This window comes from Thalassolituus sp. UBA6592, from assembly GCF_002433655.1.
GTDB lineage: Bacteria > Pseudomonadota > Gammaproteobacteria > Pseudomonadales > Oceanobacteraceae > Venatoribacter.
Genome location: NZ_DJIO01000155.1, coordinates 1 through 57671, shown reverse-complemented (window position 1 = coordinate 57671; position 57671 = coordinate 1). Strand labels below are relative to the sequence as shown.

General features: G+C 52.7%; 56 protein-coding genes and 1 riboswitch (1 of these 57 running past the window's edge). Of the genes, 20 read left to right on the top strand and 36 right to left on the bottom strand.

The features are described 5' to 3' along the window. Window positions 1-413, bottom strand: the 5' end (the start) of a protein-coding gene (locus tag B2Z72_RS15690) for a YheT family hydrolase (RefSeq protein ID WP_297005251.1). The gene continues 700 nt to the left of window position 1, outside the view; 413 of the gene's 1113 nt are visible here — the first part of the coding sequence; the start codon lies at window positions 411-413; its stop codon lies beyond the left edge, outside the window. A gap of 324 nt (window positions 414-737) precedes the next feature. Between B2Z72_RS15690 and B2Z72_RS15685 the strand changes: the two genes are divergently transcribed. Then, entirely contained in the window at window positions 738-1196 is a 459-nt protein-coding gene (locus B2Z72_RS15685; RefSeq protein ID WP_296982406.1) for a c-type cytochrome, read from the top strand. Here B2Z72_RS15685 and B2Z72_RS15680 read toward each other — a convergent pair. From B2Z72_RS15680 to nifL, 6 genes are all read right to left on the bottom strand, one after another. Beyond that, entirely contained in the window at window positions 1186-2031 is an 846-nt protein-coding gene (locus B2Z72_RS15680) for a cytochrome b/b6 domain-containing protein (protein ID WP_296982404.1), read from the bottom strand. The two genes, B2Z72_RS15685 and B2Z72_RS15680, sit on opposite strands and share 11 nt — an antisense overlap. 71 nt (window positions 2032-2102) lie before the next feature. Then, the gene (locus tag B2Z72_RS15675) at window positions 2103-2741 is read right to left on the bottom strand and encodes a hypothetical protein (RefSeq protein WP_296982402.1); all 639 of its coding nucleotides are present in this window, start codon (window positions 2739-2741) and stop codon (window positions 2103-2105) included. After that, the gene (locus tag B2Z72_RS15670; RefSeq protein ID WP_296982401.1) at window positions 2707-3141 is read right to left on the bottom strand and encodes a hypothetical protein; all 435 of its coding nucleotides are present in this window, start codon (window positions 3139-3141) and stop codon (window positions 2707-2709) included. Before B2Z72_RS15670 ends, B2Z72_RS15675 begins: the two co-directional genes overlap by 35 nt. Window positions 3142-3335: 194 nt before the next feature. Further along, window positions 3336-4169 (bottom strand): NAD(+) diphosphatase, encoded by an 834-nt coding sequence (nudC, locus tag B2Z72_RS15665; RefSeq protein ID WP_296982400.1) that lies wholly within the window; start codon window positions 4167-4169, stop codon window positions 3336-3338. 115 nt (window positions 4170-4284) lie between these two features. Further along, complete coding sequence (gene nifA / locus B2Z72_RS15660) at window positions 4285-5862, bottom strand: nif-specific transcriptional activator NifA (protein WP_296982399.1); 1578 nt, start codon at window positions 5860-5862, stop codon at window positions 4285-4287. A gap of 15 nt (window positions 5863-5877) precedes the next feature. Next, the gene (gene nifL, locus B2Z72_RS15655) at window positions 5878-7464 is read right to left on the bottom strand and encodes a nitrogen fixation negative regulator NifL (protein WP_296982398.1); all 1587 of its coding nucleotides are present in this window, start codon (window positions 7462-7464) and stop codon (window positions 5878-5880) included. 441 nt (window positions 7465-7905) lie between these two features. Here nifL and rsxA point away from each other — a divergent pair, with 441 nt between their 5' ends. From rsxA to B2Z72_RS15615, 8 genes are all read left to right on the top strand, one after another. Continuing rightward, entirely contained in the window at window positions 7906-8478 is a 573-nt protein-coding gene (gene rsxA / locus B2Z72_RS15650) for an electron transport complex subunit RsxA (protein ID WP_296982396.1), read from the top strand. 34 nt (window positions 8479-8512) lie between these two features. After that, window positions 8513-9040 (top strand): RnfABCDGE type electron transport complex subunit B, encoded by a 528-nt coding sequence (locus B2Z72_RS15645; protein ID WP_296982395.1) that lies wholly within the window; start codon window positions 8513-8515, stop codon window positions 9038-9040. Between the two features lie 2 nt (window positions 9041-9042). After that, window positions 9043-10623, top strand: a complete 1581-nt coding sequence (gene rsxC, locus B2Z72_RS15640) for an electron transport complex subunit RsxC (RefSeq protein WP_296982393.1) — start codon at window positions 9043-9045, stop codon at window positions 10621-10623. 25 nt (window positions 10624-10648) lie between these two features. Further along, window positions 10649-11743: an RnfABCDGE type electron transport complex subunit D gene (locus B2Z72_RS15635; RefSeq protein WP_296982391.1), complete on the top strand. Its 1095-nt coding sequence runs from the start codon at window positions 10649-10651 to the stop codon at window positions 11741-11743. Continuing rightward, complete coding sequence (locus B2Z72_RS15630) at window positions 11743-12501, top strand: RnfABCDGE type electron transport complex subunit G (protein ID WP_296982389.1); 759 nt, start codon at window positions 11743-11745, stop codon at window positions 12499-12501. Before B2Z72_RS15635 ends, B2Z72_RS15630 begins: the two co-directional genes overlap by 1 nt. Beyond that, window positions 12498-13175, top strand: coding sequence for an electron transport complex subunit E (locus B2Z72_RS15625; RefSeq protein WP_296982387.1), 678 nt, complete (start codon window positions 12498-12500; stop codon window positions 13173-13175). The genes B2Z72_RS15630 and B2Z72_RS15625 overlap by 4 nt, the downstream gene beginning before the upstream one ends. 10 nt (window positions 13176-13185) lie before the next feature. After that, entirely contained in the window at window positions 13186-13449 is a 264-nt protein-coding gene (locus B2Z72_RS15620) for an RnfH family protein (RefSeq protein ID WP_296982385.1), read from the top strand. Window positions 13450-13645: 196 nt separating this feature from the next. Continuing rightward, complete coding sequence (locus B2Z72_RS15615) at window positions 13646-13864, top strand: DUF1289 domain-containing protein (RefSeq protein WP_296982383.1); 219 nt, start codon at window positions 13646-13648, stop codon at window positions 13862-13864. Window positions 13865-13946: 82 nt separating this feature from the next. On the opposite strand, the gene B2Z72_RS15610 is transcribed toward B2Z72_RS15615, so the two are convergent. Beyond that, window positions 13947-14261: a hypothetical protein gene (locus tag B2Z72_RS15610; RefSeq protein ID WP_296982381.1), complete on the bottom strand. Its 315-nt coding sequence runs from the start codon at window positions 14259-14261 to the stop codon at window positions 13947-13949. Between the two features lie 282 nt (window positions 14262-14543). Here B2Z72_RS15610 and B2Z72_RS15605 point away from each other — a divergent pair, with 282 nt between their 5' ends. Further along, window positions 14544-15032, top strand: a complete 489-nt coding sequence (locus tag B2Z72_RS15605) for a hypothetical protein (RefSeq protein ID WP_296982379.1) — start codon at window positions 14544-14546, stop codon at window positions 15030-15032. 189 nt (window positions 15033-15221) lie between these two features. Here B2Z72_RS15605 and B2Z72_RS15600 read toward each other — a convergent pair whose 3' ends face one another. The 16 genes from B2Z72_RS15600 to paaF all read right to left on the bottom strand — a co-directional run bounded on the left by B2Z72_RS15600 (window position 15222) and on the right by paaF (window position 31385). After that, window positions 15222-15713 carry a universal stress protein gene (locus B2Z72_RS15600; protein ID WP_296982377.1) on the bottom strand — a complete coding sequence of 164 codons (492 nt, stop codon included), beginning with the start codon at window positions 15711-15713 and terminating at the stop codon, window positions 15222-15224. 12 nt (window positions 15714-15725) lie between these two features. Then, window positions 15726-17054, bottom strand: a complete 1329-nt coding sequence (locus B2Z72_RS15595; protein WP_296982375.1) for a TRAP transporter large permease — start codon at window positions 17052-17054, stop codon at window positions 15726-15728. Between the two features lie 37 nt (window positions 17055-17091). Next, on the bottom strand, window positions 17092-17601 hold the full coding sequence (locus B2Z72_RS15590; protein ID WP_296982373.1) for a TRAP transporter small permease: 510 nt from the start codon (window positions 17599-17601) through the stop codon (window positions 17092-17094). A 2-nt stretch (window positions 17602-17603) separates the two neighbouring features. Next, entirely contained in the window at window positions 17604-18653 is a 1050-nt protein-coding gene (locus B2Z72_RS15585) for a TRAP transporter substrate-binding protein (protein WP_296982372.1), read from the bottom strand. 252 nt (window positions 18654-18905) lie between these two features. Beyond that, complete coding sequence (paaZ, locus tag B2Z72_RS15580; protein ID WP_296982370.1) at window positions 18906-20954, bottom strand: phenylacetic acid degradation bifunctional protein PaaZ; 2049 nt, start codon at window positions 20952-20954, stop codon at window positions 18906-18908. An 83-nt stretch (window positions 20955-21037) separates the two neighbouring features. Continuing rightward, window positions 21038-22126, bottom strand: coding sequence for a 1,2-phenylacetyl-CoA epoxidase subunit PaaE (gene paaE / locus B2Z72_RS15575; protein WP_296982368.1), 1089 nt, complete (start codon window positions 22124-22126; stop codon window positions 21038-21040). A 141-nt stretch (window positions 22127-22267) separates the two neighbouring features. Then, window positions 22268-22810: a 1,2-phenylacetyl-CoA epoxidase subunit PaaD gene (paaD, locus tag B2Z72_RS15570; protein ID WP_296982366.1), complete on the bottom strand. Its 543-nt coding sequence runs from the start codon at window positions 22808-22810 to the stop codon at window positions 22268-22270. After that, window positions 22797-23558, bottom strand: coding sequence for a 1,2-phenylacetyl-CoA epoxidase subunit PaaC (paaC, locus tag B2Z72_RS15565; RefSeq protein WP_296982365.1), 762 nt, complete (start codon window positions 23556-23558; stop codon window positions 22797-22799). The genes paaD and paaC overlap by 14 nt, the downstream gene beginning before the upstream one ends. 10 nt (window positions 23559-23568) lie before the next feature. Further along, window positions 23569-23850, bottom strand: a complete 282-nt coding sequence (paaB, locus tag B2Z72_RS15560) for a 1,2-phenylacetyl-CoA epoxidase subunit PaaB (protein ID WP_296982363.1) — start codon at window positions 23848-23850, stop codon at window positions 23569-23571. Window positions 23851-23902: 52 nt separating this feature from the next. Beyond that, window positions 23903-24892 carry a 1,2-phenylacetyl-CoA epoxidase subunit PaaA gene (paaA, locus tag B2Z72_RS15555; protein WP_296982361.1) on the bottom strand — a complete coding sequence of 330 codons (990 nt, stop codon included), beginning with the start codon at window positions 24890-24892 and terminating at the stop codon, window positions 23903-23905. Window positions 24893-25141: 249 nt separating this feature from the next. After that, complete coding sequence (paaK, locus tag B2Z72_RS15550; protein WP_296982460.1) at window positions 25142-26458, bottom strand: phenylacetate--CoA ligase PaaK; 1317 nt, start codon at window positions 26456-26458, stop codon at window positions 25142-25144. A gap of 116 nt (window positions 26459-26574) precedes the next feature. Continuing rightward, entirely contained in the window at window positions 26575-27786 is a 1212-nt protein-coding gene (gene pcaF, locus B2Z72_RS15545) for a 3-oxoadipyl-CoA thiolase (RefSeq protein ID WP_296982359.1), read from the bottom strand. After that, window positions 27779-28258 carry a hydroxyphenylacetyl-CoA thioesterase PaaI gene (gene paaI / locus B2Z72_RS15540; RefSeq protein WP_296982358.1) on the bottom strand — a complete coding sequence of 160 codons (480 nt, stop codon included), beginning with the start codon at window positions 28256-28258 and terminating at the stop codon, window positions 27779-27781. The genes pcaF and paaI overlap by 8 nt, the downstream gene beginning before the upstream one ends. Next, entirely contained in the window at window positions 28251-29777 is a 1527-nt protein-coding gene (paaH, locus tag B2Z72_RS15535; RefSeq protein ID WP_296982355.1) for a 3-hydroxyacyl-CoA dehydrogenase PaaH, read from the bottom strand. Before paaH ends, paaI begins: the two co-directional genes overlap by 8 nt. A gap of 1 nt (window position 29778) precedes the next feature. Continuing rightward, window positions 29779-30570, bottom strand: coding sequence for a 2-(1,2-epoxy-1,2-dihydrophenyl)acetyl-CoA isomerase PaaG (gene paaG / locus B2Z72_RS15530; protein WP_297005248.1), 792 nt, complete (start codon window positions 30568-30570; stop codon window positions 29779-29781). A 29-nt stretch (window positions 30571-30599) separates the two neighbouring features. Next, window positions 30600-31385, bottom strand: coding sequence for a 2,3-dehydroadipyl-CoA hydratase PaaF (gene paaF, locus B2Z72_RS15525; RefSeq protein ID WP_296982349.1), 786 nt, complete (start codon window positions 31383-31385; stop codon window positions 30600-30602). Between the two features lie 539 nt (window positions 31386-31924). On the opposite strand from paaF, the gene B2Z72_RS15520 reads away from it, so the two are divergent. Continuing rightward, window positions 31925-32521, top strand: a complete 597-nt coding sequence (locus B2Z72_RS15520; RefSeq protein WP_296982347.1) for a phenylacetic acid degradation protein PaaY — start codon at window positions 31925-31927, stop codon at window positions 32519-32521. 168 nt (window positions 32522-32689) lie between these two features. Next, window positions 32690-33613, top strand: coding sequence for a phenylacetic acid degradation operon negative regulatory protein PaaX (paaX, locus tag B2Z72_RS15515; protein ID WP_296982346.1), 924 nt, complete (start codon window positions 32690-32692; stop codon window positions 33611-33613). Window positions 33614-33668: 55 nt separating this feature from the next. Here the strand turns inward: paaX and B2Z72_RS15510 are convergent, their stop codons facing one another. The 5 genes from B2Z72_RS15510 to selD are packed head-to-tail and all read right to left on the bottom strand — an operon-like array spanning window position 33669 to window position 38993. Beyond that, window positions 33669-35252, bottom strand: a complete 1584-nt coding sequence (locus B2Z72_RS15510) for a PhnE/PtxC family ABC transporter permease (protein ID WP_296982344.1) — start codon at window positions 35250-35252, stop codon at window positions 33669-33671. Continuing rightward, on the bottom strand, window positions 35242-35913 hold the full coding sequence (locus tag B2Z72_RS15505; RefSeq protein WP_296982342.1) for an ATP-binding cassette domain-containing protein: 672 nt from the start codon (window positions 35911-35913) through the stop codon (window positions 35242-35244). Before B2Z72_RS15505 ends, B2Z72_RS15510 begins: the two co-directional genes overlap by 11 nt. A 12-nt stretch (window positions 35914-35925) precedes the next feature. Beyond that, window positions 35926-36786: a putative selenate ABC transporter substrate-binding protein gene (locus tag B2Z72_RS15500; protein WP_296982341.1), complete on the bottom strand. Its 861-nt coding sequence runs from the start codon at window positions 36784-36786 to the stop codon at window positions 35926-35928. Between the two features lie 51 nt (window positions 36787-36837). After that, window positions 36838-37935: a tRNA 2-selenouridine(34) synthase MnmH gene (gene mnmH, locus B2Z72_RS15495; protein WP_296982339.1), complete on the bottom strand. Its 1098-nt coding sequence runs from the start codon at window positions 37933-37935 to the stop codon at window positions 36838-36840. Then, complete coding sequence (selD, locus tag B2Z72_RS15490) at window positions 37932-38993, bottom strand: selenide, water dikinase SelD (protein WP_296982337.1); 1062 nt, start codon at window positions 38991-38993, stop codon at window positions 37932-37934. The genes mnmH and selD overlap by 4 nt, the downstream gene beginning before the upstream one ends. 293 nt (window positions 38994-39286) lie before the next feature. Here selD and B2Z72_RS15485 point away from each other — a divergent pair, with 293 nt between their 5' ends. Next, window positions 39287-40252 (top strand): helix-turn-helix domain-containing protein, encoded by a 966-nt coding sequence (locus tag B2Z72_RS15485; RefSeq protein WP_296982335.1) that lies wholly within the window; start codon window positions 39287-39289, stop codon window positions 40250-40252. Here B2Z72_RS15485 and B2Z72_RS15480 read toward each other — a convergent pair. The 3 genes from B2Z72_RS15480 to B2Z72_RS15470 form a co-directional block, all read right to left on the bottom strand. Continuing rightward, window positions 40186-41001: a cytochrome c oxidase assembly protein gene (locus B2Z72_RS15480; RefSeq protein WP_296982333.1), complete on the bottom strand. Its 816-nt coding sequence runs from the start codon at window positions 40999-41001 to the stop codon at window positions 40186-40188. The genes B2Z72_RS15485 and B2Z72_RS15480 overlap by 67 nt on opposite strands. Window positions 41002-41049: 48 nt before the next feature. Continuing rightward, a complete protein-coding gene (locus B2Z72_RS15475) occupies window positions 41050-43062 on the bottom strand; it encodes a primary-amine oxidase (RefSeq protein WP_296982331.1) in 2013 nt (670 codons plus the stop codon). 331 nt (window positions 43063-43393) lie between these two features. Beyond that, the gene (locus B2Z72_RS15470; protein ID WP_296982329.1) at window positions 43394-44155 is read right to left on the bottom strand and encodes a hypothetical protein; all 762 of its coding nucleotides are present in this window, start codon (window positions 44153-44155) and stop codon (window positions 43394-43396) included. Window positions 44156-44527: 372 nt separating this feature from the next. After that, window positions 44528-44677, top strand: a riboswitch (molybdenum cofactor riboswitch). Between B2Z72_RS15470 and moaA the strand changes: the two genes are divergently transcribed. The 6 genes from moaA to moaE all read left to right on the top strand — a co-directional run bounded on the left by moaA (window position 44671) and on the right by moaE (window position 48274). After that, on the top strand, window positions 44671-45726 hold the full coding sequence (gene moaA, locus B2Z72_RS15465; RefSeq protein WP_296982327.1) for a GTP 3',8-cyclase MoaA: 1056 nt from the start codon (window positions 44671-44673) through the stop codon (window positions 45724-45726). Its footprint overlaps the riboswitch before it by 7 nt. 91 nt (window positions 45727-45817) lie before the next feature. After that, window positions 45818-46426, top strand: a complete 609-nt coding sequence (mobA, locus tag B2Z72_RS15460; RefSeq protein WP_296982325.1) for a molybdenum cofactor guanylyltransferase — start codon at window positions 45818-45820, stop codon at window positions 46424-46426. A 71-nt stretch (window positions 46427-46497) separates the two neighbouring features. After that, window positions 46498-47049 (top strand): molybdenum cofactor biosynthesis protein B, encoded by a 552-nt coding sequence (gene moaB / locus B2Z72_RS15455; RefSeq protein WP_296982322.1) that lies wholly within the window; start codon window positions 46498-46500, stop codon window positions 47047-47049. Between the two features lie 3 nt (window positions 47050-47052). Then, the gene (moaC, locus tag B2Z72_RS15450; protein ID WP_296982320.1) at window positions 47053-47562 is read left to right on the top strand and encodes a cyclic pyranopterin monophosphate synthase MoaC; all 510 of its coding nucleotides are present in this window, start codon (window positions 47053-47055) and stop codon (window positions 47560-47562) included. After that, on the top strand, window positions 47559-47804 hold the full coding sequence (moaD, locus tag B2Z72_RS15445) for a molybdopterin converting factor subunit 1 (RefSeq protein WP_296982318.1): 246 nt from the start codon (window positions 47559-47561) through the stop codon (window positions 47802-47804). The genes moaC and moaD overlap by 4 nt, the downstream gene beginning before the upstream one ends. Before the next feature lie 14 nt (window positions 47805-47818). After that, window positions 47819-48274, top strand: coding sequence for a molybdopterin synthase catalytic subunit MoaE (gene moaE / locus B2Z72_RS15440; RefSeq protein ID WP_296982316.1), 456 nt, complete (start codon window positions 47819-47821; stop codon window positions 48272-48274). A gap of 13 nt (window positions 48275-48287) precedes the next feature. Here moaE and amt read toward each other — a convergent pair whose 3' ends face one another. The 3 genes from amt to B2Z72_RS15425 all read right to left on the bottom strand — a co-directional run bounded on the left by amt (window position 48288) and on the right by B2Z72_RS15425 (window position 55009). Continuing rightward, window positions 48288-51326 (bottom strand): ammonium transporter, encoded by a 3039-nt coding sequence (amt, locus tag B2Z72_RS15435; protein WP_296982315.1) that lies wholly within the window; start codon window positions 51324-51326, stop codon window positions 48288-48290. Window positions 51327-52091: 765 nt separating this feature from the next. Next, the gene (locus tag B2Z72_RS15430; protein ID WP_296982312.1) at window positions 52092-53348 is read right to left on the bottom strand and encodes a sensor domain-containing phosphodiesterase; all 1257 of its coding nucleotides are present in this window, start codon (window positions 53346-53348) and stop codon (window positions 52092-52094) included. Between the two features lie 332 nt (window positions 53349-53680). Next, entirely contained in the window at window positions 53681-55009 is a 1329-nt protein-coding gene (locus B2Z72_RS15425; protein ID WP_296982311.1) for a DEAD/DEAH box helicase, read from the bottom strand. A 140-nt stretch (window positions 55010-55149) separates the two neighbouring features. Between B2Z72_RS15425 and B2Z72_RS15420 the strand changes: the two genes are divergently transcribed. Continuing rightward, entirely contained in the window at window positions 55150-55980 is an 831-nt protein-coding gene (locus B2Z72_RS15420; RefSeq protein WP_296982310.1) for a M48 family metallopeptidase, read from the top strand. A 57-nt stretch (window positions 55981-56037) separates the two neighbouring features. Here B2Z72_RS15420 and B2Z72_RS15415 read toward each other — a convergent pair whose 3' ends face one another. Then, window positions 56038-56958 (bottom strand): DNA/RNA non-specific endonuclease, encoded by a 921-nt coding sequence (locus B2Z72_RS15415; RefSeq protein WP_296982309.1) that lies wholly within the window; start codon window positions 56956-56958, stop codon window positions 56038-56040. Window positions 56959-57671: the final 713 nt, after the last annotated feature.

Genomic DNA, 57671 nt, shown 5'->3' with positions numbered 1-57671 from the left:
CAGCCGGTCTGCTGATAAATATCGCGCATAAAGCCACGCATGCTGTGCGGTGAGCCGGTGATGGTATGCAGCACCAGTAAGGTCGGCTTATCGTCCGCATTATCCAGCCCCAGCCAATGCAGTGCGGTGGTACCGCCATCGGCCATGGTCAGCTGTTCGGATTTTTCATAACTGAGCTTTTTACCCAGGCCTTTTTTGAAACCCAGCGCAATCAGCTGCGCATGGGTGTTAATCATCCATGGCGTAGGAAAATAACGCCGGGTCAGACGCGGTAAACGGCCGATCATATTACGGTTTTCATCGTTATTCTGATAAACCAGCTCGGGTTTAAGCGCCGCGGTACGCCAGTAATACACAGCAAACACCAGCAACAGAATAACGGCAGCGATCAGCCACAGCAGCAGCGAGGACATGAGAATCTCCGGGCAGTCCATTTCCGCCGGGGGTATCCGGCAAATGTAATCAGCGTTAACTTTAACAGACCCGGTCAGCGTGCGGCTACTGCTGCAGCGCGGATCACACATGCGCCCGCCATGCTTAAAATCAGCAGATTGGATGAGATGGAATGTCAGTAAATGTCTGATCTGCGCGGCTCTGGTCTGATGTCTGTAAAAAACTGTCAGTAATAATCCTCTGCAGGTGCATGGGTTTATGCCCTTGGTTACACTCGGACGACATCTGAAAATATTCAGCACGTGATAAAGACATTCCCCCCGTAATAGTGAGAGGACATCACCATGAAAAAACTGGCAACGATTACCTTTTCGGCTGCTCTGGCGTTAACCAGTACCACTGTATTTGCAGACAAGAAAACCGAAGCTGCAATCGATTACCGTCAGTCTGTATTCACTGCCGTTCGCTGGAACTTCGGTACTATGGGCGACATGATGAAAGGCAAGAAGGACTTTGACGCCGCTGAATTCAGCAGCCGTGCAGACAACGTTGCAGCACTGGCGAAAATGCCGCTGGAAGCCTTTATTCCGGGTTCTTATCAGGGAAGCGCGGATGACACCGACGCGCTGCCGGCAATCGGTGAAGACTGGGAAAAATTCTCAGCGGGAATGGATAAGTTCGCCAGCGATGCAGCGGCTCTGGCTGCCGCTGCGAAAAATGCATCCGCTAAAGATGATGTAGCCTCTGCCTTTATGGCGCTGGCGAAAAACTGCAAAGGCTGTCACGACAGCTTTAAAGACTAAGCAGTCCCCAGACCGCTGCGACGGATACAGCGATCACAATCAGCCCGGTTACGATCAGACGTGCCGGGCTTTTTGTTGCCTGCTCAGCGGTGGCCAGATCCACGGCTTCGGCCACCGGCTTTTGGCCCGTTATCATGCCCTGCAGCAACGGCTCTTTGCGGAAACGCTGGTGATAAATAACTCCCACCACGTGCACTGCAATGACCGCCAACAGCACATTGAACATGGTTTTGTGCCATTTGGTGATTTCGATACTCAGGTCATAGCCCACCAGATGCACTAACGGACCTTCGGTGAAAATATCGTCGTTGGCGAATAAACCACTGCCTGCCTGAAATGCACACAGCAGCAATAACAGAACCACAGCCCAGCCACCCAGCGGATTATGACCGGCGTACACAGGTTCTTTGCGCTGCAGCAGGGAACCCAGATATTGCAGCGTGGTTTTCGGTGAATAAATAAACTGACGGAAACGGGCGTAAAAGCTGCCGGCAAAGCCCCACAGCAAACGGAAGATCACCAGCCCGAGTACGGCATAACCACAACGCATATGCCACTGCATCCATTCTCCACCCTGCTCACCGGTCCACCAGGCAAAGCCGATAAAAAACACCAGCGCCCAGTGAAACAAACGTACAAATATGTCCCAGACCTGAGATTTTTGCCCGTGTGCGGAAATATTATCGGTGGCGTCAGCCGTGGTCGTTGTCATGGAGGGGTCCCTGTCGCTGTGATCTTTTACCGTGGAAATAATAGCGAATTTGCGCTCCTGCTCACCATAGGTCAGCAGCAGTAGCGGGCTGGAAATGTGTAGGCGTGTGTCCGCTAACGTCAATTAACGTCAGCCTTCAGGCAAATGATGATCTGCCTGCCGTGGCGAATGGCCGATATAAGTAAAACCCGGCTTCAGAAGCCGAGTTTTACACTCAGGTTATACGCCAGCTCACCGGCATACGGGGACAGTCCGATACCAAAATATTCCAGCGTAAAGCCAGCACCAACACCCGCCATAAAGTTAACGGCGCGGTCCTGATCTTCACCATAACTGGCAGCAACACCACCCAGCACCACGGGGACGATAATTTTCATGCGGTTCTGCCAGCGGTATAAACGGAAATTTTCGCGCATTTTTTCCGCCTCGCCCTGCAGACTTTCCATGGCGGCCGCCTGATCCTGCAGTATATTCACCTGCTCCTGCAGATCATCTTTCAGTTCTGAATTCTGATCACTGATCAGGTCCAGCGCATCCTGTGCGGCTTTCAGCTCAGCCATCAGCTTATCCAGCTCGGCGCGTGACAGACTGACGTTGGTTTTCAGCCGGAAGCACTGTTGATAGGCGCCGCTGCCATCTTCAAAACGCTGCAGACAATAGGCACGCTCTTCAGCGTAGAGCGTCTCTGTGGATGGCGTTTGGGTTTGTGCAGATTGCTCAGCAGCAACATTCTCACCAGCACTGTTCTCACCTACACCATTCTCACCTACACCATTCTCCGCTGCAACAGCAACAGCATCAGCCTGCTGAGCAGAAGCCGGCAGTGCTGTCATCCAGCTTAAGATTGCAATAAGCGTACAGCACTTCAATGGTTGCTTCGTCCAGGTGATCTTCATTTTTTATTGCCTCATCCAGTCCCTGCATGGCATTACTGAGACGGGTTTTCACCCCGCCGATTAACTCGTTCTGCGTGGCCAGCCGCGCTTTCACTTCATCCAGCACCTGCGCCACATCTTTGACATCACTGCTGATCACACCAAGAGAGTCGGCAATATCCTGCAGGCCCTGCTCGATTTCGTCTTCTTTGGTTTGTGGGCATACGGCGGAATTCTGTGGCATATAAGCGCTGAACATCATGCAGGGGGTAATGGCCGAAAACGCCATGTGTGCAGCCAATAGGCCAACACTGACAACCACTCCAGCCACGGCACCGGAAATCATGTCCTTATTCATTGCGGTAATCTCCTGTTCACTGGTGCAAAACTGCGTAGCAGGCCGCCGTCCAGCTTAAAAGATATTAAAGAGAGCTGTTTTATAGCAGATATGCGTGTCAGCAACACTATCCATCAGGGCCAGCACAACGCTGACCCTGACTGAAAGCAAAAGGGGAAGTAAAAACGGCGAGCAAAATGGACAGAAGGGCTGCGTCAGGACGCTTCTTCGGCAGAAATCACCCGCACCGCTTCTTTAATCAGAGTGAGAGCCAGGGTTTTTTCCGGCGGTAATTCCGGCAGGTTATCGATATCAAACCATCCCGCCGTGCGCAGTTCGGTTTCATCAATCACCAGATCGCCTCCGGCATAGTCACACAGATAGCCCAGCATCAGCTGGTGTGGAAATGGCCACGCCTGAGATAACAGATAACGCGGATTGGTAATCTGAATACCGGCTTCTTCTTCGATTTCCCGCGCCAGTGCGTCTTCTGCACTTTCACCGGCTTCGATAAATCCCGCCAGACAGGAATACATACCGTTGCGGAATCCGAGGTTCTGCGCCAGCAGCAATTTACGCCCGTCGCGCACCACGGAGATCACACAAGGCGATACTTTTGGGTAGGAGCGGTATTCACAGCCGGGACAGGTCAGCGCTTTATCGCTGTCGTTAAACTCCAGTGGCGTACCGCAACGGCTGCAGAAATTCTGCGTGCTGAGCCAGTAGCGTAACTGTGCAGCGGCATTAACCACCTTGAACATATCATCCGCTGACATCAGCAGATAATCACGCAGACCGGTTTCCTGCCAGCCTGGAGGGCACTGCGGCAGCTGCACGACGCGCAGCGGGCTGCCATTCACCTGGCCCAGTAACAGCTGCAGCTCAGGCTCCATAGCGATGGATTCGGTGGTCCAGGGGGTGACATTAAGTGGATCAGCAATAACCTCCTGCTTCAGCAGCAGCTGGCTATCGAGAAAATAAAGGGTATTGGTTTCCGGAGAATCTTCACCGGGTACCAGCGCCGGATGATAAATAAAATCAATGGACATACGCGGTTATCCTGCAATACATAAGCGCCAATATAGCCGCTTACGCGCAGAATATCCCGCTATTGCCACAGAAACGGATCATTTCAGCAGTGGTTTGTCTGTCCACTCAGCTATCTCAGAGTTTGCGCACGTTAATCTTCATGGTCTGAATACGGTAAGCGATCTGGCGCGGTGTCATACCCAATAAGCGCGCGGCCTTAGCCTGCACCCAGCCGGCCTGTTCCAGCGCAGCAATCAGGCGCTCACGTTCATCCATATCCGGGCTGTCGAGATCCACCTGAGCAGCCACCGGGGCGGCGGCAAAGGTATGTTGGTTGCGCTGACCATCCGGCAGGGAAATCACATCACAGTCAATGGTGCCTTCCTCGCTCATCACTGCCGCGCGCTCCAGGCAGTTCTCCAGCTGACGCACGTTGCCCGGCCAGTCATGACTCATCAGCATACGCACAGCGCTGTCGGTCAGGCGCAGGTCACGGCCCTGATTGCGGGAAATTTTATTCAGCAGAAATTCCGACAGTTCCGGTACATCCACCAGACGTTCACGCAGTGCCGGAATCTGGATCGCCATAACATTCAGACGATAGTACAGATCCTCGCGGAAGTTACCCTTCTCGACTTCTTCTTCGAGATTACGGTTAGTCGCTGCGACGATACGCACATTTACTTTAATGGTCTGGCCACCACCGACCCGCTCCAGCGTACCTTCCTGCAATACACGCAGCAGTTTGGCCTGGAACAGCGCCGAAATTTCACCGATTTCATCGAGGAAAAGTGTGCCGCCATCGGCCTGTTCAAAGCGGCCTTTGCGCTGCTTAACCGCGTTGGTAAACGCGCCTTTTTCATGGCCGAATAATTCTGACTCAAGCAGGTTTTCCGGCAACGAGGCACAGTTCAGACAAATAAACGGATTGTGTGCACGCGGCGAGTTATAGTGAATGGCGTTGGCAATTAATTCTTTACCGGTACCGGATTCACCCAGAATCAATACGGTGCTGTCCCATTTAGCCACGCGGCGCACCTGATCGAAGACGCGACGCATGCCTTCGGAATGGCCGACAACCATATTATCGAAGCCATATTTGGCGCGCACTTCACGCCGCAGTTCATCACGCTCACGGGCAATGGTCTGCCCTTCTTCAACATTGACCAGCAGGCGCACGGTCTGCGACAACAGGTCCGCCGTCGCCTTCATAAATACGGTACGTTCCGGCAGATAGTCATCCGCCGGTACATCCGGCTGCGCTGCCAGTACACCAATGGCGTTGCCTTTGGCATCACGGATCGGCACACCAATAAATGGTAATTCCAGATCGTATAATTCCAGCCGGTCGAGAAAGCGCGGCTCGCTGGAAATACGGCCAAGGACGATGGATTCGTTAATTTCCAGTACGCGTCCGACAATGCCTTCACCCGGCTGATATTTTACCGAGGATGAATGTTTATTAACGCTCTCTGAATCAGAATAAACAGCGCCAACCTGAATCAGGCTGTTTTCCGGATCATACAGGGTGATAACACCATGACGCAGGCCAGCCTGATTATGCAGAACACCCAGAATTCCGCTGAGCGTTTCTTCAATATTTTTGGCTTTGGATAAGATACCCGACACTTCACACATGCAACGGAACTGACGTTCGATCAGTTCGGCTTTGCTGTTAACCCGCATACCTGCATTGGCTATAGAGTGGCTCATAAAGGATCACCCTTCTCAGCGAATGGATGTGACGGGAATCTGAACGATAATGCGACATCCCGGTTTGTGTTTTTCGTCAATGCGGACGGTACCAGCGTGGTCACTGACCACTTCATGCACCATCGGCAAGCCCATACCACGGCATCCACTGCCGTTGGTTTTTGTACTGAAAAATGGCTGAAATACTTTCATCATCAGTGATGGATCAATACCACTGCCGGTATCAATAATTTCGCAGGTAACGACGTCTTTTTCTGCATCACTGGTAATGATGGTCAGCTCACGCTGTCTGACCTGCCGTTCGCTCATAGCGTCTACGGCATTATCAATTAATTGTTTAAACATACTGCGCAGGCGGCGTTCACGGCCAATAATCGCTGGCAGGTGAACCGACGGCTGCCAGGCCACTGTGATACCGGCAGACAGGAAACGTTCGGTACTGAGTGCCAGCGCTTCGCGCAACAGTTCATTAATATTGACCGGCTTTTTACTTTCCTGAATTTCCGCAGGCATGGAATCACGCATGCTGTCCATGGCACCCCGTCCGGATGCCAGCGCATCTTCCAGCGCAGCCAGCAATGCGTCATCACGGCTTTCCGCACTGCGACGCTGTAACATACTGACCGCCGTGGCGAGCAGATTGACCGGTCCTTCCATCTGATGAATGGCACCATTAACGGTTTCGCGCATGCCCTGCACCAGATCTTCTTCCGCCATTAATGCTTTTAAAGCATTAAGATGGGTTTCTTCCTGACGGCGGCGGATATCGGTAATTTCATTAATCATCAGCAGCACATAGTGATGCACCGTCTGCTCAAAAAATCCGTCCGCCTGTTCGCCCTGCACATCAATATTGGTACCGAAACAACTGAACCAACGCGCCAGGCTACGGCCATGATCGATGGAGAATTCCTGATCATCGAAACTCTTTCTTTCATCAATCAGATTGGTATAACTGCTACCCAGATGTTTACTGACCACATCAACGGCAGCATCCAGACTGTCGCTGTCCGTTAATTCTTTCGCCAGCTCACGGAAACTTGGGTTAGCTGAAACTACATGACCGGTTTCATCCAGAACCACAACGGATGCCGGAACTGAATTCAGAACGGATTCCATCATCAGCTTCTGATTAATAAGACGCTGTTCCAGTTCGTGCATTTCCGAACCGTCACGATGCATACCTAAATAATAAATCGTCTCATTATTTTCATTGATTACCGGCGCAACCGTCAGCTCTGCCAGATACAGACGCTGATCTTTACGGCGGTTCAGCAGCATACCGCTCCAGGCTTTCTGCTGAGCCAGACGCCCCCACAATGCCTGATAAACAATCCGCGGCGTGGTGTGATTGGAAAGAATGGATTCGTTTTTTCCCAGAACCTCTTCTTCACTGTACCCGGTTACCTGGGTGAAAGAACGGTTCACATAAAGAATATTGGCTTTCAGATCCGTGATCGAAATAGCCACAGGTGAATGCTCTACCGCCTGAAAGAAAACTTCCTCTGCTAACAGGACTCCTTCCGGGTGAATATCAGCAATACCTTTTTCAGACAGGTTCACAGCCTCGGCCTGATCCTGAGTGAGCTTGATTTTCCCCATACCAGCTCCTTATGGCGCAATGCATTGTATGCATTATTCTGAAGACACTATTAAACAGGTCAGCAAAGAGTGTGCCTGATGTTTTTTTCGCCTCAGGCCCCATGATTACTGTCATCTGCCCGACAAGAATTTCATTTTTTGTAGCAAAAACAACAAACGACAAAATTGGCTTTTCGCGCTTTTGTAACAAACGCGACAAGAAGAACTTGTGTCACCTTTGCTGCAAACGCACTGTTTTCAGGCTTTGCAGACCCATGATGCACAAATAAATGCATCCGCCCATGTTCCGCCTCGCCGAAAAATTCCTGTGGCATGTGAAATGCAATAACGCATCAGGCACACATCAGCCTTCACAGAATATGCAGCGCCCCGTCGCCTTTATATAAATCTGCCAATGAAAAACCGGGCTGGCTACTGGGGTAATGGCATGAGGTATGAGATATGGATTACTTACTGATATTGGTGAGCACAGCTCTGGTCAATAATATTGTACTGGTGAAATTCCTTGGGCTTTGTCCGCTGATGGGGGTATCCAGCAGCGTTTCTTCTGCCTGGGGCATGAGTCTGGCGACCACCTTTGTTCTTACCTTATCTGCCCTTCTGAGCTGGCTGATTGAACATCTTTTACTTCAGCCTTTAGACATAGAATTTTTAAGAATCCTCTCCTTTATTCTGATCATCGCTGCTGTGGTGCAGTTCACCGAAGTGATGATGCGTAAAACCAGTCCGGCATTACACAAAGCGCTGGGGATTTTTCTGCCACTCATTACCACCAACTGTGCGGTATTGGGTGTAGCACTGCTGAATATCAACGAAAAACACAATCTGCCGCAGAGCCTGATGTTTGGTCTCGGATCGGCGCTGGGTTTCGTTATCGTTATGGTGATGTTCGCCGGTCTGCGCGAACGTCTGGCATTAGCTAATGTGCCGGCGCTGTTTACCGGTACTCCGATCAGTCTGATTACTGCTGGTCTGTTGTCGCTCATATTTATGGGCTTCAGCGGCATGATCTGACGGCGCAGATAAATAACAGAAAAAAGGAGGCTGTATGTTAATTGCGACTCTGGTACTGACCATTCTGGGTCTGGCACTTGGTGGCCTGCTGGGTCTGGCTGCACGTTTTTTTGCGGTGGAAGAAGCCAGCCCGATCGTTAAGGAAATTGAAGAAATGTTACCTGGCAGTCAGTGCGGACAGTGCGGATTTCCCGGCTGCTCCCCGGCTGCAGAAGCCATGGCCAATGGCAGCGCCGACGTTACCTGCTGCCCTCCGGGCGGCCGCGCCCTTGCTGAGAATCTGGCCAAACTGCTGGACATTGATCTGTCGACGCTCGGTGAAACCGCTGAGCCCAAACTGGCAACCATTGATGAAGACCTCTGCACCGGCTGTACCCGTTGCTACAAAGCCTGTCCGACGGATGCCATCGTCGGCGCCAGCAAACAGATTCATGTGGTCTATGCCGATGCCTGTACCGGCTGCAACCAGTGTGTGGATGCCTGTCCGGAAGACTGCATCAGCCTGATCAGCACGCCGGTAACTCTGACCACCTGGCACTGGACCAAACCTGAGGCAGCCTGATTATGTTATTTGGACTGGGAACCTTCCGCGGCGGTGTACACCCCGACGGTCATAAAGAAGACAGCGGCTTTCTGGCAATTAATACTTCATTGCCTTTGCCTGAGCGCCTGTACCTGCCTCTGTGTCAGCATTCCGGTGAAGATGCGGTGCCATTAGTGCAGGTTGGCGACAGCGTGTTGAAAGGCCAGCGCATTGCCGCAGCAGAAGGACGCCTGTCAGCCAATATTCATGCACCGACGTCCGGCACTATTGTTGGTATTGAAACCATTACCATGCCGCACCCGTCCGGTCTGCCGGCCAACGCCATTATTCTTGAGCCGGACGGCATGGAAAAATGGACGGAACTATGCCCACCGGAAGATCCGTATAAAACCTCTCCGGAAGAACTGGCCAGCCTGGTGGAAGAAGCCGGTATTGTCGGTATGGGCGGTGCGATTTTTCCGGCCGCCATTAAATTACGTCAGGGCCGTCGTTTTGAAATTAAAACCCTGATCGTCAACGGTGGTGAATGTGAACCTTACCTGACCACCGACGACCGCTTAATGCGTGAGCGTGCAGAAGAAATCGTTGAAGGTACCAAACTGGTCCGCTACATCATCGAAGCTTATCGCGCAGTTATCGCGGTTGAAGACAACAAGCCCAAAGCCATCGCCGCCCTGCAGGAAGCCGCCAAAGACATTGGTTCTATCGAAATTATGGTGGTGCCATCCCGTTATCCGATGGGTTCGGCAAAACAATTAATTCAGGCCGTCACTGGCTATGAAGTTCCGGCAGGCAAACGCAGTAACGATATCGGCGTACTGGTGCATAACGTCGCCACTGTGTACGCCATTCAGCAGGCACTGGTGTACGGCCGGCCATTATTATCACGGGTAACCACAGTGGCCGGTGGCTGTGTTGGCCAGCCGCAGAATGTCGAAGCCTTACTGGGCACGCCAATCAGTCATCTGTTTGAACAATGTGGCGGACTGACGAAAACCCCATCCCGTATATTAATGGGTGGGCCAATGATGGGGCAGGTTCTGCCTACCGCCGAAGTGCCATTAATTAAAGGCAGCTCCGGCATTCTGGCGTTAACCAAAGCCGAAGTGAATGAACATATGCCATCGCCCTGCATCCGCTGTGGCCGCTGTGTAGACGCCTGCCCGATGGGTCTGTTGCCGCTGGAAATGTCGCGTAATGCCAAACAGGATGATCTTGATGGCGCCCAGGAAGCAGGTCTGCGCGACTGCATTCTGTGCGGCTCCTGCGCTTATGTCTGCCCGTCCCATATTCCTCTGGTGCAATATTTTGAATACGCCAAAGGTGAACTGGCCGACCGCAGAGCCAGCCAGCAGAAGCTGACCTATACCCAGGAATTAATGGCAGCACGTAAGGATCGTCTGGAAGCCGAAGCCGAAGCCAAGCGCGCAGCAAAAGCCGCGAAAGAAGCAGCTAAGGCAGCCAAAGCCGCGGCTAAAAAAGCAAAAGCGAAAAAAGCAGCGGCAGATGTAAAAACAGAAGTTGCTACAGGCGAAGCCGCTGAGCTGACCGCAGTAAGCGAAGCAAGTGAAGCCAAAGCCACCAGTGAAAGCGAAAGCTGACGTATTTTTGAGAGAGTAATTTGCCATGACTGCTGAACAGGTTTACACGCCCACAGCGTCCCCACACGCTCACGATCGTTCTAGTATCGACCGGATTATGCTTCGCGTCTGCATTGCTCTGACGCCGGTCACCCTGTGGGGCTTTTATTGCTTTGGCTGGCCGGCCATCATTCTGTTCACCATCACCGCTGCCAGCGCTGTCTTAACCGAAGCCCTGTGTCTGTATTTAATCGGCCAGCCGCTCAGCCGCTTAAAAGATAATTCAGCGCTGTTAACCGGCTGGATGCTGGCATTAACTCTGCCGCCATGGGCCCCATGGTGGGTTGGCGTTGGCGGTTCCTTTTTTGCTATTGCCATTGGTAAACAGATTTACGGTGGTATTGGTCAGAACGTATTTAATCCCGCCCTGCTCGCCCGTGTCGCACTGTTAATTTCATTTCCGGTACAGCTGACTACCTGGGTAAACGTTACGCCAATTAACAGCGCATCAGCACCGGGCTTTATAGAATCCCTGAAGATTATTTTTGCCAGTGCGCCACTGGCCGATGGTATGACCGGCGCCACCTGGCTGGGGGCCAGTAAAGCCGCTGCAGCGGGCGGCGCACATATGAGCGACATGATTGCCGCGGATTTCAGTCTGCAGGATGCCTTCTTCGGCATGACCCGTGGCAGTATGGGTGAAACGTCGGAAGCACTGGCACTTATCGGTGGCCTTTATCTGATTATTACCCGCGTCATCAGCTGGCACATACCAATAGCACTGCTGGGCTCGCTGGCCATACTGTCATTACTCGCTTCGCACACCAATGCCGACAGCTATGCCGGGCCGCTGTTCCACCTGACATCCGGCGGCATCATGATCGGTGCATTTTTTTACGCCACTGAATACGTCACATCACCTTCCACTGCTGCCGGCAAAATTATCTTCGGCGTTGGTTGTGGTGTGCTGCTGTTCTGTATCCGCAGCTGGGGCGGTTTTCCGGAAGCGGTGGCGTTTGCCATCCTGCTGATGAACACCCTGACGCCACTGATTGACCGGGCAGTTAAACCGCGGGCGTACGGCCGTAACCGCAAGGGTAGTGCTGCTAAACACGTTTCTGCTTTACGCAAGGTGTCCTGATGATCAGCTTCGATATTCAGCCGTACAAAGAAAAACCGGTTTATCAGGCACTTCTGCTGGGAGGTGCCTGTGCGCTGGTCAGCCTGCTGTTGATTCTTGGTAATCACACAACGCTGCAATCCATCGAAGATCATAAAACCGCCGATAAGCTCGCCATGCTTGCGCAGGTACTTCCGCAGAGCTATTACGATAATGATCCGCTGACCGATACCCGTACGCTGCAGCACGAAGCACTCAGCGCACCGGCCACCTTAATGCTGGCAGAGAAAAATGGTGCGGTAACCGCCGTTGCTGTGCAGCTGTCGATTGCTGGCTGGGGCGGGATTATTAATATGATTCTGGCGGTAACTCCGGATGGACAATTAATGGGCGTGCGTATTATCAGCCACATTGAAACGCCCGGACTGGCAGACAAAATCGAAGTGGAAAAAAGCGACTGGATTACCGGCTTTGATGGCAAGTCTCTGGAGAATGTCAGCGAACAGGGCTGGCATGTAAAAAAAGATGGCGGGGAATTTGATCAGTTTACCGGCGCAACCATTACCCCCCGCGCAGTGGTTAAAGGCGTTCATACCGGGCTGCTGCTGTATCGCAGCTGGGCAGAAAGCGAAGACGGTCTGAAAACTCTGGCGGCGGGCATGACATCAGCCGCAGATGAACAAAGTGCGTCGCCTGAGCGCGTGGAAAAACAGGTGCAACAACAATCACAATCGTCGGCAAAAAATACCGGCAGCGAAGCAACGGAGGCCGCCTCATGAGTCAGTTTCGTCAGATATTCCGTGAAGGGTTATGGGACAACAACGTTGCCATGGGGCAAATGCTGGCTCTGTGCCCACTGCTGGCGGTAACCACCAGTGCCACCAATGGTCTGGGCATGGGCATTGCCTCTCTGGCGGTACTGCTGCTGACCAATATCATTATCTCTTCCGTGCGCGGCGTCATCAGCCCGCAGGTACGGATTCCGGTGCTGATCGTATTAATTGCCACTGTGGTAACTCTGGTTGATATGACCATTAATGCGTTTATGCATGATCTGTATAAAGTGCTGGGGCTGTTTATCGCGCTGATCGTTACTAACTGTGCGATTTTTGGCCGTGCTGAAAGTTACGCCAGCAAGCAACCCGTACTCAACGCAACCGTCGATGCACTGGCCATGGGATTCGGCTTTATGTGGGTGCTGGTCGCGGTAGGTGGTATGCGCGAAATTCTCGGCAGCGGCACCCTGTTTGCCAACGCCTCGCTGTTACTTGGCAGTCATTTCGCCTGGCTGGAAACCACAGTCATTCCAAACTATTCAGGTATTCTGTTGGCAATTCTGCCACCTGGTGCCTTTATGGCGCTGGGTTTCCTGATCGTAATTAAACGCATGATCGACCGCCGCCTGCCACAGAAAGCAGATAACGGGCTGGTTACCATCAGTTCACATTGCTGAGGACAGAAAGATGCAGGTCAGTGTTATTTATGCGATTGCCGGAAAACAACCCTGGATCACACTGGATGTCGATGATGACTGTGTGCTGGCTGAGGCTGTGGAACAGTCCGGCCTTCTGAACAAATACCCGGAAATCGACCTCGACAGTATGCGTGTCGGTATTTTTGGCAAACTGGCAACGCCGGAAAGCGAACTGAAAGACGGCGACCGGGTAGAAATTTATCGTCCGATCACCCGTTCACTGGATGACGATGATGACGACGACGATGATTAATACCAGCCCTTGCTGGCAGCATACTCCTGACTAACCTCCTCTGGTCCTTTGCGAATCCTTTAAGTTGGCATAAAGTTAACAGCGGTACACCATTATCTGAACCAGAAAGGTGCTGAAGGCCGGTAAGGTACTGAAGGAGTAGGTGCTGAGGGGGAGGTACTGAAGGAGACAAAGTGCTGAAAAGGAAAGCTGCAATATGACCTCGGATAAACAGTATGCTGATCACAACAAGAAAGCCGGGCAAGCCATTTCCTCACCCTGCATCAGGAACTGTTGCCTCGACCACAATGATATTTGCCTCGGCTGTTACCGCACACTGGAAGAGATTCGTCATTGGGTAGAATCCACTGTCCAACAAAAGCAAAGTATTCTGGCGCTGTGTGAAGCGCGGCGTCAGGCTGACCGCAAAGGCTGAGCAGGCAGTCAGCGTAAAATTTTTTAATTTAAATTATTAAAAAAAAAGAGCACCGCAGTGCTCTCTTTCAGCCGGATTTAAATCAGCACTGAACCTGATCTTCATCCAGACCCGCATCTCGTGCCTGCTTTTTAGCTTCTTCACAAGCTGCATCTGCAGCTGCCTGAGCTGCTTCCTGAGCTTTGGCAACCGCTGCTTCTACTGCAGCAGTATCGCCACTCTCTGCAGCCGCCATAGCTTCTTCAGCCGCTGCCTGAGCTTCATCAACTTTTGCCTGACTGCTTGCTGCCGGAGCAGTGTCTGCTGCAGCTGTGCTTTCTTTTTCTTCACCACAGGCGGTCAGGCCCAGAGTAAAAACGGTCGCCAGAGTCAAAGCAAAAAAATTACGTGTTTTCATTCCATTTGTCCTTTTTTGGATAATCAGCTTCCTGGCCGGATTCCCTGATTCAGCCGGCAGACTATTGTCCTGCCGGGCGGTGGCGTCCGGTCCGCGGGCAGTATTGCGATAGCGGATCACTGGAAAAAGCTACCGTTTCACATTTTGATAATGATATAAACACGATTAACGCCAGAGAAATTTCAGCGGCATACTCTGACTAAACACTGATTAAATTCCGACCAGATGTGCAAGGCAGCGCAGGAGATTTCTGCAGCGATACGCGGCAGCACAGGTAAGAATATGTCCGCAATCCGCAATCTGATGTTAAGCTGCATAAATAGCGGCTTCTGCAAACGAGGAAAGTACATGGATGTAACGGCAAAAACCACAGACTCTGGCCGGCGAGGCATATTGGTATCGACAGGTCTTCTGCTGGGAGCGATGGCAGCGCAGCCGTTTTTGTTTATCTTTTCCAAAATACTGCCGGCATCATTCTGGAGCACCTTGCTGCCTCCCCCCTTTGCCGCTGGCTGGCTGATCAGCTTTATACTGTTAACACCTGCGGTATGGACAGCTATTCATCTTCAGCAGGCATTTAAAAATACGCTCTACACACTTTGCTGTACCCTGCTGCCAGGTGTGCCACTGGCCCTGACGATAATCTCAGCATCCACGTCCGTGAATAATCTGAGCTACCAATATATCTGGGCATTACTCATCCTAATGCCGCCCGCCATGCTGCAGCTGGTACTGTTTTCAGCGTATAAGTTTTTGCAAAAAAGAAGATAACTCTGATGAATCCAGCGCTGACTGAACACAGCCAGACTTAAGCGAATGCGGGTAGAAAGAAAAAAGCGGGGGCTGGAACCCCCGGAAAGCCGGCTTACACCGGCGAGGTTGCTAATCAGGCAGTTCTGATCAGGAGCTTACTCAGTAACTTGTTCAGGAAGTTCGTCATTCGATCAGTCAGAGGGTCGGTCATGAGGTCAAAGGAACGACCAATACCGGTCGCTTACTGTGTTCAATCACTTTGCCCGCAGTCGAACCAATCAATACTTTGCCCAGACTGTGATCATGACGGGTTCCCATCACGATCACACTGGCACGGATTTCATCCGCTACTTTAAGAATTTCCCGCCAGGGCTCGCCCTCAGTGACTTTAGCATCCAGCTGCCCAGCCTGAAGCCGCTCGTCTTCGTCCAGCTCAGTGTCACAGAAAGCCTGCACACGCTTAAAAATCCCTTCGTGAACTTCCTGTACACAACTGTCGTGCATCGCCTGCAGGGATTTATCACGGGCCATCATTTCTTTAACAATCTTCTCAGCCTGCGCCCCTGCCGATTCAATCACATGCAGATAGGTGATATGCGATTCATAGTGTCCACATAAGCTGACCGCTGCGCGGAAGGCAGGGCGCGATCCTTCGCGCAGATCGGATGCATAAAGAATACGTTTAACTCCGGGTAACATAGACGCCTCCTGTCAGCGGTATAAAAGTTCTGGCAGCACCAGGGTGATCACCGGTACCAGAGTAATCAGTGCCAGACGGACAATATCTGCGCACCAGAACGGCGTGACGCCTTTAAAAATCGTCGCCGGATTAATATTCCGTATCACCGCATTCAGAACGAAGATATTCATCCCCACCGGCGGTGTAATCAGGCTGATTTCAGTAACCACAACCACCACGATACCGAACCACACCAGATCGAAACCCAAGCTTTCAACCAGTGGATAGAAAATAGGCACAGTCAGCAGCAGCATGGACAGACTTTCAAACACCATACCCAGCACAATATAAATACCGAGAATTACCAGGATGACACCCAGCGGACTGACATCCAGCGAAGTCACAAACGCCAGCAGATCGTCCGGCAGTCCGGCACGGTTAATAAAGTCAGAGAAGATCAGCGCACCGATCACTACACCAAACAGCATGGCCGTGGTGCGCCCGGTATCACTTAAGGCAGCAAACAGCAGACCCGGTGACAGAGTGCGGCGGAACAGCGCAATCAATAATGCACCACCGGCACCGATACCCGCAGCTTCGGTTGGGGTAAAAATACCGAGATAAATACCGCCCATCACCAGCGTGAACAGCGCGACAACACCCCAGACGCCTTTCATCGCCATAAAGCGTTCTTTCCACGGCAGTTTCTCACCGGCCGGACCTGCTTCCGGGTTACGCCATACCACGTATTTCACCGCGCCCAGATACATAAGCACACCGAGCAGGCCCGGAATAAAACCGGCAGCAAAAAGTTCACGGATACTGGTTTCTGTCAGCAGGCCGTAAATAACCAGAATCACACTCGGTGGAATCAGAATTCCCAGAGTACCGCCGGCAGCAATGGAGGCTGTCGCCAGCGAATCGGCATAGCCGTATTTACGCATTGGCGGCATAGCTACCTTGGCCATGGTCGCTGATGTTGCCAACGATGAGCCACAGATCGCCGAGAAGCCACCACAGGCAACGACGGTTGCCATCGACAGACCACCCTTGTGATGCCCTAAAAACGCGTTGGACGCACGATACAGTGCCTGAGACAGGCCTGAGTTAGTTACCAGATTGCCCATCAAAATAAACAGTGGAATTACCGACAGTCCATATTCCTGCACCGTATCGATAACACGGTTGGAAGCCATGGAAAGAACACCGCTCCAGCGGAAATCCATAAAATTATCGAAGCCCAGGCCCTGCAGATAAGCAAAGCCAAAAAAGCCGGTAAAACCCATGGCGAACGCAATGGGAATACGCACTACAATGATCAGAATCAGAAGTATGGCAAAGCCAATCAATGCAACAGTCATAACGCAACCTAAATCTCAGCAGTTGGTTTTAAGGTGATTATTTTTCTTTAATCACACGGTACAGGCCATAACTGATCATCATGGCAGCGCAGACGTAACTCATCACTGAGATGTACTGCACGATATAGCCCGTAGGAATTTCCAGGTATTCAGTCACTACGTCCCTGCGCAACGAACGCTCTGCCAGATACCACATGCGGCTGGCCAATGCGTAAAAAGCACCGGCAACCAGAATGACGGATAACAGACCCAGCGCTTTTACCAGCCAGTAATTCATATAGCGGTCGAGCAGATCCACCACCACATGGCCGCCACGCCAGGTGATAACCGGCATTTCTGCGAAAATAATGACGGCCAGAGCAATCTCCGTCATTTCTGTACTGCCGTTGATGGCATTGCCGAGAAAATACCGGCCAATGACATCAACACAGGTGAGCAATACCAATGCAAACAGAACACAACCTGCAATACATTCGAGAAAAAAGGCCAGCCATTTGACTGGCCCTTTTTCCTCATAGTGTTCTGATACCCAATCAGACACAGACATAATTATTCTTCCGCAGCAACGCTTTGAGCAGGTTTATAGGTGTGCGCAATATCACGCAGTTCTTTCATCACCGCCGGACCGTCAACTTCGCGGTCAGCGACAGACTCAACCCAGATCTGATCCATACCGGAAATCATCTTGTTGAATTCAACCGCCAGTGGTGAATCGGCGCTCAGCTCGTTGATTTCAACACCGGCTTTACGGGCTTCTTCGTAGCCTTCCATATCACCCTCTTCCCAGGCACGACCAGCCATGGCAGACAGCTTTTCACCGGATACAGCCAGGATGGCTTCACGATCACGATCGTCCAGATCTTCCATAAATTCAGGGTTAATAAACATGGAGAAGCTACCCATATACATACCGGCAGGGAATACAGTGATGTATTTGGTCACTTCATTCAGACGCAGACTTTTCTGTTGAGCCATTGGCATAAAGATGCCGTCAATAACACCCTGCTGCAGCATTTCGTAGGCTTTTGTGGCTGGCGCACCGACCGGCGTCAGTTTCATACGCTCGGCCAGTTCAGTCTGAACACCACCGCCTACACGGATTTTTTTACCTTCAATATCGGCCAGGGTTTTTATCGGAAAGTTTGACTGAATAGTACCCGGACCGTGGGAGAACATTGCCAGCACCTGCAGGCCTTCAAATTCGCCAGCCTGACGCAGGTGTTCATCGTACACACGCCAGAGCGCCACAGAAGCCGCTTCAGCGCCAACCCCCAGACCAGGCTCTTCTACGATCTGTGGTAATTTAAAACGGCCCGGTACATAGCCATGAAAGCTGAAGGAAGCATCAACAACACCATCTTCCACTAACTGGAACATGGTTTTCGGATGGCCAAGGCCATACTCGAGTTTTACTTTAACGCGCCCTTCCGTCGCTTCTTCAACCCATTTAGCCCAGGTCGGCCACACCACTTCGTTCTGCTTATCCGTCGGTGGCAACCAGGTACCCACACGCAGAACCGTTTCAGCGGCGGCATTAAATGAAGCAAACAGAGTAGTGGCCAGCAGGCCGGCAGAGGCAATTTTTTTAAGCGTATTCATAATTAGCACCTTGCTGTTTAATTATTGTTTTATTCGGGGTGATCCACACGACTGTACAGATTCACCCATTTCACACCTGACTGATCAGGCAATGAACCGGTAAGAAGGCCGACGCTCAGTTGATAAGGCTTCTGGCCCCTGATACGTCAGCTTTCTCTGATTGCTCTGAAGACAGAGACAATCGTTGTTATTGTTATCTATCCGAAAACCTTCAAAGGATATGAAAAAAGCTTTTCACACCCCCCTGTTGTTTCAGTCTTTCTTTTTAACCAATGTCAGGATGTCATAGCTGGCGACTAACTCACCCTCCTGATTAGTCACCTGAACATCCCAGGCGACAACGCCCTGTGGTTCACCTTTAGGGCTTTCTTTGCCCTGATCAATTTTGCGCTTACAGGTCAGGCGTGCCTGAATGGTGTCGCCGATACCCACCGGGGTAATAAAGCGCAGGTTATCCAGACCATAATTCGCCAGAACCGGACCAACACCCGGAGATACAAACAGCCCCGCAGCGGCAGAGAGCACGAAATAGCCATGAGCAATACGCTTCTCGAACTGAGAATCGCGGGCTGCCAGCTCATCAAAATGCATGTAGAAATGATCACCGGACAGGCAACCGAAATTGACGATATCCGCTTCGGTTACGGTACGGCGGTGAGTCAGCAGCGACTCGCCGATCTGTACTTCTTCAAAGTGACGACGGAATGGATGCACATCGGTTTCAATGGTGTCGGCTCCACGCACATATTCACGGCTTACGGCCGTCAGCATGGTCGGTGATCCCTGGATCGCTGCGCGCTGCAGATAATGTTTCACTGCGCGGATACCACCCAGCTCTTCACCGCCACCGGCGCGACCAGGACCACCGTGTTTCAGCATTGGCAGCGGTGAACCATGACCAGTGGATTCTTTTGACGATTTTTCATCAAGGATATGTACACGACCGTGATAAGAGGCCATCACAGGTACCATGTCGGCAGCAATAGCCGGATCACGGGTCACCAATGAAGAAACAAGAGAACCTTTACCACGGGCCGCCAGTGCCAGCGCATGATCAGTATCACGGTATGGCATCAGCGTGCTGACCGGACCAAAGGCTTCGATATCGTGGGCACCGCAGTCGCCATCCGGTGTGTTATTAAGCAGCAGTGTCGGCTCGAAGAATGCACCGTTTTCTGTGCCTTCACCCTGAGTAGCGAAATCACGGCTGTTACCGCAAACCACTTCACTGGTTGCCATCAGTGCTTCCAGCTGATGACGCACATCTTTCTGCTGATCGTGGGATGCCAGTGCGCCCATACGAACACCTTCAAGGCGTGGATCACCCACAGTCACTTTTGCCAGTCGTGCAGCAATTCTTTCAGCCACTGCATCAATGCGGTTTTCCGGCACCAGTACACGACGGATCGCGGTACATTTCTGCCCGGCTTTCACCGTCATTTCTGACACAACTTCCTTAACAAACAGATCGAATTCAACATCATCCGGCGTAACATCCGGCGCCAGAATCGCACAGTTTAGAGAGTCGGCCTCAGCATTGAATGGAACAGAATTTTTAATCAGATTTTCATTGGTACGCAGCATGGCGGCGGTGCTGGCAGAACCGGTAAAGGTAACCATATCCTGACCATCTACCCGATCCAGCAGATCACCGGTACGGCCGATCACCAGCTGCAGACTGCCCTGCGGTAACAGGCCGGATTGGTGCATCAGCCGCACGGCAGCTTCGGTCAGATAACTGGTCGCCGACGCCGGTTTAACAATGCACGGCATACCCGCAAGGAAGTTCGGCGCAAACTTTTCCAGCATGCCCCAGACCGGGAAGTTGAAGGCATTAATATGCACAGCAACACCACGGCGCGGCACCAGAATATGTGAGCCACAGAACTGACCTTCACGGCCCAGTGGCATGGCATCGCCTTCATGAATTAAGTTGCCGGATGGTAGTTCGCGTCGCCCCAGGCTGGCATAAGCGAACAGGGTGCCGGCACCACCCTCAATATCCACCCAGCTGTCGATGCGTGTCGCACCGCTGAGGGCAGATATTTCATAAAGACTTTCCTTATGATCCATCAGGTATTTACCCAGCGCACGCAGGCAGGAGGCGCGGGTCTGGAAATCCATTTCCAGCAGGGATTTCTGACCTGTGGTACGGGCGTAATCCAGCGACTCAGCGAAATCAATCTGTTCCGCATGCGTGTGATAAATCACTTCACCATTGACCGCGCTGGTCAGTGACTGTGCTGCTTCCTGGCCGAGCCATTGGCCGGCAATAAAACTCTGTAATGTCGGGGCTGACATAATTGCCTCCGCTTTTTCTGCGTTGAATAAATTCTTGTTTTTTATCGTGCTACTTTTTACTTTCTTTACCGCTCAGCAGCCGGTCAGATTTCATCGAAATCCAGCACCACTTTGTCCGATACCGGATACGACTGACAGGACAGCACATAACCGGCTTCCACTTCGTAATCTTCCAGCCCGAGGCTGACATCCATATCGACTTCGCCTTCAATCACTTTGCATTTACAGGTAGAGCAGACACCAGCTTTACAGGAGAACGGCAGATCGGCACCGTTTTCGTTACCGGCTTCCAGCAGGCTCTGAGTGTTCTGTTTCAGCTCAAAACTCATGGCATGACCGTCACGGATCACAGTAACGTCGGTCATATCAGTATGCTGTTGAGCAGCCTGAGCCCGCTGTTCGCGCTTGCGCTCTTTTTCCTGCGCGCTGCCAGCAGCTTCAAATAATTCAAAGTGAATCTTCTCAGCCGGTGTTCCGCTTTCTTTCAGCATGTCGCGCACCGTTTCAGTCATGGCCTGCGGACCGCAGATAAATGCACCGTCCAGGCTTTTCACATCAATCCAGCGGGCAAACAACGAGCGGCATTTATCGGCATCGATATGGCCGTTATAAAGATCAATATCCTGCTGCTCACGACTGAAGACAAAAATCAGGTTAAAGCGACCAAGATAGTCATTTTTTAAATCTTCCAGCTGTTCACGGAACATGGTGGACGACGTTGCGCGGTTGCCGTACAGCAGAGTAATTTCGCTGTCAGGTTCGGTTTCCAGGGTGGTTCGGGCGATCGACAGGATCGGGGTGATGCCACTGCCGGCAGCCACCAGCAGATAATGGCCTTTACGTGCCGGATCCAGTTCTGCATAAAAAGAGCCCATAGGAGGCATCACTTCAAGGGCGTCCCCCACCGACAGTGCATCATTGGCAAAGGAAGAAAAAACACCGCCCGGCACTTTTTTAATGGCTACGCGGATTTCGCCGTCGTTAACACCACTGCAGATGGAATAAGAACGGCGCACTTCTTCACCGTTAATGGCTGTTTTCAGTGTCAGGTACTGGCCCTGTTTAAAACGGAAATCACCGGCCAGTTCCGCGGGAATATCGAATACCAGGGATACTGAATCACGGGTTTCTCTGCGTTTATCCGCAACCGTCAGGGAATGAAATGTTGTCATCATTTTCTCCTTTAACCGCATCCTCAGTGGTGTATCTGAGTGCTGCTGGTTCAGCCTTCGTTCCGGGTTCTGTTTATCGCCAGAACCTGCGGCCACGAATGGCGTTGTTGTTATTTTCTGAGCTGCTTTTAACGGCAGCTGTCAGATGCACTTAAAGTAATCAAACGGCTCAAGACAATCGTTACAGCGGTACAGGGCTTTGCACGCTGTGGAACCGAATTCACTCAGCTGCTCTGTGTGCTCACTGCCACACTGTGGACAATGCACCTGCACGGGTTCACCCAACAGCGAACGCTTGCTGGCACTGGCCGCTGGCGGCGCAATACCGTAAGCCTTTAACTTTTCCCGGCCTTCTGCGGTAATCCAGTCAGTGGTCCAGGCCGGGTCGAGTTTCTGTGTCAGCTGTGGATTAACAAATCCCGCCTGCAGCAGAGCATCGCGTACCGCTTCTTCAATAAATTCCGTGGCCGGACAACCGGAATAGGTCGGTGTAATCAGCACCTGCAAATGCTCATCCTGCCAGAACACTTCGCGCACGATGCCGAGGTCGACCACACTCACCGCCGGCACTTCCGGGTCCGGTACGTCGTTCAGTACCTGCCAGGCAAAATCAATGTCCGCAGCACTGCCACTGATACGTAATTCAGCGGCGCTGTCGGTGGAAATCAGATCACCAGCTCGCATCCGGATACGCTCTCTGCAGGAACTGCATTTCTGCCAGCAAAATACCGAGGTGTTCGGTGTGTTTGCCTTCACGACCACTCAGATAAAAGCTGCGCGCATTGTCCGGCACGGTCAGCGTTGCCCGGGCAAATACATCAGCCACGGTCTGTGCCCATTGCTGCGCCAACTGATCGCCCTGCGGAATAATGCCGGTGGCCGTCAGCTGCTCAATAACCTCATCGCTTTCCTGCAGCTCAAACGTGAAACGCCACAGAGTGTCGACGGCGGCTTCCATACGCTGATGGCTTTCTTCGGTGCCGTCACCCAGACGCTCAATCCATTCGCTGGAACGGCGCAGGTGATAGGTCACTTCTTTTAATGATTTCGCTGCAATCGCCGCAATACGTTGATCAGCAGAAACGGTTAATGCTTCCAGCAGGTGGTATTGCCAGGCGTCGTATAAAAATTGTTTGGTCATAGTGACGGCGTAGTCACCGTTCGGCTGTTCCACTAACAGCAGATTACGGAATGCACGCTCGTCACGACGGAAACCCAGCATGTCGGCATCGCATCCGTCGTTAATTTTTTCTGCGGCGTAATCGAGCCAGTTGCGCGCCTGACCGACCAGATCCAGACCGACATTCATTAATGCCATCTCTTCTTCCAGTGCCGGCGCGTGGCCACACCATTCGCATAAACGCTGTCCCTGAATCAGGGCACTGTCGCCCATGCGCAGCAGAAATTCGCTCAGTTCATCGTATTTCTTCATTGCATCAGCCTCACATATGTCCTACTTCATCCGGCAGTTCGTAAAAACTGGCGTGGCGATAAACCTTGTCGTCCGACGGATCGAACAGTGGTTCTTTTTCGTCAGTGGCGGTGGCGGTAATCGCAGAAGAAGGCACCACCCAAATACTCACGCCTTCGTTACGGCGAGTATAAAGATCGCGGGCATTTTCAATGGCCATCTGATCATCAGCGGCGTGAACACTGCCAACGTGCTTGTGATTCAGGCCGTGTTTACTGCGAACAAAAACTTCAAAAAGGGTCCATTGCGACATTATGTTTTCTCCCCGGCCTATCTTTTGTTATGGCCGTTTTACGTATTGGCTATCAGGCAGCTGAGCGCTGTTTTTTCTTATTGGCATGAGCGACCGCGGCTTCGCGTACCCAGGCTCCGTCTTCAATGGCATTACGGCGTGCTTCTACCCGTTCGCGGTTACACGGACCGTAGCCTTTCAGTACGTCGTAAAATTCCTGCCAGTTAATTTCGCCAAAATCATAGTGGCCACGTTCTTCGTTCCACTTGAGATCCGGGTCCGGCGCAGTACAACCGAGTAACTCCAGTTGCGGCACTGTCTGGTCGATAAAGCGCTGGCGCAGTTCATCATTGGTATGACGTTTAATTTTCCACGCCATGGATTGCGCACTGTTCGGGGAATCAGCATCGCTTGGGCCAAACATCATCAGTGATGGCCACCACAGACGGTTAATCGCGTCCTGCACCATTTCTTTCTGCGCTTCGTTACCGTGACGCATCATGTGCAGCAGGATTTCGTAACCCTGACGCTGGTGAAAACTTTCTTCCTTACAGATACGGATCATGGCGCGGGAATACGGACCATAAGAGGTACGCTGCAGCACCACCTGGTTAACGATGGCGGCACCATCCACCAGCCAGCCCACGGCACCCATATCCGCCCAGTTCAGCGTTGGGTAATTAAAAATGGAGGAGTATTTCGCTTTGCCGGTGTGCAGCTTGTCGATTTCTTCATCGCGGTCTGCACCCAGGGTTTCCATGGCGCTGTACAGGTAAAGACCGTGACCGGCTTCATCCTGAATTTTCGCCATCAGCTGCAGCTTGCGTTTAAACGTTGGCGCGCGGGTGACCCAGTTACCTTCCGGCAGCATACCCACCACTTCCGAATGCGCGTGCTGGGAAATCTGACGGATCAGGGTTTTGCGATACGCATCCGGCATCCAGTTTTTTGCTTCAATTTTGATTTCAGCATCAATCTTCTGCTGGAATGCACGCTCTTCTGCGCCCATTTCATCCAGGCTTTTTACCTGCTTTAAGCCGGTCTCAACCATTTGTGCATACATAGCTCTGTCTCCGCTTTGCTGTGCGGGTACTGTGCCCGCGCTACCTTGTTCTTTATGGCTGTTGCTTTTTATTTCTTTGTTCTGCATCCAACTTACGACACTAAAAACAATAAATATTAACTATTTTTGTATCATATAGGGTGCGGAAAAATCCCTTCCCGCAGCGGATCTGGTCGAAGCATCCGCCTGCGCATCGGGCAGCGCACAGCCATTCTGCGGCGGTGCTCAGGCACCGCCCAACTCGATTAATCAGCCATTGCGTTTATCAAATACGCGTTTGGCTTTGCCTTCTGAACGCTCAATACCGCCGCTTGGGAACACGTTAACGCCGACGGTAATACCCACCGAGGACTTCACGTGATGACGCAGCTCACCAACGATATCGCGGGTCTCGGATTCACTCAGATGAGCGAACTCAGGACGCAGCTCTACGTGAACTTCCATGCTGTCCATATTGCCATTGCGATACAGGTGGATCTGATATTCGTCAGTCAGCTGTTTAACTTTAACCACTTCTTCTTCGATCTGAGTCGGGAAGACGTTAACGCCACGGATGATCATCATGTCATCGCTGCGTCCGGTGATTTTATCGATACGACGCATACGGCGTGCGGTGCCAGGCAACAGGCGGGTCAGGTCACGGGTACGGTAACGGATCATCGGCAGAGCTTCTTTGCTCAGCGTGGTAAATACCAGCTCGCCCAGTTCACCGTCCGGCAGTACTTCGCCGGTTTCCGGATTAATAATTTCCGGATAGAAATGGTCTTCCCACACGGTCGGGCCGTCCTGAGTTTCGGCACATTCCATGGCGACACCCGGGCCCATAATTTCTGACAGACCATAAATATCCATGGCGCGGATACCCATGCGCTGCTCTACGGAACGACGCAGTTCTTCGGTCCAGGGTTCGGCACCGAAGATGCCCAGACGCAGGCTCAGTTTGTGCGGATCAATGCCCTGACGCTCCATCTCATCGGCGATATTGAGCATATAAGACGGGGTTACCATGATGATGTCCGGATCAAAATCGCGGATCAGGCGTACCTGTTTCTCAGTCTGGCCACCGGACATAGGAATCACTGTACAGCCCAGACGTTCGGCACCGTAATGCGCGCCCAGACCACCGGTGAACAGACCATAGCCATAAGACACATGCACTTTATCGCTGGAGCGTCCGCCGGCGGCACGGATAGAACGAGCAACCAGGTTGGCCCAGTTGTCGATATCGCGCTGGGTGTAACCCACCACCGTTGGCTGACCTGTGGTACCGCTGGACGCATGCAGACGCACGATGTCTTCCATCGGTGTGGCGAACATGCCGTACGGGTAGTTATCACGCAGATCGGTCTTGGTGGTGAACGGCAGTTTGGCCAGATCATCCAGCGACTGAATATCTTCCGGATGCACGCCCGCGGCATCAAAGCGCTGACGGTACAGCGGCACATTTTCGTAAGCGTGACTGACGCTCCACTTCAGACGCTGCAGCTGGTGTGCACGCAGTTCGTCAATGCTGGCATGTTCCATAGGATCAAGCTGATCCGGTTTGAATTGCTGGCGGATATTCATGCTGAGTCCCTCTTTTATTTTTGTACTCATGGGCGTTGCCTCATGGATTATGACTGAAACAGGTGAGCCGCATCTTTTATACTTATGTGGTGCAGCCCCACCCGGTTAACTTGCGATCACAGGCGCTCAATCACCATCGCGATCCCCTGCCCGACACCGATACACATCGTGCACAGGGCGTAACGTTTGTTCTGCACTTCCAGTTCATTCAGGGCGGTCGTAACCAGACGCGCACCACTCATACCCAGAGGGTGTCCCAGGGCGATAGCACCGCCGTTCGGGTTCACGCGCGGGTCATCGTCTTCCAGACCCAGTTCCCGCAGTACCGCCAGCCCCTGCGCAGCAAAGGCTTCGTTCAATTCAATCACGTCCATATCCGCCAGTGTCAGGCCAGTCTGGGCCAGCACTTTACGGGTTGCCGGCGCCGGGCCAATGCCCATGATCCGCGGCTCAACCCCGGCGGTGGCCATACCCAGTACGCGGCCACGGGCTTTCAGGCCGTATTGTGCTGCGGCAGCTTCACTGGCCAGCAACAGTGCACAGGCGCCGTCGTTCACGCCGGAAGCATTGCCGGCTGTCACTGTGCCTTTACCGTCGTTGCGGAATGGCGTGCCCAGCTTAGCCAGCGCTTCTGCCGTCGTAGACGCACGCGGATGTTCATCGCGGTTTACCACCAGCGCGTCACCTTTGCGCTGGGCAATGCTCACCGGGGTAATTTCACGGTCGAGGCGGCCATTTTCCTGAGCCAAAGCGGTTTTCTGCTGCGAGCGCAGGGCGAAAGCATCCTGGTCGGCGCGGTTAACATTAAATTCTTCGGCAACGTTCTCAGCGGTTTCCGGCATGGAGTCGATACCGAAATCCGACTTCATCAGGCGGTTCACAAAGCGCCAGCCAATGGTGGTATCAAATATTTCCGCACTGCGGCTGAAAGCCTGCTCAGCTTTGCCCATCACAAACGGCGCCCGTGACATGGATTCCACTCCACCCGCCAGCATCAGCCCGGCTTCACCGGCGCGGATCGCGCGGGCGGCAATACCCACCGCATCCATACCGGAACCGCATAAACGGTTCACTGTGGTGCCCGGTACCGATACCGGCAGACCTGCCAGCAGCGCTGACATACGTGCAACGTTGCGGTTATCTTCACCGGCCTGGTTAGCACAGCCGTAAATCACGTCATCCAGCTGTGACCAGTCCAGCGACGGGTTACGTGCGATCAATGCTTTCATCGGTACCGCTCCAAGGTCGTCAGCACGCACTGCCGATAACGCGCCGCCATAACGGCCGATTGGTGTACGGATAGCATCAATAATCAGTGCATCAGTCATCAGAGTTCTCCATTGGCAGAATTTCGCCACGAATGCGATAGGACTTACCGTGGAACATGGCGATCAGTGCGCCTTCCTGATTACGGATTTCCACATCATAGTTACCGGTACGGCCACTGCGCGATTTCTCGGTCGCCACCGCCGTCAGCAGATCACCGGCAAAGGCGGGGGCGACATAATCAATGCTGCAGCCAATGGCCACGGTGGCCTGGTTGTAGGTGTTACAGGAAAAAGCAAAAGCCGAATCCGCCAGCGTAAACATGTAACCGCCGTGGCAGGTTTTGTGGCCCTGCAACATAAACTCCTGCACCACCATGGTCATGGTCGCCCGGCCCGGTGCGACATCGCTGAGACGCATCCCCAGATACTGACTGGCGTCATCGCGGCGGAACAGTTCATCGGCGCAGGCCTGCGCCAGTTCAGCGGCATTCATGTCGGCCGGATTGATCTTCAGTTCGCGTACTTCAGCCATGAAAGCTTCCTCCCTGCTGCGCCAGACGACGCAGTAACAGTGATGGGCGATAGCGTTCTTCGCCATACGCCTGTTGCAGGTTTTCCAGTACTGTCAGGGTTGCTGACAGACCCAGTTGATCCGCCCATGCCAGGGGGCCACGCGGATAATTCACGCCCGAACGCATGGCGGTATCCACATCCGCCGCACTGGCAACGCCGTGCAGCACGGTGTCTGCGCCTTCGTTGGCCAGCATGGCCACCGTGCGCATCACCACCAGCCCGGGTACATCACTGACTTCGCTGATGCGGATATCGGCTTTGCCCAGGCAGTCGGCCACCTGTTGCAGTGCTTCGTCAGAGGTTGAAGCCGCGCGGCTTACCGCCAGACGGCTGCTTTTGCTGTAATCCAGCGCCAGATCGATCAGCACCAGATTGCTCAGGCCATCTTCCCGGGCACGCTGACAGGCCATGCGACCATCACTCAGCGCGACCGTGGCACTGCCAATACGCAGTACGCCGGCATCGGAAGACGACTCTGCAGTCACCATCACCCCGGCGGCAGCCAGGCGTGACACAAGAGAACTGAGAACACCGCAGTCGCCCAGTGCCGTGCAGCCGGGTACGGGATCACCGCTCACACTTACGCTGCCAGCCTCTGGTTTAGCGGCATTCTCAGAATAGGAATAAAAGCCCCGGCCGGATTTACGGCCCAGCAGGCCGGCATCCACCAGTTCTTTCTGAATCAGGGAAGGCTGAAAACGGAAATCGCCGTAATAGCCATCAAATACGGATTTGGTCACAGCGTAATTAACGTCGTGGCCGATCATATCGGTCAGCTCGAAAGCGCCCATACGGAAGCCACCGCCATCACGCATAATGGCATCCAGCGTGGCGCAGTCGGCGGCCTGTTCCTGCAGCAGACGCAGGCTTTCGGCATAAAACGGACGCGCCACACGATTAACTATAAAACCAGGTGTTGAGCGTGCGTAAACCGGTTCTTTACCCCAGGCTTTAGCCGTCGCAAACACACATTCAGCAATGGCTTTATCGGTTTCCAGACCGGAAACCACTTCCACCAGCTTCATCACCGGCGCCGGGTTAAAGAAGTGCATACCAACAATACGCTGCGGCTGCTGACGACCGGCACCAAGACTGGTCACTGACAGCGACGAGGTATTGGTGGCGAGAATGCAGTCGGCTTTACAGATGCTTTCCAGCTGCTCTAATAAGCCGCGTTTTACATCCAGGTTTTCGACGATGGCTTCCAGCACAAAACCCGCATTGGCAAAATCGCTCAGCGCCGCCGCAGGTTGCATGCGGGCGACAGTGGCTGCGGCCTGCTCTGCGGTAAACTTGCCTTTTTCCACCAGGCGCGCGAGCTGACGCTCAATGTTATTAATGGCGTCGCGGGCTGCACCTTCGCGGGTATCAAACAGCAATACGCTGTGCCCGGCCTGAGCAGCTACCTGCGCAATACCTGCGCCCATTGCACCGGCGCCGATGACGCCGCAGATAACGGAAGTATCCAGTGCTTTCATCTCAGCGCCCCTTAAATTCAGCCGGACGTTTGGCCATAAATGCCGCCACGCCTTCGCGGTAATCATCCGTGCGGCCAGCCAGACGCTGCAGATCACGCTCCAGCGTCAGCTGCTCATCAAAGCCATTGCTGACGCTGTCGTTCAGGGCGCGTTTGATATAACCCAGCCCCATCGTTGGCTGTGTTGCCAGCTGACGGGCCAGCACCAGCGCTTCATCACGCAGGGCTTCGTCGTCGGTGACGCGATAAATCATGCCCCATTCCAATGCCTGCTCAGCGGTTAACGGCTCGCCCAGTAAGGCCAGCTGTTTGGCCCGCGCCATGCCGATCAGACGCGGCAGGAACCAGGTACCACCGGAATCCGGCACCAGACCGATTTTGCAGAACGCCTGAATAAATTTTGCCGAGCGCGCTGCCAACACCAGATCGCAGGCCAGCGGAATATTGGCACCGGCTCCGGCGGCAACGCCGTTAACGGCACAGATCACCGGCATAGGCAGTTGCTGCAGACGGCGGATCATCGGGTTGTAAAATTTCTCAATGGACAGACCCAGATCCGGCATGTCCGCATCCGGTGCCACGTTGCGGTCAGACAGATCCTGACCGGCACAGAAACCACGGCCCTCAGCGGTTAACAGCAGCACCCGCGCGTCAGGGTTTTCTGCGGTCATTTTCAGTGCTTCGCGCACTTCCAGATGCATGGCTTCGTTAAAGCTGTTCAGTGCCTGAGGTCGGTTCAGGCTAAGCAGTGCCACACCGGCATCCACTGAATAAATAATGTGTTCAAAACTCATGGAGAAATCACCCCAGTCCGGTTCTGGCTTCAGCGACCGCTGAAACCGGGTTTACGTTTTTCCCGGAAGGCAGCGATGCCTTCGTTACGGTCGTCTGTCGCCGCCAGCACAGTAAACGCCTGGCGTTCATAGCGCAGACCTGTGCTCAGGTCGGCGTCCATACCACGCAGGATGGCTTCTTTCGCCAGACGCACCGCCAGTGGTGCTTTGGCGGCAATATCAGCAGCCAGCGCCAGTGCGCGTTCGACGGTAAATTCGGGTTGAGTGATTTCGCTGACCAGGCCGCATTGCAGTGCCTGTTGCGCCGTGATCGGCTGACCACTGAGCACCATCTGCATGGCCATGGATTTACCCACAGCACGCAGCAGTCGCTGAGTACCGCCAGCGCCAGGCATGATGCCGAGATTGATTTCCGGCTGGCCGAATTTTGCATCGCTGCCGGCGATCAGAATATCGGCGTTCATGGCCAGCTCACAGCCACCGCCCAGGCAGAAGCCATTCACGGCGGCGATTAACGGTTTGCTGAAGCGGGTAATACGCTGCCAGTGCTGCTGGCGCGGATCATTGAGGATGCCGACCATATCCAGCGCCGCCATCTCATTGATGTCGGCTCCGGCAGCAAACGCGCGGGCATTGCCGGTGATAACCACGGCACGCACGTCGCCTGCGTCTTCGGCGTTGTCGAGAACAGCGCTCAGTTCACCCAACAGCTCAGTGTTGAGGGCATTAAGCGCCTGGGGGCGGTTCAGTCTAACCAGCCATACCCCCGCACCGGCTGTTTCAACAGCCAGCGTACGGAAATTATCGGTTGTCATGTGAGTACCTTTTTCTTTTCCGCCCGTTGTTGTTTTTGTTACGGGTCGGCTGCGATCACATGCTTTTTTTATTTCTGCGCTGACAGATTTTTGCTGCACTTGTGTATCGCTTTTATTCAAACTGCATGAATTTAAGATACAAAACAACAGATTTTTTTAATCTTTACGTATCGCTTTAGTCGTATTCCGCTAAAAACCCCCGTAAATCCGCGAATTTACGCGATGACAGTGGGGTAAAAATTTAAATACGGCTGGCCAAAAATGATACAAAAGCAGGAAAAACCTTAAGAATTTTGTGTTTTTATAGTACTTCACAAAGCCATTAAACTTATGTTCTGATACACAAAATCAAAAATAATTAAAAATAACGTATTGTTTTAGACGACCGGAAATTCTGCCCATTTCAGCCTCAAGGACTACAGCAAAAGCCCGCAGCAAAGGCGACTGTCAAAAGGCAGAAAGCAGGAATCAAAAGGCAGCAGCCTGACATAACAGGCTGCCTCAACCGGCTGCGGCAATACGCACAAGAGGAACACCTTATGCCCTGCTACCGTATTGATGGCGTAACCCCAGTGGTTCACCCGACCGCTTACGTCCACCCCACCGCAGTATTGATCGGCGATGTGATCATAGGCCCGGGCTGTTACGTTGGCCCCTGTGCCAGTCTGCGCGGTGACTTCGGTCAGATCGTGATGGAAGAAGAATCCAATATGCAGGACAACTGCACGGTGCACGGCTTCCCTGATACCGTGACGCGCATTAAGCGCCACGGTCATATTGGTCATGGCGCCATTCTGCATGGCTGTGTGATCGGTGAAGATACGCTGGTCGGTATGAATGCCGTCATTATGGATTTCGCTGACATAGGCGCTGAGTCGATTGTCGCGGCAGCGTCGTTTGTTAAGACACGCTTTGAATGCCCGCCGCGCTCTATGGTGATGGGAGCTCCGGCGGATGTGAAGCGCCAGGTCTCTGATAAAGAACTTGCCTGGAAGCAGAACGCTACCCGTCAGTACATTGATCTGACCAAACGCAGTATCCGCTCTATGGTGGAATGCACACCGCTGACCGAAGTGGAGGAAAACCGTCCACGACCTCAGACCGGGGAGCATGCTCCACTGAATAAAGAAGGTTAAGCGTCAGAACAGCATGACCGAAGAGCCGTTTCTGCACGCCTTTTGGCCAGACAGAACAAATACCGTGATGCTCAGCGCGTATAATGTCCGGCCATTACCTTTATAATGCCGGGCAGACACCGCGACTCATAACAGCAAACCGATACAGCGAACTGACACAGCACCCTTATGCCAAAACTGAACTCACTGGACCCGATCACTGAACGCTTCCGCAGCCAGAAACCGCTGCGTGCGTCGTCGCTGGTTATTACTGTTTACGGTGATTCCATTGAGCCTCATGGCGGTACCGTGTGGCTGGGAGCTCTGATCAAACTGCTGGAGCCCATGGGCATTAATGAACGCCTGATGCGCACCACCATTTTCCGTCTGACGCAGGATGGCTGGCTGATGAGCGACCGTATTGGCCGCCGCAGTTATTACAGCCTGACTGGCCCTGGCCGGCGTAAATTCGAGCAGGCTTTCCGTCGCGTTTACAGCGATCACGATCAGTCCTGGGACGGCAGCTGGTGTCTTATTATTACCCACCAGCTGGATGCAGATCAGCGCAAACAGCTGCTGGATGATCTCGGCTGGCAGGGCTTTGCCACGCTGTCAGGCCAGGTGTTTGGCAGCCCCAACTACAATCTGTCGCAGGTGCACAGCATCGTCGCGGCTGCCGGACTGGAAGATAACGTTGTGGTGTTTGAAACCCGGCCACAGCAGGAACTGGCCGGTCGTCCGGTGCGCCTGCTGGTAAAAGAATGCTGGGATCTGCACGGGCTTGCTCAGCAGTATCAGGAATTTCTGACCCTGTTCCGCCCGCTGTGGAAGGAAATCAGCGAGCAGACCAGCCTGCGTCCGGAAGAGTGTTTTATTGCCCGCACCCTGTTAATTCACGAATTCCGTAAACTGGTATTGCGCGATCCATTACTGCCGGATGAGTTATTACCGGGCGATTGGGAAGGCCGCGCTGCCCGTCAGTTATGCCGTAACATTTATCGCACCCTGACACCGGGTGCCGAGCAATGGCTGGAAGAATCACTGGAAACCGCTGAAGGTCCGTTACCGGTTGCCGCCAACGGTTTTTATCAGCGCTTCGGCGGTTTGAAATAACAGCTGTCTGAAATAAAAGGCGATATGAAAACAGTCGCCAGGAACAACAGCTCCGTCAGCCTAACCCACCGGCGTTTTCGGCACCGCTGTACCGGCGCAGCCGGCGTGACACAGCGTCCACCAGAATATTCAGTACTGCGGTAACCAGTATCAGAAAGAAGGCTTTGTCGTAACGGATTTCCTCAAACGCCGAGTCGATAAAGAAACCCAACGTGGCGATCCCCAGAATTCCCATAATGGCGCTCTCACGCAGAATCACTTCCCAGCGATAAAACAGGAAGGCAAGAAAGCCCGGATACAGACGCGGTGTCTGCTGATAGAGGTAGCGGTTAAAACCCGTTGGATCATCAATGCGCTGGGGCTGTTTTTCACTGTGCCCGGCAAGCAGAAAACCAATCAGACCACCGTTGTGAATCGCCAGTGCTAACACCGCCGGTAAACCGGAAGGACCAAACACCAGCAGCAGCACAAAGGCAAAAATCATCTCCGGGGTGGAGCGCATCACCAGTAATAATAAGCGCCCCGGCAAGCGCCCACGGTTAACCAGTGCACGACTGCCCAGCGGATAAACCAACAGGGCAATAACACCGGTCAGTACCAACGCCAGCTGACTCAGCATTAAGGTATCCAGTAACGCCGGCCAGGCTTCCTGAGTAAATACTTTGCTGTACCACATCATGGCACTGGTGAGATCGCCCTGCTGCAATGAGTACGGCCAGATGTCCTGCGAAATAAAACGCCAGAACAGACCGTCCGGAGTATCCGGTAACTGCGGCAACAGGAGCACTGCAATAATCGCGTACAGCGGAATCAGCAGAGGTTTAAGCCAGAAACGAATGGTGGCGATCAGCAGAAAAAACAGCCACAACAGCGCGGCTGCATTGCTGTAATCCCCCTGCTTGAAGGCAGTCTCCAGATGAAATCCCAGCGTCGGTAAACCGATAAAACCCAGAATGGCACTGGAGCGCAGAGCACATTCAAAACGGTAGCGCACATAGTGCGACATTTCGGCAAAGGCCTGAGGAATTAAGGTATAGGCATAGCAGCTGATTAAATCGCTGTCCGGCGACAAGGTAGCCTGTGGCAAACGACTCTGGCGGGCAAAAATTTCCGCAAAGACTTTGGCAAACACTCCGGTATAGGGAATTAAAATGGCCAGCAATCCTGTCGTCGCACTGAGACCATAAAGCTGCATAAACAGCAGCCCCCAGAAAATCTCATGCACCGAACGCACGGCCGCGGCCAGCCAGCGGATAATCCGCCACTGCCATTTCAGCGCCAGTAACAGGCCCAGCGGAACAGCAAACAATACCGCTAATAATGCGAAAGCAACGGTCTGACCGAGGGCATAAAACAGGCTCAGCGGATCATCCCACCACGGAGTAATAAAGCCCCAGCCGATACGACCCAGTTCCTGCCACGGATCCGACGGATAAACCTGAATATCGGCAAACGGCAGACAAGCTAAGGCCGAGAAAAGCAGCAGTAACGACAGCCAGCCGAGACTGCGTCCGGTGGATAAGCCTCTGCCCGCAGCAGTAAAGAGGGAGCCACTTTGCTTCGCTGGCGCAGCTCCCTCAACAGAACTCCCGTCCGCGGCAAAGTCCTCTGGCCGGTTATTGGGCCGGTTATTGGACATACAGTCTGTCCAGCTGGTGCGCAGACAGCTCAACCACCGGACCGTCGTAGCTGATATGGCCGCCTTTTAAGGCAATGATGCGATCAAAATAATCCAGTGCCAGCCGGCGGTTATGCAGACTGACGACCAGGGTATCGTGCTCGCTGATCAGATATTTCAGAATATGCCGGGCCTGTTCCGGGTCCAGCGCCGAGACAGGCTCATCACCGAAAAAGACGCTTTTTTTACGATACAGAGCACGACCAATGGCTACCCGCTGACGCTGTCCGCCGGACAGTTTATCCATCGAGTGCCAGAGTTTATCGCCAATGCCCAGCGTTTCTGCCAGATGCTGAATTTCTTCTTTATCGGCTTTACGCGCTTTAATCAGATTGGTGAGGTTATAAAACGCTGAATGACGCTCCAGCCCACCCATATAAATATTCTGATACACCGAAAGAATATCCACCAGGCCATTATCCTGTGGACACAGAGCAATCTGTGAAGCCTGCTGCTGATACAGCCATTCCAGCAGGCTGGATTTACCGGCACCGGATGGTCCGATCAGTGCGACCTTTTCGCCCGGCTGAATGGTCAGGCGGATGTCATGCAGGACGTGGTGGCGGCCTTTTTTAAAAGACCGCCCATCCAGATGAAACAGAGGTGTTGCCAGACTATTCATCAGCTGGCGCGATTAATCGATCAGACCAATGGCTTTGGCGGTATCTTCAATCGCCTGATAATCCGCATTGGTGGCCGGTACAAAGGATTCGCGCGGGAAGCTGGCCAGCAGATCTTTGTCTTTCATGTTCAGCAGAGCCTGACGGACTTTATCTTTAAAGCCTTCACCGAAGCGGCTGTTTACGTCACCACGGATGGTCCACTGATAATCGGTGTAAGTCGGGGTTTCCCAGATAACAGATACTTTTGCCGGATCAATGTTGCCCGCCGCCAGTTCGTTTTCCCATACGGTGTAATTCACCGCACCGACCTGATACGCGCCGCTCTGTACCTGGGCAATGGTACGGCTGTGATCGCCGGAGAAACCAACACGCTCAAACACATCTTCCGGTGCCGCTTTAAAGGCTTCACGCAGATAGAATTCCGGCATCAGACGACCTGAGGTAGAACCTTTGGAACCGAAGGTAAAGGTTTTGCCTTTCAGTGCATCGGTCAGATTCTCAGCTGCGGTTAAACCTGTGCTGCTGTTGGCAATAAAATAACTTTTGAAGAACTGATCTTCGTAACCCTGAGCGATGGCTTCCGAACCTGGTACCAGACGACGGGCCTGCACACCGGACAGTCCGCCGAACCAGGCCAGCTGCACCTGATTATTACGGAACGCGGTAATGGCTGCGGCGTAAGATTTCACCGGAATGTATTTCACGTCCACATCCAGTTGTTCGCTGAGGTAATCGGCGACTTTATTAAAACGCTGTTGCAGACGGGATTCGTCTTCATCCGGAATGGCGGTAAAGACAAAAGTTTCTGCCTGAGCAGACAGAGCAGCTCCGGCAAACAGCAGGGTAGAGAACAGTTTTTTAAACAAACTCATAAATCAGCCTTTAGGTGTATGTGAAGGTTGGTTTGATTGTTAACCAGAACGTTAAGCTAAATATTCGGTGATTTCCGCTGCGGTGCCGCGGAACTCTACCGGGCCTTTTTTCAGCGTCATCTGATAATCGTACATAGGGTCGTAATAGTCGCTGAGCAGAATGCTGATCCATTCGCGGTGCAGACTGTTATCCCCCGCCTGATGCTCGCGCAATGCCTGCTGCAATAAATCGCTGAGCTGCTGGTAGCGCACACCACCAAGGCGTTTGCGGATTTTATACATGGATTGTGTCAGGTCATCGGCAAAAGCCTGAAAGCCAGCTTCATCTCCAGCCACGCGCTGCCATTCTTCCAGCTTGTGCAGAATATAATTGCGGAAGCTATGCTCAATCCGTTCTTCCAGCGTACTCTGCACCACAATTAACGGTGACTCTGCCATTTTTTTACGCAGATTCTCCGGAATCGCGCAGCGGCCTATCAGCATGCTTTCATCTTCCAGCAGAATGGTTTTTTCCGCTGCCGCATGGTTCTGACGGAACAGAGCAATGGCCAGTTTATTTTCAAAATCAATCTGCGATGGCTGACCATCCGGGCGCTTGCCAAAGGTACTGCCGAGATGATTGGCAATGCCTTCCAGATCAATGCTGTTATCCACACGGTTCAGCAGATCGGTTTTGGCACAGCCGGTATTGCCGGCCAGTATGCGGAAATGGCTGTCCTCAACGATGCGTTCCTGAGCATCGATCAGAAAACGGCGCAGAGCTTTGTAGCCGCCTTTAATACGTGGGTAGTTCACCCCGGCATCACGCATCCACTGTTGTACTGTCTGACTGCGCAGACCACCGCGCCAGCAGAACAGATAGCCATCCGGATGAGCACGGGCAAAATCCAGCCACTGCTGCAGACGCTCTTCTTTAATTTTTCCGCTGACCAGCTGATGACCGAGTTTAATCGCCGCATCCTGACCATCGCGCTTATAGCAGGTACCGACTTTGGCCCGCTCCTGATCGGTCATTAACGGCAGGCTGGCGGTAAACGGAAATGAGCCCTTTTTATATTCCAGCGGTGCGCGGGTATCGAACATGGGCGTATCGCGCAGAAAGATTTCCGCGAAATTATCCACAACCTGGCTGTCGCCGGTAGCGCTCATGCCTGACCTCCGTTGATGACTTCTACCCGGAAACCGGCTTTTTCATCCACCAGCTCACCGATACTCTGTGCATGCACTCCGGCGTTAGTCAGAATCACTTCCAGCGCAGCGGCCTTGTCCGGCTGCACAGCAATCAACAGCCCGCCACTGGTCTGGGGGTCACAGAACAGGGCTTTCTGTTCAGCCGTTAACGGCGCCAGTTTTTCCCCGTAGGATTCAAAATTGCGCGTGGTTCCGCCGGGCAGACAACCCATGGCGATATAGTCTTTTACCGGTGGCAACAGAGGTACGGCGTCTTCATAAATCAGCGCATTCACCCCGCTGCCCTCACAGACTTCCAGCAGGTGCCCCATCAGACCAAAACCGGTAACGTCGGTAATGGCCTCAACGCCTTCAAGCTGCGATACCTCTGCACCCACTTTATTCATGATGCACATAACGTCGCGGGCAAGAAATTCGTCTTCTGCGCGCAGTTTTTTCTGCTTCTGTGCGGTAGTCAGAATGCCGACACCCAATGGCTTGGTCAGATACAGTTTGCAGCCGGCGGTAGCAGTATTGTTCTGCTTGAGTTTGTCTTTCGCCACCAGTCCGGTCACCGCCAGACCAAAAATCGGCTCCGGCGAATCGATGCTGTGACCACCGGCCAGCAGAATACCGGCATCGGCACAGGCCTGACGGCCGCCGTCCACCACCTGCTGCGCGACTTCTGGCGGCAACACATTGACCGGCCAGCCGAGAATAGCGATAGCCATCAATGGCTTACCGCCCATGGCGTAAATATCGCTGATGGCATTGGTGGCGGCGATACGCCCAAAATCAAACGGATCATCGGCAATCGGCATAAAGAAGTCTGTGGTGCTGAGAATGACCTGACCATTACCCAGATCGTAAGCCGCTGCATCATCCTTGCTACTGTTGCCCACCAGCAGACTGGCATCCGCCGGAATCTGCAGTGACGAGGCGAGAATGGTATCCAGCACCTTAGGGGAAATTTTGCAGCCACAGCCAGCGCCGTGGCTGTATTCAGTAAGACGGACAGGAGATGTAGGTTGCGACACGGGAAAGCCCTGCAGACAGATTAAAACAGGGCGAATGATACGGCGCTGACCGTCACTTGGCGAGGCATCAGTGTGTTACCTGCCACGATCTTTCACTCAGTCAGGCAGGATCATGACCTGAGTCCAGGGTTGTAAACATCCTGCGTACCACAAACGGGCATTTTCCACAGATTATTCCGACCGTTGCACTCAGATTCAGCATTTTGCGCCCCGACCGACGCTCACCTGGCACCTTTCCGCAGGCCCGTATTTTGCTGAATCCTTGTTTTGCTGAGGGTATAAAGGGGCTGAAAATGCTGATCCAGTCTGAAACCTTTCACGAGGTCAATCACCACGCCCGCTCACTGACCTGCTGGCCACAGGAATACGACCAGCTGACGGCCGGACGTTTTGAAGGCTATCTGCAGGATGTGCACTTTGATTCGGTGCGGCTGTTCCGCGAGCGTATGAACCAGGGCGTCGCCCAGCACACTCATACACCGGCCGGGCAGATCGCCCTGTTAGTGCCGATTCATCTGGATGGCAGCAAAACCTCGGATCAGGCGCGTAACGTGCTGGCTGACGGCATCACCCTGCTGCCCTGCGATGAAGATTTCTTTTTTGTCGGCCCACCGGATACCGATTACAGCGTCATTTCCCTGCAACAGGATCAGCTGCACGATCTGCTCAGCGACGAAGATTACGACACCCTGCTCAGCGCCCGCCGCAGCCATGGTATTCAGGTAAAACCGGAATGGCTGAGTCAGGTGCGCAGCACACTTATGTCGCTGCTGCAGGAGCTGAACAGCAATGACGAACAGCTGTCAGAACAACAAACCGCACAAAAAGAAAAAGCCCTGCGTGACCGTCTGGTGCTGATGGCTCTGGATATTTACAGCGGCTCACTGGACAGTCATCCGCTGCACCGCAGCGCACGGCCATTAGGCAATCAGCACCACTATCTGGTGCGCCGCTGTCATGAATATGCCCTCAGCGATGAAGGCGCGACCGCCAGCGTACTGGATATCTGTAAGCAACTGGGCATCGCCCGGCGCACGCTGAATTACAGCTTTGCCAAAGTGACCGGCACCTCACCGGCGCAGTACCTGCGCGCGGTAAAACTGAATGCCGCACGGCGTCAGCTGCTGACCAGTAATCTGCCGGTCACTGCCGTGGCGGCCAATTATGGCTTCTTTCACACTGGGTATTTTTCTCAGGAATACCGGCGTTTATTTGGCGAAACGCCCACAGCAACCCGCGCCGGACGGGTGAAAGGATAACTGAGCGGACGGGTAATCAGACGCTCACCCAGCCAGTAGATCACCGCCGCAACGATAAAGATAATGCCTGCCAGTTTCTGATCGAGGAAGGCTGGCATAGCCAGCGCCTGCGGCAGCGACTGCATCATATGCATATGCTGATTCGTATTGTGATAAGCGCTGAACAGATCAGCGGATGAGGTCATCACCAATCCCATCAGCAGCATGGGTGCCACCACACTGATTGATACCCAAAAATGCTGACAGCCTGCGCCATCAATACGGTAGGACGATGTTGACGGAACAACCACCAGCAGACACAGACTGATACCACTGAGCGCCATCATCCATTTCATCAGCGCATAAAAAACAGCACTGTCCATAAACAGGGTATGAAACGACGGCAGCATCCACAGCCAGGTAAGCAGGCCGAAAATAATCAGTAAAAACGGCAGACAGGACTGCAGCCGGGGGGCATTAAAAGAAGGCCTGACGGACGCTGGTTCAGATGGCATCAGCGATGCCATCCACACCAGTGGTGCCAGATGATGAATCATCACACTCTGCCAGCTGTGCAGCCACAGAGAATAACGCGCCATCTGATCCAGCCAGGGTGACATACCGGCGATAAACATCACCGCAGCCGTGATAAATAGTGGCTGACTGACAATCAGCCGCAGACGCTGACCGAGCAGCCACAACAGAACAACCAATGCGGTGGCCGCCAGTGTGTCTGCCAGATACCAGATAATCCCGGCTGAATGCGTCATATCACTCTCTCCTGACTGAACTACTGCTTACTGCAAGCCTGCCACCGATCAGCCACAGCAGCTGTCCGATGAGGCATCCCCATCGCCGGCCGGGCCGTCAGCATTAACACTCTCTCCATCGCGTCCGCCGGGAAGATCCATTGCCGGATTAGAATTGAAGAAGTTATTCGGTTTCAGGGTAAAACCAACGTATTCCACCGGCATCACCGGAAAATCCTCCGGTTTACAGATATGGGTATGGCCGTAGGTATGCCACACCACGATATCGGTATTTTCGATATTGCGGTTTTTCTCCGTGTAATACGGGAAGCCGTCGCCTTTGTTCTGGTTCGGGTATTCACCACTGCCATAACGCTGTTTGGGATCGTATGGTGTTACCCACAGATGCTTACTGGCGAAACCGGCACGCTTGCCAATATAACTGTCAGCATGTGCTAGCATCACCGGATTATGCTCGGCCACCAGCTTATAGCCGGTCGGGTTGCCGACTTCGTTTTTCACATTAGGATTAATAATTTTCCAGAAACGGCCGCTCTGGCCGTTGGCCTCACGCGCGGCTTCCTGCTCGGTTTTTAACACACGGGCATCGGTATTAAAGACATTCCCCCAGGGGTTAGCCTCACCGGCTGGCGCCGCGGAGAAATTGGTTTCCATCACTGAGTTATTTTCGCCATCAAGCATCATATGCAGACGGGCGTTAAAGAAGTGCTGATGAGTCGGGCCATAGATTTCCGGCGTGACTTTGCCACCATGCGTTGGCGTTGTACCCGGCACCATGCCTGCGGTCTGAATAATGCCGGTGAGTTTGGTTTCCAGCTGAATGGTGCCGTCCTGGTAGAGATACCAGTAGAAACCATAATCGTAATTACCAACGGTACAGAAAAACGAAATTACCAGACGGCGCGAGCGACGCACTTCAAACACGCCGGTACGGAATTCATAGTGTTTCCACAGGGTGCCGTAATCTTCTTCGTGCATACACACGGCGTTTTTCATCAGGAAAGGTTCGCCTTTATCGTCCACCGCCGGAATATCAAAATAGCGGATAGCGCCCAAACAGTCGCAGCCCAGCTCCAGCTGATTGGCAAGACGGCCCAGACCGTATTCACCGCCATCAAAGGCGCATTTCCAGTAGTGGTTAATGGCGGTGTCTGAATACGGTACCGCCATATCGGTGACACTGGCGCGGTAAATAATTGGCCGTGTTTTGCCGCCATCGGTATAACTTAACTGGTTCAGCACCAGACCTTCGCGTGGAGTAAAGCCGACGCGAAAATCCCAGTTCTGCCAGCTCACTTTCCAGCCGTCGACAGAAAAGCTGACGCCTTCCGGCTGCACAATGTGCAGAGGTTTTAACCCTTCCCGGGGTTTGCCCAGAGACGGGGTATCGTAGTTACGTTTGGTTTTCGGTACCGGTACATTGCGCCCGTCGTCGAGCAGGTCGATGACTTTCTTTTCATTGAGATCAATGATAGCCACCAGCCCTTCGATCGGATGGGCATAACCGTTATCGGTCATTTCATCGCGGTAAAAGGCGACACCGCGCATCAGACGCTTGCCTTTGTATTTCGGGTCTTCACCGTAATAACCAAAGGACCATGGGTCGATCTGAATCTTTTCGATATCGTCGTCGGTCAGGCCACGTTTTTTAACCGCTTCGCGCCAGGCCGGATCGTTCTGTACGATTTCCACACAGGTGAAAAATTCTTCCACCATAATCGGTGGCTGCCCGGCTTCTGCCGGATCAAGGTTACGCCATTCGGTAATTTTGCCACTGTTGAGATCAATAATACCTTCCGACATCTGACCGGTGGCTTTATCCAGCACACTGGCAAAAGCGCGGCGGGAAAACTCGGAGCCTTCGGTGAAATTCACCACTTCTTCTTTCGGCGGCTCTTCCAGCTGCAGATAAGGGAAGCGGCAGGTATCACCCAAGCCTTTCTCTCTGCGCAGAATATCGGCAGCCAACTGCAGTTCTTCCACCGATAACGGATCAAGGGGATGGATCGCTTTGATGCCAGCAGCGGTTTCCGGTTTATTGGTGGTATGACAACAGTTCATAAGTATTTCCGGTAGCAGTCAGGTTATTGCTTCCGATACTAAAAACTGTGGCGGCGGGGATTATCACAAAGTGGCAAGATTTCTGGCAGATGCAGCGCTGAACCCTGTGATAACGCCTATGGCAACTCTGTCCATTAACAAAGGGGCTCACCAACAGCAGGGGCCACCATCAACAGAGACACTATCTGACCGAAATCGGAATTATCTGCAATTCAGGGGCCGGGATTTGAACAACGAGGGAGCAAAAGAAGAACTGTGCGGGTGCTGCAAAAAGCGTTGCAGATTTGCCGGCCACTGCCAGAACGGCAGCGGCCTGCGGGATTGAGAGGTATCAGAAACGCATACCCAGCGCGCCGATGTACTCATCATAGTAAATTTTCTGACTGGCTTTATCGCCTTTGTTGCTGGTCAGTACATCGTCCATATCGGCGTAGCCGTACTTACCGATAAAGCGGAAGAAGAAGTCCTTCCACAGTGATGCTTCAAAGCCCACTTTCACCAGAGTGCTGTGACCGGCAACGTGCCATTCGTCGTTACGCTCACCACCCAGCAGGGTCACGTTACTTTTCGGATACATGATGCCCACACCAAAACCGGCGAACAGTGCCAGGTCAACACGGTCTTTCCAGTTAAATACCGGCAGGTAACCTTCGGTTTCCAGAGAGATCTGGTTAAAACCATCGGTATGTTCAAAGGTCAGAAAATCTTTGGTCAGCTTCTCAGAACCATCAAGGCCGTAGTCACGCTGAATGCCGTTACGGTCGATATCACCGGATGCATCAACAGTCTGATCCTGAACCATAACGTACTTCATGTGGTCCCAGCCCAGAGACACAGACCAGTTGTCCATCACGAAATAACCAAAACGCCAGTTGTACTGTGGAATGGTGATACGACCCGGGTTCAGGTAAGAGTGAAAGATTTCATGCAGGTTGAAATCGGTCTGACGGTCTTCCGCACGCACGTCATACAGGGTGAAGTCGTGGCCTTCGCCTCTGAAGTGAATGTCACTGTCGGAGTAAGTAGCGTTGTTCCAGCCCCAGTAACCATAAAAGTCGCCCTGACGGCGCATGGTTGAGGCGTGAACAGGCATGAATACCATGCTTAAAAACAGGGATACGAGCGCAGGTTGCCACAGTTTAGCGGCTGCGGATGCTTTTTCAGTCAACTGCATAATTCTGACCAGTCGTTGAGATGGAATGGAAGGGGGTTGTTTGTCGCGCGCACTATACCAATGGCCTTAACCATTATTTATGCGCGGATATGCAACAGCCTTGTGCACAAGGGCACACAGCCTGTGTGGAAAGGAAATGCTGGCAGAGATACGCGGCCTTCAATGAACTTATGGCTCAGCTCAGATGAGCGGAACATTTGTTCCACTAAAGGAACAGCCTTTACCGCTGTTGCCGGGCGCCTGACACTCCGACAGATGTCTTTAGCTTTGCGGCAAAAGAATCTAAACTGGGGACTTAATTAACGCCGAGCCTGTGCGCCTAAACTGCCGGATTTCTGATCCGCAGCATGGCCAGCAGGCCGTGGCAGTCAGCTGCCACCAGGGTTCTGCCGGAAACGAACGGGCCTCCCACATTCGGAAAGGTGTAAAACATAATGAATATGCACATCCCGCTGCGGGTGTTGCAGGAAGGTGAAGATGCCGCTGTCAGCAGCTTCTCTCCGACACAGAACAGCGCTGTGCTGGCCGATAATCATGGCCGGCGTTTCAGTTACCTGCGCCTGTCGATCACCGACGTCTGCAATTTCCGCTGCAATTATTGCCTGCCTGACGGCTATCAGGGCACAGACCGCAGCGGCTTCCTGACACTGGAAGAGATCCGCCGCATCGCTGCTGCTTTTGCCGCCATGGGTACCCGCAAAATCCGCATTACCGGCGGAGAACCCAGCCTGCGCAAAGATCTGCCGGATGTTATCCGCGTACTGAAGCAGACACATGGGATCGACACTGTGGCACTGACAACCAACGGTTATCGCCTGACTCAGCAGATCCGTGACTGGGCAGAGGCTGGCCTCGATCAGCTGAACGTCAGCATCGACAGTCTCGATCCACAGCAATTCAAAGCCATTACCGGCCACGACAAACTGCAGGAAATTCTCAGCGGTATTGAAATGGCCCGGGAACTGGGCATCGGCAATATCAAAGTAAATGCGGTATTGCTGAAAGCGTGGAATATGAATGGCTTTCAGCACTTTCTCGACTGGCTGAAAACCACGCCTGTGACCCTGCGTTTTATCGAGCTGATGGAAACCGGTGACAACGCATCCTTCTTTAAAAGCAATCACGTTTCCGGTGAATCGGTAAAACAACAGTTACTCGATTCTGGCTGGCAGGCCAAAGCCCGTGGCCCACACGATGGCCCGGCACAGGAATTCAGTCACCCGGATTTCAGTGGTGATATCGGCCTGATCATGCCGTACAGCAAAGACTTCTGCAGCAGCTGCAACCGCCTGCGTATTACCGCTAAAGGTAAACTGCATCTGTGCCTGTTTGGTGAGCAGGGTTATGAACTGCGCCCGTTACTGGCTGAAGAAGACAGCCAGATTCTGCAGCAGCATATCCGCGAATTATTAAGCCATAAAAAAGACAGTCACCATCTGCAGGAAGGCGAAACCGGCGCAACACGCCACTTTGCCATGCTCGGCGGTTGAGGGCTTAAGGTTGATGGTTAAGGGTTGAGCGTCGCAGTGCGGTAATCCGCCCGAAATAAGTACGCAGCGCAAACGCATCAGGTAAACACTTATGGAAACTCTGGGTCTCGTATTAGCCGGTGGCAACTCCAGCCGAATGGGTCAGGACAAAGCCCTGTTGCCCGTTGGCGATCATACACTGGCAGAACATATTTACTGCCTGATGAAAGAGCGCCTCGATCATGTCTGGGTCAGCCGCCAGAAAGATCAGCCCCTGCCATTTGCAGCAGACCGTGTGGTGTTCGATAAAAGCCGTGACAAAGGCCCGTTATCCGGTATTTCTGCCGCTCTGAAAGCCGCGTTAAAAAGCGACCAATACGAGGGCCTGTTAATTATTCCGGTGGATATGCCACGCCTGACCGATGAAACCCTGGTGGCTCTTTTGCAGGAAGGTCGCAGACTGCAACGCCCGGTATGTTACGGCAAACACTATATTCCCCTGTATTTACCGGTCAGCTCGGCCATTTCCGATTTTATCAGTGATCAGCTGAACGACCCGGGCAGTCGCCGGTCAGTCGCATCGGTCTTTTATCAGTTCGACGGCCTGCAACTGGCAGAACCGCATAATGATTCACTGACCAACACCAATACCATGGCGGAATGGCAGGCGGTGCAGGAAACACCCCAGACGACTGGAAAAGCAAACGATACTGCTGAATAAGCCGGTAAAATATCCGCATAAAACAACGCATTTAATATAACGATTAACCACGAATTAAAACGGGGCGCCCGATGGCCAAGACCTTTACTGACGAATTTTTCCCGCTCAATATTGCTGTGCTGACAGTCTCTGACAGCCGCACCGAAGACACAGATACCAGTGGTCATCTGTTGGTGGAAAAACTGACCGAAGCCGGTCATAAGCTGGCGGATAAAAAAATCATCGTCGATGATAAATACAAAATCCGCGCCCAGGTTTCTCAGTGGATCGCTGATGAAACAACTCAGGTGGTATTGGTCACCGGCGGTACCGGCTTTACCGAGCGCGATTCAACACCGGAAGCTCTGCTGCCATTATTCGATCAGACCGTGGATGGTTACGGCGAGCTCTTCCGCCAGATTTCTTTCCAGCAGATCGGTACGTCTACCATTCAGAGCCGCGCCGTGGCCGGCCTTGCCAACAGCACCATTATTTTCTGCATGCCAGGCTCCACCAATGCCTGCCGCACCGCCTGGGACGATATCATCGCCAGCCAGATCGACAGCCGTCACCGCCCATGTAACTTCGCCTTACGCCTGAAAGGCAATCAGGGTGATCATTGCGGCACAGGATCGCGCGGATAAGTTATGAGTGAGTTTTCCCATATTAATCAGCGCGGTGAAGCCAGCATGGTGGACGTCAGCAACAAAGACGTCACCGTACGCGAAGCCCGTGCTGAAACTTATGTGCGCATGAGTGCAGAAACCCTGGATAAAATCATGAAGGGTGAACATCACAAAGGGGATGTGTTTTCGGTTGCCCGCATCGCCGGTATTCAGGCCGCGAAACAAACCAGCAATTTAATTCCTCTGTGCCATCCGCTGATGCTGAGCAAAGTAGCGGTGGATTTTGAAGCACAGCCGGAACACAGCCGTGTGCGTATTGAAAGCCTGTGCAAACTGAGCGGTAAAACCGGCGTTGAGATGGAAGCATTAACCGCTGCCTCGGTTGCTGCACTGACGCTGTTTGATATGTGTAAAGCGGTCGATCCGGCAATGATCATCGACGGTATGCGCGTACTGGAAAAACAGGGCGGCAAAACCGGTCATTGGCTGGCGGAAAATTCAGACACACAACAGAAGCAGGAACAGCAATGAAGGTTTTATTTTTTGCCGCCCTGCGTGAACGTCTGAACTGTGACGAGTACGAGCTGACGATTTCGTTGCCAACTGATACCGATAGTGTGCGTTCAGCTCTGCAGCAGGCGTTTCCGCAACAGGCTGATCTGTTTGCCGAAGGCAAAGCGCTGGCAGCGGTAAATCACACGCTTCTTCACGATAATTCGCCGGTGAATGAAGGCGATGAAGTCGCCTTTTTCCCACCGGTCACCGGTGGCTGAAAGGAGAAGCTGATATGCGTTTTATTTCTGTTCAGGAAGCGGATTTCGATATCGCCGCCGAATACGAAGCACTGCGTGAAGATAACCGCCGTGATGGTGCCGTAGTATTTTTTACCGGTCTGGTACGGGAGATGAACCAGGGCTCTGCAGTCTCCGGCCTCACACTCGAACACTATCCGGGGATGACAGAAAAAGCGCTGCAGCAGATTGTCGATCAGGCATTTGAACGCTGGCCACTGAATCGTGTACGACTGATTCACCGCGTCGGCACACTGGATATTTCCGATCAGATTGTGTTTGTTGGTGTATCGTCTTCCCACCGTGAAGCCGCCTTCGAGGCCTGCCATTTTATTATGGACTTCCTCAAAACCCGTGCGCCTTTCTGGAAGAAAGAAGTCACAGGCAATGGCGAACGCTGGGTAGAAGCACTGCAGAAAGATACCCGGGCGCTGGACAAATGGGAAACCTGAATGACGCTCAGCGTTATTGCTCTCTGACCATTTTTTCCGCATCGTCAGCCGCTACCGCCGGGCTGAATAACCAGCCCTGGTAGGTATCACAGCCATGCTCACGCAGGAAATTCAGTTGCGCATTATCTTCAACACCTTCGGCAACCGTATCCAGACCAATGGTTTTGGCTACCGCAATGATGGCGGTGCAGATAGCACCATCTTCCTGGTTGGATGCGCACTCACTGACAAATGCCCGGTCAATTTTCAGTACATCAATCGGGAAGCGTTTGAGGTAGCTCAGAGATGAGTAGCCCGTTCCGAAATCATCAATAGCCAGTTGTACACCCAGCTTCTTCAGCTCCGTAAGCGCGCCGATACTGGCTTCAGAGTTATCGACCAACACACTCTCGGTAATTTCAATTTCCAGCAAATCGGCAGAAATTCCATACTTTTCAACGGTTGTTTTAATAAAGGGAATCAGTCGCGGAGAGTGCAGATGCCGGCCTGATATGTTGACCGCAACCGGTAACAATGGCGTACCGTTATGACGCCATTGTGCCAGTTGCCGGAAGGTTTCTTCGATTACCCACTCGCCGACTTCGACAATAAAATTAGAGCCGTCGATAATGGGGATAAACTCATCCGGCATCACCCGGCCAGTTTCCGGGTGGTTCCAGCGCAGCAGTGCTTCAAAGCTCAGGATACGCCCGCTGTCACAACTGAGTTTAGGCTGATATTCGAGGAAGAACTGATTTTCACTGATTGCTGCCGGTATAGCGTATTCCAGCTGAAACTGTTTCTGTGCCTCGGCGGCCATCTCACCACTGAAAACCTGAAAGTTATTCCGCCCTTCCTGTTTTGCTTTATACATGGCGAGGTCTGCATGCTGCAGTAGTCTGTCAGCATTCGTTTCTCCGTTCACGGATAAGGCAATACCGATACTGCACAGGATAGAAATCGGCTTCCCGGATAACATTACAGGCTCACGGGCTCTGTCCAGCAGTAATCTGGCCCGACGCTGGGCCTGTTCGAGATTAACGTCACCGGAGAGCATCAGCACAAATTCATCGCCACCCCAGCGGCCAACCAGATCCTGATCACGCACAACGGAGCTGAGGCGCTTAGCCACTTCGCACAGCAGGTCATCTCCGGCTTTATGCCCAAGAGTGTCGTTGATTTGCTTAAAGCGGTCGAGGTCGATAAACATCAGTACCACATTACCCGGATTTTTCTGGTAATAAGTGATATGCCGTTTCAGCTGATCAATAAAATGATTGCGGTTACTGAGCCCGGTCAACACGTCGTTATAAGCAAGAAAACGCAACCGATCGCGCAGTTTGATCTGCTGGGTAATATCGCGGATATAAAGCGTATATTCTTTATCTGGATTGGTGTGATCTGTGGTCTGAGTAATGACAACTTCAGCGGTAAACTGCTCGCCGTTGGCACGATTCAGTGGGGTGACATTGGTTCGTTTAAGTACCAGTCCATCACCTGCGGTAAAGCCCATCTCCAGACTGTGGAACGCTTTTGCATGTAATTGTTCGGGTAAATAGGAGGTAAAGAAATTAGCCCCCTGCATACGCTGTTTATTGCTGCCAAAACATTGTTCAGAAGCCGGGTTAAATTCCAGAATGGCACCGCTGGCATCGATTACAATAATGCAGTCCATGGCGGCATTAAGAATTGCACCGTTACGGTATTCGCTTTCCCGGAAGGCATCAAAGGCCTGATCACGCAGTGTAATTTCGGTATCTACCCGCTCGATAACACGGTTGTATTGCTGCGCAATCTGACCAACTTCAGTGAAAGGCTCAACCGGGACACGGGCGGAAAAATCGGCTCTTTGTTGCTGAATCTGCATGGCTGACAGCAGGTCGTATACTTCGGTACTGACCTTATGTTCGGCAACATTAAGGCCCATAATTTCGGCCTCCGGCGATACCCTCAGCGGATATATGCGGTTAATAACGTGCAGAATAATGAAGGCAGCGGTAAAACTGTACAGGCCGGTGGCAACCACACCAATAAACTGTGACTGTAACTGCTGACCGAAACTCAGCCCGGTTCCCAGTATTTCCGCCTGGCCAAACAGCGCAACCGCAAGAGTCCCCCAGATACCGGCAACCAGATGAGCCGGTATCACACCAATGGCATCATCGACCCGGAGTTTCTCCAGAACAACTTTGCCCCAATAGACAAGCACCCCAGCCACCACACCAATCAAGGCTGCTGACGGCGGAGTAACGGCATGGCAGCTGGCGGTAATGGCAACCAGACCGCCGATTACACCGTTGATAACGTATTGCACATCCATAAAACGCTGCACGGCGTAACTGATTGCCGCCGTGACTATGCCACCAAAGGCAGCAGCCAGACAGGTATTCAGCAAAATGCCCGGCACCTGTTCATTCCAGCTGAGCGTACTGCCACCATTAAAACCGAACCAGCCAAACCAGAGCAGCAAACAGCCAAGTACCGCCATGGGCAGATTACTGCCGGGGATACGCTGGGCGCCGTGCTCAAAGCGGCCTGTGCGTGGGCCAATAACGATGATCGCCGCCAGAGCGACCCATCCGCCGACTGAGTGAACAACCGTCGAACCGGCAAAATCGATAAAGCCAATTTTTTCCAGCCAGCCACTGGCTTCGCCGGCAACGATGCCGGCCCAGGACCAGTGCCCGGTAACCGGATAAACAAACAGGGTAATCAGTGCAGCTACGATCAGATAACCGGCGAATGCCATACGCTCCGCAACAGCGCCGGAGACCAGGGTGGCAGCGGTACCGCAGAACATCATCTGGAACAGAAATACGGCGATTTCGTCAGTGCTGGCATTGCTGCCAAACATAAAAAGAGTGGTGCCAATGACGCCATTATGGCTGCTGCCAAACATCAGACCGAAGCCTGTTAACCAGAAAAGCGCACAGGTAATGACAAAGTCCGTCAGGTTTTTTGCAGCAACGTTGATGCTGTTTTTGCTTCTGACCAGGCCGGATTCCAGGCAAAGAAACCCTGCCTGCATAACAAAAACCAGACATGTTGCGAGCAGAATCCAGAAAACGTCCAATCCCAAAACCCCCGAAAATACCGCTGTTTCGACTAAAACCGGAATCGTCCTGCCTGCATCCAACCCCGTATTTCTGCAGGCTGCAGGTATTTTATGACTGTACACAGGCCGGGAAATATTAAGCAGGCCTGCGTTGATGCTACCGTTGAGAAAAAAGCAAAACCGTAAGACATGTCGCGCATCGCAGACGGCATTCTTCAGACAGAGCTCATAATATAGCCCAGAACCAGACATCCTGCTGATAACAATAATGACAATCAGTGAAGAATTAATGCGCACGCCTGTTCTGTTTTACCGGTTAAATTCCTTTTATTTCATGAATACCTGTTGGCCAACATGCTCAGCTCGCCGCTGAGAAAACTCCTGCATCGGCGCAATAAACGATAACAAACCAGCTTGGGAATATTTCAGTCGGGGGATTTTTACGTTTACTGACGCTGGCAATATTCCTGATCTGCGCTGTGTTATTTTTCTTCCGCCTGTGTGACCGGGGAATGTATTTTTAAAACGGAAACATAAATCTGACCAAAAGGTTAGTTTTTCCCGGCAATTTCCGTCCTGTTGCCGGTTTTGATTTTATGGATGCTGTTTAAGGATGGCTTCTGTTTTGAATGATTTTCTGCACGGAGATTACTGATTGCCTGTGCGACACACGATGCGACAGTACCTGAGCACAATCAGTTAAGGATACCTGTGAGTTTAAAAAGGGGATTTTTCTGTCAGGGGCTTTCAGGCGGGGAATTTGTCTGGCCTGAATGCTTATCATCAGTGACGAACGGCTGGCTGGCGCGGTCTGGCCAGCAGGTATCCTTGTCCGTAACGAACGCCAAGGCGATACAGAGTCTCAAGTTCCTCCGGCGTTTCAATGCCTTCTGCAATGATCACTGCGTTCATGTCAGTGCCATATTGCACCATACTGCGAATCAGCGCCTGCTGGCTTTTACTCTTATCTACGTCGGCAACCAACGAATGATCGATCTTAATCCATTCCGGACGCAGCATCATAATATGGCGTAGTGACGAATAGCCGGCACCAGCATCATCCACAGCAAACTTCGCCCCTGCGTCACGTAAACTTGCGACCACCTCCAGTAACGCCTGATAAGACAGTACAGATTCACGTTCGGTCAGCTCGATAACCACACGCGAAAGATCGTAGCCGCTCAGTGCTTTGACACATTCCGGCTGAATTAATACCGTTGCGCTGATATTAATGGATAACAGCAGATCAGACGGCAGCATCGTCAGTAATTTCAGTGCACGGGTAAAGCAACCAAGCTCCAGTGGTAACGCAAGCCCAGTTGCCGCGGCTTTAATAAAGACATCTTCCACCATCAGACTGCATTCGGGAAAACGTGACAAAGCTTCAGTAGCAAACGTGCGGAATTTGATAACGCCATCGATCTGATGCAGGGCATTGATTGGCTGTTCAAAGGTTGTGATCTGGCCACTGCGCAGTATCGCCATTATCTGCCCGGTCGATGCCTGGCGCTCACGCTGATCAATCACTTCGGCACTGATAAAACGGGCAATCAAACCGGCCAGCAGATGCATGAATTCCAGTTCACGATCCGCCAGCCCGGGCACAACACTGCGGCTGAAGCAACAGAATGTGCCGTACAGGCTGCCATCGGTCAGATACAGGGGAACACTCAGGTGAGAGCCGATGGGTAATTCCTGCGTGGCAGGGATTTCCAGTGCCAAAGGCAACTGACGGGCATTTACGATCAGCTCCGGCAGCTCTTTTCTGACAATCCGGATGCAGTAACTTTCTTCCAGAGGATTGCTGTCGCCGGCCTGAACCGGGCGGAATTCGTAGTCACTGCTGACATGGCGGAAAATTCTCTGGCCCTGATCAAACTCTGAAATAAAGGCCACTTCCATACCAAATGACTTACGGACGAAGGTCAGCAGCTTATCCAGCAGGGCATCTTTATCTTCCCTGTCTGCCCTCTGGCTGATCAGTCTGTCGAGAAAACCATCAAGCATAGTGACCTGTGGTTTTTCTGCACTGCGTTTCATTCAACACTCCTGTATTGAATCATCCAACACTCAGGTGTTGGAGGTTTAGCGGCTTACACGGGCACTTTCTGGCCCCTGATATGAGGATGGCCTAACGGACTGCAAATGCAAACCAGGTGCGGAGTTATTCCAGTCTCATTTATGACAGGAAGGACGACTTATGCAGATAAGGATATCGTTGGAAAGCGCCCGTTTTCAGGGCAATTCAGGACAGATTTTCAGCGAGGAATAACAGCAGCTATCGATGGCGAGCCGCTTAATCGGCTGTGTTTTCCGGATTAATACACCCGGCAGACAGCCAATGTCAGCGACTCAGTTTGTAGCCAGAATGACTATTTTTTCTTTTTAATCGGTGCAAACCCTTCGCTGTCCATCAGATTGCCGCGATTTTCTGCCTTTGTTTTTGGCCGGGATGGACGCGGACCGGTTTTCTTCTTGGCGGATTTTGCCTTAACAGCCGTTTTCGATTTTGGCTTTTTCTTAACACCCGCCGCTTTACCTGAGGCTTTAACTTTCTTCGGTCCTTTGTAGCTGCCTTCCAGGCCATCGATCTTACGCGCCTGCATCTGTTGATCCAGATAACGTTCGATAGAGGCTTTCAGGTTCCACTCATTCGGCGCAATCAGACTGATTGCCACGCCTTCTTTACCAGCACGGCCGGTACGGCCAATACGGTGAACGTATTCATCGCCTTTGCGCGCCAGATCGTAGTTGATAACCAGATCCATGCCTTCCACATCCAGACCACGGGCGGCTACATCGGTTGCCACCAGAATATTACGCTTACCTTCGCGCAGGCTCTGCATCACGTAGTTACGTTCATCCTGGGTCATTTCACCGTGCAGCATAGCAATGCCATTGCGGTGCTTACGCAGGAAATCGTTAAGACGATCGACCTCTGTCCGCTTGTTCACAAAGATTACGGCTTTGTCGTAGGTTTCGTTGGCCAACAGCCATACCAGCAGACGGTCTTTATGAGCGTTATCATCGGCCAGAATACGCTGCTGACGAATATATTCATGTTTATCAGTCACCGTACTGGTAGTGATTTGCTCAGGATTTCGCAGCATGGAGCCAGCGATACGACCTACCCCTTCATGGCGCAGAGTGGCAGACAGCATAAAGGTCTGACGCTCAGTGGAAGCGTTGCTGATGATCATGTCCATGTCTTCAGCGAAACCCATGTCCAGCATACGGTCAGCTTCATCCAGCACGAGGAATTCCAGATCACCAAGCTCCGCAGTGCCGCGCTTCAGGTGGTCCACCAGACGCCCGGTGGTCGATACGATGATCTCCGGGTTCTTGCGCAGCATCGATGCCTGATATTTGAAATCGTCACCACCGGTCAGCAGGCCGGCGTTCAGGCTGGTCAGATCGCAGAAGTCTTTGGCGGTTTTGAATACCTGACGCGCCAGTTCACGCGTCGGCACCAGAATCAGCGCCCGGGTTGCAGACTCAGGAGCGTCCTTAGCCAGCAGCTTCTCCAGAATGGGCAGCAGATAAGCCAGCGTCTTGCCACTGCCTGTCTCGGCGCAGACCTGAAGGTCACGCCCTTCCATAGCCAGCGGCAGCATCAGCGACTGAACTTCGGTCGGTTCGGATATTTCCAGCTTCTCAAGGCCGGCCACCAGGCGCAGATTAAATTCTATATTGGCAAACACTGACACATTCCGGTTATTTAAAAGAACTTATTATAACAGACCGCCATCATAGCGCTGTGCTTGAGAATCATAACAGATGGCACTTACTATAGGCCGCTTTGGTTTAACCCGATAAGTCCCGTTTTGCAAAGGACCTGAACATGAAACGACTGATACCTGTCACCTTGCTGGCCGCCGCCATCGCCGGCTGTGCAACCAGCCCTACCGGACGCTCACAGCTGATGATTGTGTCGCCGGATTCCGCCATTGTGGAGTCTCAGAAAGCCTATGCCAGCACCGTCACCGAGCTGGATAGCAACAAACAGCTGATTACCGACCCGGCCTGGGTGAAGCGTATATCGACGATTACCGGTCGCCTGGTGACCGAAGCGATCAAGCTGCATCCGGAAACGGCTAAATGGCAATGGAGCGTGGCCATTATTGATGATCCGAAAACCCTGAACGCCTGGTGTATGGCGGGCGGACGTATGGCCATCTACAGCGGTATCGTCACCCAGCTGAACCTCAATGATGATGAAATTGCTCAGATCATGGGCCATGAGATTTCTCACGCGCTGGCCAATCACACCGCCGAACGCATGTCCCGTGCGGTACTGACCAACGGCGCACTGTCTGCGGCAGCAGTATTTACCGATAACAACGGTATGGCGCTGACCGGAACAGCCATGGCGGCCAAAGTTGCGCTGGAACTGCCCAACAGCCGTACAGCAGAGTCAGAAGCGGATGAAATCGGTATTGAGCTGGCCATCCGTGCCGGATACCGTGCGGATGCAGCGGTGAGCCTGTGGCAGAAAATGGAAAAAGCCGGCGGCGGCGGTACTCCGGAATTTCTCAGCACTCACCCATCACCGAAAAACCGCGCCAAAACACTGGCCAAACTGGGCGAAAAGATGAAAAGCCTGAATCCGCAGCAGACCAAGGCCAGGGTTTATCCGGTGGATATCGTAACCTCAGCTAAAGAACTGCAGTAATGCTATGCACAGCAGGTCAGCTATGGCCTGCTTATTGATCCGACCGGCAGTAGCGTTCTACTGCCAGCTGTTCCATACCGCTTCTGTACTCTGACTTTCCAGATTCTGCCGGTCGCGTTCTGACAGATCCGGAAAAAAACTCAGCCCCGTCGCCCGCTCCAGCGCCTCAAAAGAAACAATACAATCACCGAGCTGAGCATTGAGACTGCAGCCATCTGCAAGATCACCACTATGATCAAACAGAAACGCGACCGCCTGCTGACGCTGCGGATTAATCACCACCTTAAAGAAGCCATGTGGCACGCCGATCTGCCACTGTTCTGGCGCTTCTTTACGATTACCAATCTTCATGATGTCAGCCCCCGGAATAAATACCGTGCCGGCGTACAGGTAAAATTCATTGCCATCGTCAATCAGCTCACGCACTGCTGTTTCCAGCTGATACCAGAGCCCCTGCTCACCATTAAAGCGTGAATGATACTGAGGCGTAATGTTGGACAGCGCATTGATTTCATAAACAGTACAGGCATCATCCGGATCTTCGACTTTTAATGAGTCTTCGAACTCAGCATCCATACCGTCCTGATCGCGATCACCACCGGAAATATAAAACGGTACCAGGTGACCACGGGCAAAATTGAAAGCACTGTCATACCAGCCGGTGTAGTCGCTGGTTTTAACATCCCCAAACTCCGGGTCAGTACGGAAAGTACTCCAGCGGGATTTGCGCTGTGGCGTATCGCGATAGGCAGCAACAGCATGCCAGGCGACCCAATGGGGCACATGCAGCTGCGCGTTGTAATTCAATACAAAACCATGACGGGGAGAGATAACAGCATCTTCCGGAGCACCACCATAAAGGTGTTCGGCGATACTGGCCTGCTGTTTGGTGGCATCCAGCTGACAGTCTTTCAGTCCGAACGCCTGACTGTGTGTGGACAGTAAAGAGACGATCAGAAACAACGTATAGCGGAACAAGCGGAATACCTCTGCCAACAGAAAGATCAGATGTGCGGATCCTTCCTGGACAGAAGCACAGGCAGAAGTTATTACATCAGGCCAATACTAACAAGCTGTATATCATTACCAAAGGTCCGCTTTTCGGTGGCTGAGGGTGAAAAGGTATTGCGTAGTGCACCCTGGTCCCGCTGAAATGCAGATCATCACTGTTACTCGTGATATGAATTTTCAGTATTTATTTATCCGGTGACTCCGTCAGCAAACCAGAATTGTCGGAGTTGGGGGTTGGGGGTTGAGGCATGAAGCCAGAGAGTGGACGGAGAAATGGATGTAGAACAGGAATGTTTGCCGGGGATTAGGAGAATAGATTCAAAGCAGAAATGATAAAAAGCATCCGGATACGCCAGCCCGGTTATACGTCGGATGACGCCTCCGGCTTATCCGACCTACGATCGGATTCTTACGTTCGGTTATTTTCAGATTGCAGAGCCGCAAAAGGATGAAGGAGATATTCGGCGTTGACCGTTGAACACCATCCACAGCAGCTAACCCGCGTAGGTCGGATAAGCCGGAGGCGTCATCCGACGTATAGAGGCATTGACCTATAAACGCGTTTTAAAAATATGTCTGATCAGATTCCAGGACAGAAAAAAGCCCCGATAGCGTGAGCTACCGGGGCTTTCGAATAAGAGCTTGACGATGACCTCAATTGAATTAGTTCAGACCTGATC

What these genes read in the sequence shown, in the direction of transcription:
- B2Z72_RS15685 (WP_296982406.1), top strand. Translation starts at nt 738, where the DNA reads ATGAAAAAACTGGCAACGATTACCTTTTCGGCTGCTCTGGCGTTAACC.
- B2Z72_RS15675 (WP_296982402.1), bottom strand. Translation starts at nt 2,741, where the DNA reads ATGACAGCACTGCCGGCTTCTGCTCAGCAGGCTGATGCTGTTGCTGTT.
- B2Z72_RS15670 (WP_296982401.1), bottom strand. Translation starts at nt 3,141, where the DNA reads ATGAATAAGGACATGATTTCCGGTGCCGTGGCTGGAGTGGTTGTCAGT.
- nudC (WP_296982400.1), bottom strand. Translation starts at nt 4,169, where the DNA reads ATGTCCATTGATTTTATTTATCATCCGGCGCTGGTACCCGGTGAAGAT.
- nifA (WP_296982399.1), bottom strand. Translation starts at nt 5,862, where the DNA reads ATGAGCCACTCTATAGCCAATGCAGGTATGCGGGTTAACAGCAAAGCC.
- nifL (WP_296982398.1), bottom strand. Translation starts at nt 7,464, where the DNA reads ATGGGGAAAATCAAGCTCACTCAGGATCAGGCCGAGGCTGTGAACCTG.
- rsxA (WP_296982396.1), top strand. Translation starts at nt 7,906, where the DNA reads ATGGATTACTTACTGATATTGGTGAGCACAGCTCTGGTCAATAATATT.
- B2Z72_RS15645 (WP_296982395.1), top strand. Translation starts at nt 8,513, where the DNA reads ATGTTAATTGCGACTCTGGTACTGACCATTCTGGGTCTGGCACTTGGT.
- rsxC (WP_296982393.1), top strand. Translation starts at nt 9,043, where the DNA reads ATGTTATTTGGACTGGGAACCTTCCGCGGCGGTGTACACCCCGACGGT.
- B2Z72_RS15635 (WP_296982391.1), top strand. Translation starts at nt 10,649, where the DNA reads ATGACTGCTGAACAGGTTTACACGCCCACAGCGTCCCCACACGCTCAC.
- B2Z72_RS15630 (WP_296982389.1), top strand. Translation starts at nt 11,743, where the DNA reads ATGATCAGCTTCGATATTCAGCCGTACAAAGAAAAACCGGTTTATCAG.
- B2Z72_RS15625 (WP_296982387.1), top strand. Translation starts at nt 12,498, where the DNA reads ATGAGTCAGTTTCGTCAGATATTCCGTGAAGGGTTATGGGACAACAAC.
- B2Z72_RS15620 (WP_296982385.1), top strand. Translation starts at nt 13,186, where the DNA reads ATGCAGGTCAGTGTTATTTATGCGATTGCCGGAAAACAACCCTGGATC.
- B2Z72_RS15615 (WP_296982383.1), top strand. Translation starts at nt 13,646, where the DNA reads ATGACCTCGGATAAACAGTATGCTGATCACAACAAGAAAGCCGGGCAA.
- B2Z72_RS15610 (WP_296982381.1), bottom strand. Translation starts at nt 14,261, where the DNA reads ATGAAAACACGTAATTTTTTTGCTTTGACTCTGGCGACCGTTTTTACT.
- B2Z72_RS15605 (WP_296982379.1), top strand. Translation starts at nt 14,544, where the DNA reads ATGTCCGCAATCCGCAATCTGATGTTAAGCTGCATAAATAGCGGCTTC.
- B2Z72_RS15600 (WP_296982377.1), bottom strand. Translation starts at nt 15,713, where the DNA reads ATGTTACCCGGAGTTAAACGTATTCTTTATGCATCCGATCTGCGCGAA.
- B2Z72_RS15595 (WP_296982375.1), bottom strand. Translation starts at nt 17,054, where the DNA reads ATGACTGTTGCATTGATTGGCTTTGCCATACTTCTGATTCTGATCATT.
- B2Z72_RS15590 (WP_296982373.1), bottom strand. Translation starts at nt 17,601, where the DNA reads ATGTCTGTGTCTGATTGGGTATCAGAACACTATGAGGAAAAAGGGCCA.
- B2Z72_RS15585 (WP_296982372.1), bottom strand. Translation starts at nt 18,653, where the DNA reads ATGAATACGCTTAAAAAAATTGCCTCTGCCGGCCTGCTGGCCACTACT.
- paaZ (WP_296982370.1), bottom strand. Translation starts at nt 20,954, where the DNA reads ATGTCAGCCCCGACATTACAGAGTTTTATTGCCGGCCAATGGCTCGGC.
- paaE (WP_296982368.1), bottom strand. Translation starts at nt 22,126, where the DNA reads ATGACAACATTTCATTCCCTGACGGTTGCGGATAAACGCAGAGAAACC.
- paaD (WP_296982366.1), bottom strand. Translation starts at nt 22,810, where the DNA reads ATGCGAGCTGGTGATCTGATTTCCACCGACAGCGCCGCTGAATTACGT.
- paaC (WP_296982365.1), bottom strand. Translation starts at nt 23,558, where the DNA reads ATGAAGAAATACGATGAACTGAGCGAATTTCTGCTGCGCATGGGCGAC.
- paaB (WP_296982363.1), bottom strand. Translation starts at nt 23,850, where the DNA reads ATGTCGCAATGGACCCTTTTTGAAGTTTTTGTTCGCAGTAAACACGGC.
- paaA (WP_296982361.1), bottom strand. Translation starts at nt 24,892, where the DNA reads ATGTATGCACAAATGGTTGAGACCGGCTTAAAGCAGGTAAAAAGCCTG.
- paaK (WP_296982460.1), bottom strand. Translation starts at nt 26,458, where the DNA reads ATGAATATCCGCCAGCAATTCAAACCGGATCAGCTTGATCCTATGGAA.
- pcaF (WP_296982359.1), bottom strand. Translation starts at nt 27,786, where the DNA reads ATGACTGATGCACTGATTATTGATGCTATCCGTACACCAATCGGCCGT.
- paaI (WP_296982358.1), bottom strand. Translation starts at nt 28,258, where the DNA reads ATGGCTGAAGTACGCGAACTGAAGATCAATCCGGCCGACATGAATGCC.
- paaH (WP_296982355.1), bottom strand. Translation starts at nt 29,777, where the DNA reads ATGAAAGCACTGGATACTTCCGTTATCTGCGGCGTCATCGGCGCCGGT.
- paaG (WP_297005248.1), bottom strand. Translation starts at nt 30,570, where the DNA reads ATGAGTTTTGAACACATTATTTATTCAGTGGATGCCGGTGTGGCACTG.
- paaF (WP_296982349.1), bottom strand. Translation starts at nt 31,385, where the DNA reads ATGACAACCGATAATTTCCGTACGCTGGCTGTTGAAACAGCCGGTGCG.
- B2Z72_RS15520 (WP_296982347.1), top strand. Translation starts at nt 31,925, where the DNA reads ATGCCCTGCTACCGTATTGATGGCGTAACCCCAGTGGTTCACCCGACC.
- paaX (WP_296982346.1), top strand. Translation starts at nt 32,690, where the DNA reads ATGCCAAAACTGAACTCACTGGACCCGATCACTGAACGCTTCCGCAGC.
- B2Z72_RS15510 (WP_296982344.1), bottom strand. Translation starts at nt 35,252, where the DNA reads ATGTCCAATAACCGGCCCAATAACCGGCCAGAGGACTTTGCCGCGGAC.
- B2Z72_RS15505 (WP_296982342.1), bottom strand. Translation starts at nt 35,913, where the DNA reads ATGAATAGTCTGGCAACACCTCTGTTTCATCTGGATGGGCGGTCTTTT.
- B2Z72_RS15500 (WP_296982341.1), bottom strand. Translation starts at nt 36,786, where the DNA reads ATGAGTTTGTTTAAAAAACTGTTCTCTACCCTGCTGTTTGCCGGAGCT.
- mnmH (WP_296982339.1), bottom strand. Translation starts at nt 37,935, where the DNA reads ATGAGCGCTACCGGCGACAGCCAGGTTGTGGATAATTTCGCGGAAATC.
- B2Z72_RS15485 (WP_296982335.1), top strand. Translation starts at nt 39,287, where the DNA reads ATGCTGATCCAGTCTGAAACCTTTCACGAGGTCAATCACCACGCCCGC.
- B2Z72_RS15480 (WP_296982333.1), bottom strand. Translation starts at nt 41,001, where the DNA reads ATGACGCATTCAGCCGGGATTATCTGGTATCTGGCAGACACACTGGCG.
- B2Z72_RS15475 (WP_296982331.1), bottom strand. Translation starts at nt 43,062, where the DNA reads ATGAACTGTTGTCATACCACCAATAAACCGGAAACCGCTGCTGGCATC.
- B2Z72_RS15470 (WP_296982329.1), bottom strand. Translation starts at nt 44,155, where the DNA reads ATGCCTGTTCACGCCTCAACCATGCGCCGTCAGGGCGACTTTTATGGT.
- moaA (WP_296982327.1), top strand. Translation starts at nt 44,671, where the DNA reads ATGAATATGCACATCCCGCTGCGGGTGTTGCAGGAAGGTGAAGATGCC.
- mobA (WP_296982325.1), top strand. Translation starts at nt 45,818, where the DNA reads ATGGAAACTCTGGGTCTCGTATTAGCCGGTGGCAACTCCAGCCGAATG.
- moaB (WP_296982322.1), top strand. Translation starts at nt 46,498, where the DNA reads ATGGCCAAGACCTTTACTGACGAATTTTTCCCGCTCAATATTGCTGTG.
- moaC (WP_296982320.1), top strand. Translation starts at nt 47,053, where the DNA reads ATGAGTGAGTTTTCCCATATTAATCAGCGCGGTGAAGCCAGCATGGTG.
- moaD (WP_296982318.1), top strand. Translation starts at nt 47,559, where the DNA reads ATGAAGGTTTTATTTTTTGCCGCCCTGCGTGAACGTCTGAACTGTGAC.
- moaE (WP_296982316.1), top strand. Translation starts at nt 47,819, where the DNA reads ATGCGTTTTATTTCTGTTCAGGAAGCGGATTTCGATATCGCCGCCGAA.
- B2Z72_RS15430 (WP_296982312.1), bottom strand. Translation starts at nt 53,348, where the DNA reads ATGAAACGCAGTGCAGAAAAACCACAGGTCACTATGCTTGATGGTTTT.
- B2Z72_RS15420 (WP_296982310.1), top strand. Translation starts at nt 55,150, where the DNA reads ATGAAACGACTGATACCTGTCACCTTGCTGGCCGCCGCCATCGCCGGC.